Source organism: Flexilinea flocculi (assembly GCF_001192795.1).
Taxonomy (GTDB): Bacteria; Chloroflexota; Anaerolineae; order Anaerolineales; family Anaerolineaceae; genus Flexilinea; species Flexilinea flocculi.
Genome location: NZ_DF968180.1, coordinates 230,686 through 288,356 on the forward strand (window position 1 = coordinate 230,686; position 57,671 = coordinate 288,356).

At 43.4% G+C, this 57,671-nt stretch carries 45 protein-coding genes, 1 tRNA gene and 1 pseudogene (2 of these 47 only partly in view); 17 read left to right on the plus strand and 30 right to left on the minus strand.

Annotated features, from left to right (window positions below):
• Both ATC1_RS03085 and ATC1_RS03095 read right to left on the minus strand, forming a co-directional pair.
• Positions 1-538, minus strand: the 5' portion of a protein-coding gene (locus tag ATC1_RS03085; RefSeq protein WP_062278289.1) for an AIR synthase family protein. It extends 500 nt beyond the left edge of the window; only the first 538 of its 1,038 coding nucleotides appear in the window; the start codon lies at positions 536-538; its stop codon lies beyond the left edge, outside the window.
• A gap of 254 nt (positions 539-792) precedes the next feature.
• Positions 793-3,960, minus strand: a complete 3,168-nt coding sequence (locus ATC1_RS03095) for a YfhO family protein (protein ID WP_172667701.1) — start codon at positions 3,958-3,960, stop codon at positions 793-795.
• 487 nt (positions 3,961-4,447) lie between these two features.
• On the opposite strand from ATC1_RS03095, the gene ATC1_RS03100 reads away from it, so the two are divergent.
• Both ATC1_RS03100 and ATC1_RS03110 read left to right on the plus strand, forming a co-directional pair.
• Positions 4,448-5,626 (plus strand): integrase catalytic domain-containing protein, encoded by a 1,179-nt coding sequence (locus ATC1_RS03100; protein ID WP_062278296.1) that lies wholly within the window; start codon positions 4,448-4,450, stop codon positions 5,624-5,626.
• 509 nt (positions 5,627-6,135) lie between these two features.
• Positions 6,136-6,837, plus strand: a complete 702-nt coding sequence (locus ATC1_RS03110; RefSeq protein ID WP_062278300.1) for a DNA alkylation repair protein — start codon at positions 6,136-6,138, stop codon at positions 6,835-6,837.
• Between the two features lie 89 nt (positions 6,838-6,926).
• Here ATC1_RS03110 and ATC1_RS03115 read toward each other — a convergent pair whose 3' ends face one another.
• From ATC1_RS03115 to ATC1_RS03125, 3 genes are read right to left on the minus strand one after another with little or no spacing between them, the layout of a single operon-like run.
• The gene (locus ATC1_RS03115) at positions 6,927-7,754 is read right to left on the minus strand and encodes an FAD binding domain-containing protein (RefSeq protein ID WP_062278302.1); all 828 of its coding nucleotides are present in this window, start codon (positions 7,752-7,754) and stop codon (positions 6,927-6,929) included.
• Positions 7,748-8,224: a (2Fe-2S)-binding protein gene (locus ATC1_RS03120; protein WP_062278304.1), complete on the minus strand. Its 477-nt coding sequence runs from the start codon at positions 8,222-8,224 to the stop codon at positions 7,748-7,750. The genes ATC1_RS03115 and ATC1_RS03120 overlap by 7 nt, the downstream gene beginning before the upstream one ends.
• Positions 8,221-10,335 (minus strand): xanthine dehydrogenase family protein molybdopterin-binding subunit, encoded by a 2,115-nt coding sequence (locus ATC1_RS03125; protein ID WP_062278306.1) that lies wholly within the window; start codon positions 10,333-10,335, stop codon positions 8,221-8,223. Before ATC1_RS03125 ends, ATC1_RS03120 begins: the two co-directional genes overlap by 4 nt.
• A 668-nt stretch (positions 10,336-11,003) precedes the next feature.
• On the opposite strand from ATC1_RS03125, the gene xdh reads away from it, so the two are divergent.
• A complete protein-coding gene (xdh, locus tag ATC1_RS03135; protein ID WP_062278975.1) occupies positions 11,004-13,562 on the plus strand; it encodes a selenium-dependent xanthine dehydrogenase in 2,559 nt (852 codons plus the stop codon).
• A 168-nt stretch (positions 13,563-13,730) separates the two neighbouring features.
• On the opposite strand, the gene udk is transcribed toward xdh, so the two are convergent.
• A complete protein-coding gene (gene udk, locus ATC1_RS03140; RefSeq protein WP_062278310.1) occupies positions 13,731-14,363 on the minus strand; it encodes a uridine kinase in 633 nt (210 codons plus the stop codon).
• Positions 14,364-14,742: 379 nt separating this feature from the next.
• On the opposite strand from udk, the gene ATC1_RS03145 reads away from it, so the two are divergent.
• The 3 genes from ATC1_RS03145 to ATC1_RS03160 all read left to right on the plus strand — a co-directional run bounded on the left by ATC1_RS03145 (position 14,743) and on the right by ATC1_RS03160 (position 20,049).
• Complete coding sequence (locus ATC1_RS03145) at positions 14,743-16,713, plus strand: fructose-bisphosphatase class III (protein WP_062278311.1); 1,971 nt, start codon at positions 14,743-14,745, stop codon at positions 16,711-16,713.
• Positions 16,714-16,745: 32 nt separating this feature from the next.
• Positions 16,746-18,470, plus strand: a complete 1,725-nt coding sequence (locus ATC1_RS03150; RefSeq protein WP_152024209.1) for a DUF6311 domain-containing protein — start codon at positions 16,746-16,748, stop codon at positions 18,468-18,470.
• Positions 18,471-18,780: 310 nt separating this feature from the next.
• On the plus strand, positions 18,781-20,049 hold the full coding sequence (locus ATC1_RS03160) for a uroporphyrinogen decarboxylase family protein (protein WP_062278316.1): 1,269 nt from the start codon (positions 18,781-18,783) through the stop codon (positions 20,047-20,049).
• 87 nt (positions 20,050-20,136) lie between these two features.
• On the opposite strand, the gene ATC1_RS03165 is transcribed toward ATC1_RS03160, so the two are convergent.
• The 5 genes from ATC1_RS03165 to ATC1_RS03185 all read right to left on the minus strand — a co-directional run bounded on the left by ATC1_RS03165 (position 20,137) and on the right by ATC1_RS03185 (position 26,513).
• Positions 20,137-21,234, minus strand: coding sequence for a uroporphyrinogen decarboxylase family protein (locus ATC1_RS03165; protein WP_082174636.1), 1,098 nt, complete (start codon positions 21,232-21,234; stop codon positions 20,137-20,139).
• 141 nt (positions 21,235-21,375) lie between these two features.
• A complete protein-coding gene (locus ATC1_RS03170) occupies positions 21,376-22,545 on the minus strand; it encodes a uroporphyrinogen decarboxylase family protein (RefSeq protein WP_062278320.1) in 1,170 nt (389 codons plus the stop codon).
• A gap of 36 nt (positions 22,546-22,581) precedes the next feature.
• Positions 22,582-23,700, minus strand: a complete 1,119-nt coding sequence (locus tag ATC1_RS03175) for an ABC transporter permease (RefSeq protein WP_062278322.1) — start codon at positions 23,698-23,700, stop codon at positions 22,582-22,584.
• Positions 23,697-25,304: a sugar ABC transporter ATP-binding protein gene (locus tag ATC1_RS03180; RefSeq protein WP_082174637.1), complete on the minus strand. Its 1,608-nt coding sequence runs from the start codon at positions 25,302-25,304 to the stop codon at positions 23,697-23,699. Before ATC1_RS03180 ends, ATC1_RS03175 begins: the two co-directional genes overlap by 4 nt.
• A gap of 213 nt (positions 25,305-25,517) precedes the next feature.
• Positions 25,518-26,513, minus strand: a complete 996-nt coding sequence (locus ATC1_RS03185; RefSeq protein WP_062278324.1) for an arabinose ABC transporter substrate-binding protein — start codon at positions 26,511-26,513, stop codon at positions 25,518-25,520.
• Between the two features lie 548 nt (positions 26,514-27,061).
• Here ATC1_RS03185 and ATC1_RS03190 point away from each other — a divergent pair.
• The 8 genes from ATC1_RS03190 to ATC1_RS03225 all read left to right on the plus strand — a co-directional run bounded on the left by ATC1_RS03190 (position 27,062) and on the right by ATC1_RS03225 (position 35,224).
• A complete protein-coding gene (locus ATC1_RS03190) occupies positions 27,062-28,105 on the plus strand; it encodes a BMP family ABC transporter substrate-binding protein (protein ID WP_062278325.1) in 1,044 nt (347 codons plus the stop codon).
• Positions 28,106-28,288: 183 nt separating this feature from the next.
• On the plus strand, positions 28,289-29,812 hold the full coding sequence (locus ATC1_RS03195) for an ABC transporter ATP-binding protein (RefSeq protein WP_062278327.1): 1,524 nt from the start codon (positions 28,289-28,291) through the stop codon (positions 29,810-29,812).
• A complete protein-coding gene (locus ATC1_RS03200; protein WP_062278329.1) occupies positions 29,809-30,942 on the plus strand; it encodes an ABC transporter permease in 1,134 nt (377 codons plus the stop codon). Before ATC1_RS03195 ends, ATC1_RS03200 begins: the two co-directional genes overlap by 4 nt.
• Positions 30,939-31,847, plus strand: a complete 909-nt coding sequence (locus tag ATC1_RS03205) for an ABC transporter permease (protein ID WP_062278330.1) — start codon at positions 30,939-30,941, stop codon at positions 31,845-31,847. The genes ATC1_RS03200 and ATC1_RS03205 overlap by 4 nt, the downstream gene beginning before the upstream one ends.
• 149 nt (positions 31,848-31,996) lie before the next feature.
• On the plus strand, positions 31,997-32,818 hold the full coding sequence (locus ATC1_RS03210; protein WP_062278332.1) for a purine-nucleoside phosphorylase: 822 nt from the start codon (positions 31,997-31,999) through the stop codon (positions 32,816-32,818).
• Positions 32,819-32,827: 9 nt separating this feature from the next.
• Positions 32,828-33,916 (plus strand): amidohydrolase, encoded by a 1,089-nt coding sequence (locus ATC1_RS03215; RefSeq protein ID WP_062278333.1) that lies wholly within the window; start codon positions 32,828-32,830, stop codon positions 33,914-33,916.
• Positions 33,913-34,125 (plus strand): hypothetical protein, encoded by a 213-nt coding sequence (locus ATC1_RS03220; RefSeq protein ID WP_062278335.1) that lies wholly within the window; start codon positions 33,913-33,915, stop codon positions 34,123-34,125. Before ATC1_RS03215 ends, ATC1_RS03220 begins: the two co-directional genes overlap by 4 nt.
• A 34-nt stretch (positions 34,126-34,159) precedes the next feature.
• Positions 34,160-35,224, plus strand: a complete 1,065-nt coding sequence (locus ATC1_RS03225) for a s-methyl-5-thioribose-1-phosphate isomerase (RefSeq protein ID WP_062278336.1) — start codon at positions 34,160-34,162, stop codon at positions 35,222-35,224.
• 209 nt (positions 35,225-35,433) lie between these two features.
• Here the strand turns inward: ATC1_RS03225 and ATC1_RS03230 are convergent, their stop codons facing one another.
• Genes ATC1_RS03230 through ATC1_RS03255 form a run of 6 tightly spaced genes read right to left on the minus strand, consistent with a single transcriptional unit; the run spans position 35,434 to position 40,414 of the window.
• Positions 35,434-36,084 carry a hypothetical protein gene (locus tag ATC1_RS03230; RefSeq protein ID WP_062278338.1) on the minus strand — a complete coding sequence of 217 codons (651 nt, stop codon included), beginning with the start codon at positions 36,082-36,084 and terminating at the stop codon, positions 35,434-35,436.
• Between the two features lie 14 nt (positions 36,085-36,098).
• Complete coding sequence (locus ATC1_RS03235; protein ID WP_062278340.1) at positions 36,099-36,677, minus strand: hypothetical protein; 579 nt, start codon at positions 36,675-36,677, stop codon at positions 36,099-36,101.
• Between the two features lie 5 nt (positions 36,678-36,682).
• Complete coding sequence (locus ATC1_RS03240; RefSeq protein WP_152024210.1) at positions 36,683-37,747, minus strand: hypothetical protein; 1,065 nt, start codon at positions 37,745-37,747, stop codon at positions 36,683-36,685.
• A 14-nt stretch (positions 37,748-37,761) separates the two neighbouring features.
• Positions 37,762-38,286 (minus strand): hypothetical protein, encoded by a 525-nt coding sequence (locus ATC1_RS03245; RefSeq protein WP_062278344.1) that lies wholly within the window; start codon positions 38,284-38,286, stop codon positions 37,762-37,764.
• 14 nt (positions 38,287-38,300) lie between these two features.
• Positions 38,301-39,041 (minus strand): hypothetical protein, encoded by a 741-nt coding sequence (locus tag ATC1_RS03250; RefSeq protein WP_062278345.1) that lies wholly within the window; start codon positions 39,039-39,041, stop codon positions 38,301-38,303.
• Positions 39,042-39,043: 2 nt separating this feature from the next.
• The gene (locus tag ATC1_RS03255) at positions 39,044-40,414 is read right to left on the minus strand and encodes an Ltp family lipoprotein (protein WP_062278347.1); all 1,371 of its coding nucleotides are present in this window, start codon (positions 40,412-40,414) and stop codon (positions 39,044-39,046) included.
• A 636-nt stretch (positions 40,415-41,050) separates the two neighbouring features.
• On the opposite strand from ATC1_RS03255, the gene ATC1_RS03260 reads away from it, so the two are divergent.
• The 3 genes and pseudogenes from ATC1_RS03260 to ATC1_RS03270 all read left to right on the plus strand — a co-directional run bounded on the left by ATC1_RS03260 (position 41,051) and on the right by ATC1_RS03270 (position 43,114).
• Complete coding sequence (locus ATC1_RS03260) at positions 41,051-41,308, plus strand: helix-turn-helix domain-containing protein (protein WP_062278348.1); 258 nt, start codon at positions 41,051-41,053, stop codon at positions 41,306-41,308.
• Positions 41,239-41,602 (plus strand): annotated as a pseudogene (locus ATC1_RS03265) (IS1634 family transposase); the annotation flags it as partial. The gene ATC1_RS03260 and the pseudogene ATC1_RS03265, both read left to right, overlap by 70 nt.
• 303 nt (positions 41,603-41,905) lie before the next feature.
• A complete protein-coding gene (locus ATC1_RS03270; protein ID WP_062278351.1) occupies positions 41,906-43,114 on the plus strand; it encodes an ATP-binding protein in 1,209 nt (402 codons plus the stop codon).
• Positions 43,115-43,699: 585 nt separating this feature from the next.
• On the opposite strand, the gene ATC1_RS03275 is transcribed toward ATC1_RS03270, so the two are convergent.
• The 13 genes from ATC1_RS03275 to ATC1_RS03340 all read right to left on the minus strand — a co-directional run.
• On the minus strand, positions 43,700-44,668 hold the full coding sequence (locus ATC1_RS03275; protein WP_062278353.1) for a D-2-hydroxyacid dehydrogenase: 969 nt from the start codon (positions 44,666-44,668) through the stop codon (positions 43,700-43,702).
• A gap of 26 nt (positions 44,669-44,694) precedes the next feature.
• Positions 44,695-45,597, minus strand: coding sequence for a sugar phosphate isomerase/epimerase family protein (locus ATC1_RS03280; RefSeq protein ID WP_062278355.1), 903 nt, complete (start codon positions 45,595-45,597; stop codon positions 44,695-44,697).
• A 175-nt stretch (positions 45,598-45,772) separates the two neighbouring features.
• A complete protein-coding gene (locus ATC1_RS03285) occupies positions 45,773-47,092 on the minus strand; it encodes a glycerate kinase type-2 family protein (protein WP_062278357.1) in 1,320 nt (439 codons plus the stop codon).
• A 418-nt stretch (positions 47,093-47,510) separates the two neighbouring features.
• Positions 47,511-47,596: transfer RNA gene (locus ATC1_RS03295), tRNA-Ser, on the minus strand.
• Positions 47,597-47,732: 136 nt separating this feature from the next.
• Positions 47,733-48,641 carry a ribokinase gene (rbsK, locus tag ATC1_RS03300; RefSeq protein ID WP_062278361.1) on the minus strand — a complete coding sequence of 303 codons (909 nt, stop codon included), beginning with the start codon at positions 48,639-48,641 and terminating at the stop codon, positions 47,733-47,735.
• A 356-nt stretch (positions 48,642-48,997) separates the two neighbouring features.
• Positions 48,998-49,396 carry a D-ribose pyranase gene (gene rbsD, locus ATC1_RS03305; RefSeq protein WP_062278363.1) on the minus strand — a complete coding sequence of 133 codons (399 nt, stop codon included), beginning with the start codon at positions 49,394-49,396 and terminating at the stop codon, positions 48,998-49,000.
• Between the two features lie 146 nt (positions 49,397-49,542).
• Positions 49,543-50,949 carry an L-fucose/L-arabinose isomerase family protein gene (locus ATC1_RS03310; RefSeq protein WP_062278364.1) on the minus strand — a complete coding sequence of 469 codons (1,407 nt, stop codon included), beginning with the start codon at positions 50,947-50,949 and terminating at the stop codon, positions 49,543-49,545.
• A gap of 279 nt (positions 50,950-51,228) precedes the next feature.
• On the minus strand, positions 51,229-52,188 hold the full coding sequence (locus ATC1_RS03315; protein WP_062278366.1) for a D-ribose ABC transporter substrate-binding protein: 960 nt from the start codon (positions 52,186-52,188) through the stop codon (positions 51,229-51,231).
• An 83-nt stretch (positions 52,189-52,271) separates the two neighbouring features.
• Positions 52,272-53,330 (minus strand): ABC transporter permease, encoded by a 1,059-nt coding sequence (locus tag ATC1_RS03320; RefSeq protein ID WP_062278368.1) that lies wholly within the window; start codon positions 53,328-53,330, stop codon positions 52,272-52,274.
• Positions 53,323-54,906 carry a sugar ABC transporter ATP-binding protein gene (locus ATC1_RS03325; protein WP_082174639.1) on the minus strand — a complete coding sequence of 528 codons (1,584 nt, stop codon included), beginning with the start codon at positions 54,904-54,906 and terminating at the stop codon, positions 53,323-53,325. Before ATC1_RS03325 ends, ATC1_RS03320 begins: the two co-directional genes overlap by 8 nt.
• A gap of 1 nt (position 54,907) precedes the next feature.
• Positions 54,908-55,570: a DUF2291 family protein gene (locus ATC1_RS03330; RefSeq protein WP_062278369.1), complete on the minus strand. Its 663-nt coding sequence runs from the start codon at positions 55,568-55,570 to the stop codon at positions 54,908-54,910.
• Between the two features lie 19 nt (positions 55,571-55,589).
• On the minus strand, positions 55,590-57,071 hold the full coding sequence (locus ATC1_RS03335) for an FGGY family carbohydrate kinase (protein WP_062278371.1): 1,482 nt from the start codon (positions 57,069-57,071) through the stop codon (positions 55,590-55,592).
• Between the two features lie 11 nt (positions 57,072-57,082).
• On the minus strand, positions 57,083-57,671 hold the 3' portion of the coding sequence (locus ATC1_RS03340) for a transketolase family protein (protein ID WP_201777235.1). 431 nt of this gene lie beyond the right edge of the window; 589 of the gene's 1,020 nt are visible here — the last part of the coding sequence; its start codon lies off the right edge, out of view — the gene reads right to left on this strand; the stop codon is at positions 57,083-57,085.

The window sequence follows — 57,671 nt, forward strand, 5'->3', positions numbered from 1 at the left end:
TTGGAAATTCTTTTGCCAGTAATGCTGTACCCTCGACAGGTATGGATTTGGTCACCAAGACAGCATTCCCTGGTTTGGCTCCCCATGGCGTTATCAGTTTATCTTTTGGAGCTTCACCAAGCAGTGAACACATCAAAATCGGACGATCTATGCCGTAAGTAATTTCAGTGTGCGCATTGGTAAGCGTAATATTCATCGATTTGCATGCATCGAATACTTGTGAACAAACTGACTGAATCAGCGCTTCATCTGTCTTATCCTGTGGAAACAACGCTGTCACCATCAGCCATAACGGCTCAGCGCCCGTTGTGGCAATATCATTCGCAATAATCTGGATGGCATACCATCCAATTTCTTCGGTCGCAAAAGTAATCGGATCTGTCTTTAGAACAAGATATTTATTTCCATCATCAATTATGCCGCAATCCAATCCGATGCCCGGACCCATAAATAAGCGTGAATTCTGAATTGGCGCCTGTGAAATGAGTTTTTTCAAGATTTCTGGTGGTAATTTGCCAACCGGAAGTATTTGGTCCAAAGTTTTCAGCTCCTGAATAATCGAATTTCCGAAAAAAGTATAACACCAGATCAGCCGGATATCAGTGATTCAAAATGGGAGCAACAATCCGAATTGTGGTATGGATTATCCGATGTGAATTGTTTTTACGATTTGCGCAATAGTATTACAGCAATAAAAAATCCTCCCCATATTTCGAATTGTTGAATGTGAGGAAATTATTAACAGTAACTTTGTTCTGCTGAAAATACTACAAATAATTCGATTGGAGAAATTTATTTTTTTCTCTGTCTCCGTACCATCGACACCCGCCAAATCACGATAATAATGAGAGAGACAGCTGTAATTCCCATACCTGGAATGAGGCCTTCCGGTAGGTAGATCATCTCAAAAGAATGATTTCCAGGAGATATTTTTACTGCCATTAAGGCATCAAATACTTTAACCGGAATCGTTCGCTTCCCGTCAATTCTCAAAATCCAGCTTTGATCATAGGGAATTGAAAAAAGAAGAAATCGTTTTTCTGAACCGACTGTGACATATCCTCGCAAATGAGAACTGGATATTTTTTCAATTTTCGCAGATTCCTGTTTCAGAAAGCCAAAATACGTTTCCAGCAGTTTAGCATCTTCAAAATAGAATTGCGCATTACGAACAGAATCAAGGATTTCATCGCTTTGAAAGTCCAGATTTAGATTCTGTTCTTTAACGTTGAAACGAAGGCGAATTCTGATGGATTCCCCAGGATTAAATTTGCCTAACGCGATGATTCCATATCGATCATTCATGAAATAATCTTTGAGTAATTTATTATTGACCGACAAATCGAAATAACTGACCAATTCCGCAGGAAAATAAGCGTACAACGTATCTGTACTGTCAGCTTTCAATTCCCAGGTGATCTCATTAATCGATGTGACGTCAGAACTCCAACACGGATTTGAAAAAGAACTTTTTTCAACAGTTGCTTTTCGATACAATGCCGGGAACTGATGATCCGTCATTCCGATGAGCATCTGATTTTGAACTTCAAAGAGGTCCTCTGTCAATGACCAGCTGCCCAATATATTATTTGAGACAGTAAAAGCTAACGGCAATGCATTTGGGTTTTGATAAACTGCAATTCCATTTTGTTCCAACCTTTTAGGATACGGTTCATATTGATCTGACTGAGGAGAAATAACATATTTGATTCCCAAAAGGCTGTCAACTGCCGCAGTCGATCCGTTGCCATAGTAATTCCAATAAAAAATCTGTTCGAACCCCAACCGTTGAAGAAAGTATAAGACAGCGCCATAGGTAGTGGAAGAATAATGACTCAATCCATTGTAGCCATACTTCATGGAATCATTTTTTCTGGCAGGGGCGGTTTGTTCCATCCGATAAAATGAGGTATCCATTGCTCGAACTTTTTCAATTAACGGCGTGATTTTTTGAACACTTTCCCGATAATGATCCACTGAATCAGACCCTTTCAATTCAATTGACCAGGTTTGATGTGCATTTACCGCGAGATTCAGTATACTGAAAACCATGATGAGGAATTTCATCATCAAAGCTACAGTATGTTTTTTAATATTTTCAGTATTTTGGAATTTCCGATTCAAAAAATAAATCAGGATACAGAAGAAAAAGCAAAGCAAAACATCGGCGTAAATCTCTTTAATTGTAAGGAAACCGTAATCCATTTTTTCAACGAGAACTCCCAAGGCGATGATCAGAAGGGAAGCAGTCGCAAGAAGGTTTGATGTGATTCCGGAAATCTCACACCAGCACTGGTATGCCAAATATATAACAACAAAGGAGAACAAAAACTCATAGCGGTACGGCCACCCGATTGGACTATTGAAACCATGCCAGATCATATCCAGAAGGCGGACATGGAATGAAATAGCGAGCATTGCCAACAGGCTGAACGATGCCAGCTTTTCTTTCCGGGTAATATTTCTGTTCAAGAAATAGAAAAGAGTAAGCAACTCCGGAAATATACCACTGAAAATGACCGGAATTCCCAGATTACCACGGTCAGAATCACTGTATGCCCCGGTAAAAATCTTAGGAATTAAATCAAACAGTTGAAAATTTGGCTCGAAAGTAAAATGATCGGGAGTCAGTTCTTTCGTTCCGTGCGACAACTGGACAATGGTCGGAATGAATAATAGGCAGGCAAGCCCGATGCCCAGCAGCGTCCCCAGACAATACTGCGGAAGAACGCGCTTGAACCGAATTGGATCTTGTTTGACAGTGCTGATCAGGATTCGATATATGACATAAAAAAATGAAAACAGACAAATCATATATCCAAAGTAAAAATTGATAAAGATGATTGCAGCCAGGGAAAAGACATACAGAAAGGGACCGTGCGAATAGAATATTTTTTCCAGACCAAGCAGAACCAACGGTAAGAAAATGACTCCATCGATGAAAAAATAATTTTCTGCATTCATGAGGGTATACCCCATTAATGCATAGGCTGTTGAAAAGATGATGGAAGAAAAATTCGGCCGGACACATTTCCGAAGGAAGATGTTACAGGTCAGTCCGCATAATCCAAAACGCAGCAGAATGATCAAGGCCGCCGCTTTCGGAAAATCTTCAACTGAAAAAAGGCAAGTAAGAAAATTTATCGGATTGGCAAGATAATATGCAAATAAACTCAGCATATCTCCGCCTAAGTTCTTGCTGAATGTGTAAAAGAGATTGTTGTTTTCGGTAAAAAATGTCTTTAAATATCCTAAATAGGCTGAATATTGCTGCTCCATATCCATGATCAGAAAAGTTTTTTGCCCAAAAGGAAAAACACCAATCAATGCTTCGACCAGCAGTAAGATACAAATCGGAAGAGCAAATGCAATGATTGCGATCAAGAATTCGTTCTGAAACCACGATTTGTCTGTTCGCATTTCATGATATTTTTGCATAAGGCGGCGAGGCTTGGAATAAAGGAAAACTGCAACTGCCTGTAAAAATGGAAAAATAAATCCGGCAAAAACAAACCCCAGAATCATTTTTTCGATCATTTCCGATATGAAAGAGTAGGAATATCCTGTTACGGGAACCGGATCAAGATCATTTCCAGTAAAATGAACAAATTCCATTTTCCCGTTATATAGCATCGAAATGGTTCCTTGTCCGTTTCGTGTATTCAAACATAGAACCGGAATATGATGCCGCAGTCCGTGATCTCGAAAAATTAGGTGCGCGTTTTCACTTTGGGTTGACAAATATCCCTCTTCGGATATTTTCCAGTCACCTTCTTTTTCAAATCTTGAATAGCTGATGTCAAATGAATGCTGATAATCCATGATTTTTGCGTCGGGTTCATCCGGCTTTTCAGCCCAATACGCCCAGTAAACATCAAATTCAGCATCTGGATCCAAATCCAGAACTTCAATCTCAAATTGATTCAGCAAATGAAAGGAAATCGTGTTTTCCTCATTCAACAGAAAAGATCCGCTGATTCCGAGGAACAAAGCAAGACAAATAATGAAAATTTCAGATATCTTTTTTCTTTTTATTAAACGTTGGATGAACCAGTAAAAACAACAAAAAGCAATGCTCAGGGAAATTAGAAAAGATATTTCATTTCTACTTAGATTTTCATCATTTTTTATCAGGAAAGCACTTCCCAGACAAAGTATGGATGCTGCGATCCAAAACCCAGAAAAAATTGTCCATAGCTGATTTTTCTTATGAATAAAATGAGTTATTGATTTCATACAAACAGTTTATTAATGGTGGATTATTTATCATATTGTATAAATGAAATTAAAATAGTAATAAATATTAAATTATATTGCATCCATTATACATGGTTATTCGAAAGAGATAGAAAAATCCAGCAAATCGACGTGAATCATAATTATTGTTACCCAAGAAGCATCGATGAATCAAAATAAATTGTTACCATAGGCTGCGGAGGAAAGGCTGATGGGTAACAAAATGAGTAAGAAAAGCAGGCTGGAATTAGCAACGCAAATACAATCCCGATATCTAAAAGCGAACAAGGCGGCGAAAGAAAAAATTCTCGATGAATTTGTAGAGAGTACCGGTTACCACAGGAAGACGGCGATACGCTTATTGCATTCAGATCTTCGGCCAAAGACGTTCAAAAAGAGACCTGGGCGAAAAAAGAAGTATCCACGAGAGATAATCGAAAAGTTGGAACGGCTGTACGAGATCAGCAATTATATCTGCGGACAGCGATTACAGCCATACATTTCCGAGCTGATAGATATACTGGAGCGATGCAATGAAATGTACTTCACCTCCGAGGAAAAACGTCTGCTAATCGAGATGAGTTCGGCAACTATCAATCGAAATCTGAGGGAATACAAGAAAAACCATCAAGGAAAAGGCAAAACCATGACGAAGCCCGGCGGATTACTCAAGAAACAGATTGCGATCCGAACGGGGATGGACTGGGATGATAATCGCCCTGGATTTCTGGAGATAGACCTTGTTGCTCATTGCGGGCAATCAGCAGCAGGAGCTTTCTTTTACACGTTGACAGCTACCGATGTATGCACCGGTTGGACAGATAACTTCATTCTCCGGAACAAATCAAAGGAAGCCGTTGTGGAAGTGATGACTTTGCTTGAATCCCTTTTACCTTATCCCATCCTTGGTATTGATTCTGATAATGGCTCCGAGTTCATCAACCATCTCCTTTTTGATTATTGCAATAATCAGGAAAGAAAGATAATCTTCACCCGATCAAGGCCTTACAGGAAGAACGATCAAGCTCATGTTGAACAAAAGAACTGGGCCGTAGTCAGACGTTTGCTTGGATACAACCGCTTCTATACTCCAGACCATTTTTCACTCATTCAGCGAATTTATCAACTGAACCATGTGTTCAATAATTTCTTCCAACCTGTACGTAAGACCATTGCCAGACCAGATAAAGATGCCGGTGTCTTTTCTCCTAAATACGAATCTGCTAAAACACCTTACCGTCGTATCCTCCTTCAATCTGGTGTCTTATCCATTCCTAAAAAGGCCTCTCTTGTAAACCTGTATATTGCATCAAATCCCGTCAAGATCCTTGCAGAAATCAATGATCTGCTCCGTATTCTTGCCGAAACTTCTTCTTATCAAACAAAGTAACGATAAAAAAACGATAAAAATTGGCTACTTGGGTTTTTCGCTTTGGGCCAATTCCTATCGTTTATGGTAAAATGCCCCTGCACTTCCAGGGGATAGAGCTCTGCTGGGGAGCAACTCGAGCACTGGATGTGCCCAATTTACTATCGTAGAGATGCCTACACATCTCTACATTTTTCGTGACCGTTGGGTAACATTTTTATTTGATTCTTCGATCCCCGCAAAGTAACATTTTCTTTTGATACACACCGAAATTCTATGAAAATGGAATTTCGATTTTCATTGTTGGATGTGAAAAATTTTTCATCTGTTGTTCGAAATATAGACTGGTTATTTGAATCAATCGGGAAAAACTCCATAAAAACAAAGAATCCCTCCCATATTTCGAATCGCTGTTATAAAATCACTCATGTGACACCAAATCGAAATAAGATAACAAATCGTCTCCCCTTTCTTATTTGATTTTTAAAATTTCATACTGATAAAATGGAATACGGAAGTAAGGTTGGCAAATGAATTTCAATACACGTGAACAACTGCTGGCAGTGGCTGATCCGCAATATCAGGCATTCAGCCTAAAACTTATTCCGGACGCTGGCCCTGTGCTCGGTGTCCGAATCCCGCTGATTCGGAAAATTGCTCGGGATATTGCCGCTGATGATTTTCGAAAATGGCTCTCCGAGTATGAATGCTATTGGCATGAAGAAATCCTGCTTCAGGGATTAGTCATCGGGTATGCCTCAATGGAAGCCGATGAGAGATTGGACTATATTCGGGCATTTCTTCCCAAAATTCATAATTGGGCGGTGTGTGACAGTTTCTGCAGCCAACTGAAATTTACTTTAAAACATAAAGAACTGGTTTGGGATTTTCTGCAGCCGTATTTTTCTTCTGAAAAAGAATTCGACGTCCGGTTTGCGGTTGTTATGTCACTATGTTTTTTTATTGATGATCAACATATCAGGCAAATCTTTACCCGTATGGATCAGATCAATCATGATGGGTATTATGCAAAAATGGCTGTTGCCTGGGCAATATCGGTTTGTTATGTTACCTTCCCGGAATTAACAAGATCTTTTCTGGCGCAGGATCGCCTGGATGACTTCACGCATAACAAATCGCTGCAAAAAATAACAGAGTCCTACCGTATTAGCTCCGATGAGAAAATCCTGATTCGAACATTGAAACGGAAAACGAACGGAAATTCCCACTGATTTAAAAAAAGAATATAAATCGAAAAGATAAAAAAAGACATCTTCACATGATTTTGCGAAGATGTCTTTCAGATTTATAAATCGAATTTTTAGATTCCGTTCTGAGTCAGAAAATCTTCCAGCAGATTCATACAAACACTTTTTCGGTACTCAGCAGAAACTCTGCCCCGAATCGGAACAATGGCCTGTTCATAATTAGCAATGAATTGGCTGCGGATAGATTTTGCTTCTGCGATCGATTTCCCGACAAACAGCGCCTCAAGATCACGGAATCGAAGAACTGTGTCAGCAACAGAGCCAAAAGCCATGGCACAGCGAGTGATGATTCCATTTTCCGTTGTGAATATTCCGGCAAAAGCCACTCGCGAAATTGCTAATGCCTGTCTTGCGCCAACTTTTTTATAATAATAATGTTCCAGCCCCTGTTTGGGAACCAAAATTTCAACCAGCAGCTCATCTTTTTGTAATACAGTTTTTCCGCGCCCGACATAAAAATCTTCAATCGGAAGAATTCGCTCACCCGACGTATTGCAGATGCGGAGTTTGGCGTCCGCAACGTAAAAAATCAGTGCAGTGTCAGCCTTCGGAGATGCATTGCAAATATTACCGCCAGCCGTTCCCATATTGCGAATTGCTGGAGCTGCCAGATAATCAATGGCATCTTTTAAAATCTGCGGTGACAAAGAATTTTCAAAGATTTCCGTGTACGTACAAGCAGCGCCAATGTGTAAATACTGCTCATCTGAATAAATCCTGCGCAACTCAGGAATTTTATTCAGGAAGAGATAGACAGCGTCTTCTTTTGCATCCACCATCAAGTCTGTTCCACCGGCATACGGCGTTACATCGATTTCAGATCGAATTTTCAGCGCGTCTGCCAAATTATCAACCAAATAACCGTTGGAAAAAGTTACCATAATCCTTTCCCCTCTCTGGCTGCAATTTTTACTGCCTCCACAATCGCATTGTATCCTGTACAACGACACAGGTTGCCGGAGATCCCTTTCCGGATTTCAGCATCGGTCGGATTTGGATTTTTTGCCAACAGTGCTTCACAAGCCAGAACCATTCCCGGAATACAGAACCCGCATTGCACTGCGCTTGTTTGCGCATAAGCGTCAGAAAGCGCCTGAAATCGTTTCGTTTTGCTGTACCCTTCGATTGTCACTACTTCACTGCCCTCTATACTACCCATTGCAACCATACAGGAATTTGCCAGAACTCCGTTCAGAAGGACGGAACAAGCGCCACATTCACCCTCTTTGCAGCCGCACTTCACACCGGTTAATTTGAAATCCTCGCGCAGTACATCCAGCAACCGTTCATTCGCATGTCGGTCTGAAGTAACTTTTTCTCCATTTAATGTAAAGTGAATCTGTCCGTTCATTTCTTAAAAGCCTCCAAAACTTTCATGGTGTCTTCCTGTGAGAAAGGCGTATGATGCAAATTCACACCCAGAGCATTTTCCATCGCCTCAACATATGCTGGTGCTCCGCCAACTGCCGGTAATTCTCCTGCTCCTTTGCCGCCAAATGGTCCGTTATCGTACGTGTTTTCTACAACTTCGGTTTCCAGATGAGGAACATCCATGGAAGTCGGGATGATGTAATCGCTGAAACTATTGTTGCGGATCACGCCTTTGTCATTCACATCCAGTAACTCCATCGATCCGTATCCGATTGCCTGCAGAAATCCGCCCTGCATCTGACCTTTAATGATTGCCATGTCAATCGGAGTGCCTACGTCATAGACACCCCAGGCTCCAACAATCTCAGTTGTTGCAGTCAGTGTGTCTACTTTGACCTCGACGGCATTAGCGCTCCATGAATAATCCGGATAAGGATCGCCCTGAAACTTACTTAAATCCCAGGGTATCATAAAATCCGGATGGACGTATTTTTCAACGAATTCCTGATATTCCCCCGGTTTCCAGTCCCGTTTCAATTTTTCAGCAGCTCGTTGTAGCAATTTACCGACGACCATCAATGAACGGCTGGCAGCAGTCGGGCCTGAATTTGGAACGCGGTCGGTATCCGGGTTCTGGACAATGATCCGTTCCAGTGGAATCTCCAGCGTATCCGATGCAATTTTCGCAAAAGCGGTCTTTAAGCCCTGTCCCATATCGGTTCCAGCTGTCAGTAATTCGACGGTATCATCTGTGTTTTTTACAATCTTGACGACACCTTTAATCAGATCCCGCTCTCCACTGCCGGTAAATCCACAGCCATGATAAACGAGCGAGAGACCGATACCAGAGCGGTATCGGCCGGTCTGATTTCGAAATGCTTCCCGTTTTTTGCGAAAATCTGACATTTGATCCAATTTTTCAATCATTTCAGGAAATGGTATATGAAAATGATATTTTCCGCTGGTAGCCGAGTCGTCTCCCTGTTTGACTACCATGCTTTCTTTCAGGCTTAAGGAGTCCATGCCGATTTCTTTGGCAAGATGATCCATAAACATTTCTATCGCAAAAAAAGTTTGAGGTCCGCCAAATCCGCGGAAAGCGCCGTTCGGAACCGTGTTTGTCTTCACTCCTTTTCCTCTGACGCGCAAATTTTTAAAATTGTAGACACCAGTCGCACAAATCAAACCGCGCTGCAATACTACCGGAGAGAGTGTTGTGTAAGCGCCGCAGTTATATACAATATCGGCGTCAATTCCCGTTATTTTGCCATTCTTGATTGCCGCACGATAGTGCATTTTTGCAGGATGACGTTTCGGAGAACAAATGATATCCTCACTGCGATCAAAAACTACCTTGACCGGTTTTCCCGTTTTATAGGCTGCAACAGCGACTTGACATCCCAAAATGGATGGATAATCTTCCTTGCCACCAAATGCCCCGCCCATTTCTTCCTGGATGACTTGTACTTTGTCGGACTCAAGTCCCATGGCTCTCTTAACTGCAGTATGCACATAATAAGGACATTGCATAGAACCGCGCACAATGCTCTTCCCATTCTCATAAAAACCGATCATACCCTGCACTTCCATATAGGTATGTTCCTGATAACCGGTTTGAAAGTCCTCTTCGATAATTTTGTCCGCTTCCCGAAAAGCTGTCTCCCAGTCTCCTTTGGTATAACCATATTGGTAAAAGATGGTTTCCGATTTCATCATATCCAGGACAGGTTCTTTTTCGTCATAGACCACTTTAATCAGTTTCATTAACCGATTTACAACTTTCAAGTCTTTGCCGGCAACCATCAGAATCGGTTCACCCACATAATTAACCGTGCCATCTGAAAAAACCGGTGTGTCATCATCGACAATATGCACACTATTGATTCCGGGAATGTCATTCTTATCGATTACAAAATAACCTTCAGGAAGATCAGGAATCAGGATTTCTTTAATGTCGGCACACGCAACAGTGGATCGGACGATTTTTCCATGCAGCATTCCTTCAAATGAAAGGTCATCCACATATTTTGCGCTTCCGCTGATTTTCGGAAAATGATCCCTTTTGGGGATGGACTTACTGATTGATTCCATAGATGTGCTCCTGTTTTTTCGAAGATCGATCTGAAATTATTGTCTTTTTCAGTTTTCGTTTTTCTGCTTCGGTTGCTAAAGTATACTTTTTTTTCTGATTCTTTTGCAAACAAATAGATTGATTCCAGTTATGCAAAATATGAAAAGAATTCATTATTGTTCTTGATTGATTCGAAAAGTCAATCCAAATTTCGAACTGTAAATGAGATCCTGTCAAAGTGCTGAATTCCATCACCAGATTTCAAGGAGGCGTGATCTCCAGTGGTCGATTTTCTGCCCTTTTCTCGGTAAGAACAGCAATGAACCATCATAATAATCTTTGGTTCGATTATTCTACATTCAAATATATTTGTCAAACTTGTCTGACATGGAATATTTCCTTTAATTGTCTGACAAATATCATCAATTTTTATAATACAATGGAGAAAACACACTGAGATGAAGCTGATTCTCGACAGAATTTCGGTAAAAATGTGCTTTATTCACATCAATCTGTTGCGTTGACAGCTCGAAAACTTTTCAATATGATTGATCTATAACAGCAAATCTTCTTACTTAATAGAAAGACAGGACTTTTCGGAATTATCGGTTCTGCGAGGATGCCAAAACAGGAATGGTATCGAAAAAGGAAAGATTATCCAAATTTGTTGTTTTCGGAGCGTGCAAACATGATTACTTTTTATGTTAATGGGAAAAAAATAGAAACAAATTCTCAGAAAAAATTGCTTCCGTTTCTGCGCGATGATCTGAGACTGACTTCGGTGAAAGATGGCTGCAGCGAGGGCGCATGTGGAGCTTGTACCGTATTGGTGGACGGCAAGAAAACGAAATCATGCCTGATTAAGCTTTCCTCTTTGGATGGAAAATCAGTGATCACGGTCGATGGGCTTTCGGAAAGGGAAAAAGAAGTCTATACACACTGTTTCGCAGAAGCGGGGGCTGTTCAATGCGGTTATTGCACGCCTGGAATGATTATCGCTGCAAAGAGTTTGCTGGATACAAATCTTGAGCCATCCCGTGAAGAGATTAAGGCTGCACTAAAAGGGAACATTTGCCGCTGTACCGGATATGTGAAAATTGAGGAAGCCATTCGAAACGCTGCAAAATTTTTCCGCGAAGATTTGCCGATTCCTCAAAAAGAAATCGATGGATCTTTGAGCCATCGATTTAAAAGAGTTGATGCAGCTGAGAAGATCCTGGGAACAGGCGAATTTGTGGATGATATCATCCTGCCGGATATGATCTATGCAAAAGCCTTGCGTACCAGATATCCTCGAGCTGTGATACGTTCCATTGACATTTCCAAGGCGCAAGCGCATCCGGATTGTGTCAAAATTTTGACTGCAGCGGATGTTCCAAACAATATTTGCGGACACGTCAAACAAGACTGGGATGTGATGATACCGGTAGGAAAAACAACCCGATATATCGGCGATGCACTCGCACTTGTCGCTGCAAACCATCAGGAAAGTCTGGATGAGATCATTCAACTGATCGAAGTTGAATATACAGAACTGATACCGATTACCGACCCCAAAGAAGCGATGAAACCGGACGCTCCAAGGATCCATGAAGAAGGAAATATTTTAAGTCAGGAACATTTGAAAAGAGGTGATTCAGAGAAAGCCATCGCCGAATCCGATTATGTCGTGACGCAAACCTATTCCACACCTTTCGGCGAACATGCATTTATGGAACCGGAATGTGCCATAGCAGCGCCAGAAGGGGATGATGGATTGCTGGTTTTTACCGCTTCACAATCTGTATATGATGAACAACATGAGATTTCCCGTATGTTGAAAATTCCGGCTGAAAAAGTTCATTGCGTTTCAAAACTGGTTGGCGGAGGATTTGGCGGGAAAGAGGATATGTCTGTTCAACATCACGCAGCGCTGATGGCCTGGTTCACCAAGAAACCGGTAAAAGTGAAATTTTCACGACAGGAAAGTATTAACTATCATGTCAAACGGCATGCAATGGAGCTGGAATTCACTACTGCCTGTGATAAAAACGGCAATTTGACTGCATTAAAAGCGGTGATAATCGCCGATACCGGAGCTTATGCATCATTGGGAGGACCGGTTCTGCAGCGGGCATGCACTCATGCCGGCGGCCCTTATCATTATCAGAATGTGGATATAACCGGAATTGCAGTCTATACCAATAATGTAGTCGCCGGCGCTTTCCGGGGTTTTGGTGTTACGCAGAGCTGTTTTGCAATCGAAAACAATCTGAATCTCCTGGCAGAAAAAGTTGGCATTTCACCCTGGGAAATGCGCATGCGAAATGCGATCCGTCCTGGAGAGGTATTGCCTAATGGACAAATTGCTGACGCAAATACGGCACTTGTTGAAAGCATACTTGCTGTTAAAGAAGAATTCGAATCGCATCCGTATGCCGGTATTGCCTGCGGTTTTAAGAACAGCGGTTTAGGTGTCGGTGTAGAGGATGCGGGACGTTGCATCCTATCCGTTGAAAACGGAAAAATTCATATCCGTACTTCTGCGGCTTGTATGGGGCAGGGTGTCGGTACGATGTGCACTCAGATCGTTTATCAAGTTACAAAAATTAATCCGGAGTTAATGGTTCATGAGCGAGCTGATACCAGCCGAACACCTGATGCCGGGACCAGTACGGCTTCCCGCCAGACGCTTCTGACTGGCGAGGCAGTAAAACGTGCAGCGCTGTTGCTGCAAAATGAGCTGGAAACCGGTAAGACCTTGCAGGATTTAGAGGGACAAGAATTCTTTGGCGAATTTGTTCCGGTTACTGATCCGATGGGATCTTCCAAACAGAATCCGGTAAGCCATGTCGCGTACAGTTACGGAACCGTTGTGGTAATTTTGGATGAACAGGGAAAAGTTCAAAAAGTGACAACAGCCTATGATGCCGGTACTCCAGTCAACCTGCAGGCGATTGAAGGTCAGATTGAGGGTGGAACTGTTATGGGTTTAGGACTGGCGCTGACCGAAGATTTTCCAATGAAGGATGGTTGGCCGCAAGTCAGATATGGCACCTTAGGTTTACTGCGCTCGACAGAAGTCCCAGAGATTGAGGTAAAGCTGGTCAAAGCTGAAAACCTTGAACCACTTTATACATTCGGGGCGAAAGGTATCGGTGAGTTGTGTCTGATACCGGTAGCGCCTGCCTGTGCGCATGCCTATTATCGCCTTGACGGAAAATTTCGGACATCACTCCCGTTGAAGGGGACATTTTACAAAAAGTGATCCCCCGATTCAGCGGCGATTCGACATAGTTATTCGAAATTTGGAAAAGTTTTTTGAGAAATAAGCGAATACTTGTTCAAAGAGCTGATCCAATTTTCGAATTACGGTTGATTCATGGGCTATTTGGGGGATCTTGAAATCAATGTCGGATTTCTGAATTCCCTACCTTTAAATCAGATAGGAGCGTATTCGCGCGGCAACCATGTCCAACGCGATCGTATTTTTGCCGCCTCTCGGCACGATGACATCCGCATAGCGTTTGGACGGTTCAACAAATGCATCATGCATCGGGCGAACTTCCTGCAGGTATTGGTTGTAGACCGATTCGATTGTTCTGCCGCGATTTTCAATATCCCGTTTCAAGCGGCGCATAAAACGGATATCTGCATCCGTATCCACAAAAATCTTCACGTCCATAATTTCGCGCAGCTCTTTGATCGCAAAAATCAGAATTCCCTCCACCAGTATTACCGGCTGTGGCATGATGTGGATCACTTCCGCTGTTCGGGTATGCGTCACAAAACTATATACTGGAATATCAACACTTTTCCCGGCTTTCAAATCGAGAATGTGTTTGACTAACAGATCAGTTTCCAGAGAATCCGGATGATCGAAATTTTGTTTAATGCGCTCTTCAAGCGGCAAATGACTTAGATCTTTGTAATAGGAATCATGCGACAGATAAACGATCCGGTCTGTTTTCAGCCTTGCCACAAGCTCTTGGGAGAAAGTTGTTTTTCCGGATCCAGTTCCTCCGGCAATTCCGATTGTAATAGGGACATGAGGAGTATTTTCAATCATGCCCTAATTATACATGTCTATGACGACCAAAATGCAACAATTTGAAATACAGCAATTCGAAATTTGAATTAAATTTTTGAATCAGTCAAGAAAGTTTGTTGTCTTATGGTTTTGCGCGAAGCGCAAAACCATAAGAACTACAAAGAATTCTTTTCATATATCGAATTACTGATCGTGATCAGAAACCGGTATCATCAAGTACAATTCAAAAGAAGTCATTCATTTTTATTTGGATTCAGGAAAAATGCGTTATATCGCGAAATTTTTACATAGCGGATATCAATTACAGGATTCACATCCTGCCATTGAGAAATATACACGACCTGAGTGGATGTCTTTAAATTAAATAATTCATGGAATAAAGGAAATCGTCCGAGAAATGGAAGTAAAAGACCAATTTGATATTAAATATCTTTCCCTGCTTTCAGAAAACTATCCTACGATTCATGATGCGTCTACAGAAATTATCAATCTGCAGGCAATTATGCAGCTTCCAAAAGGAACGGAACATTTTCTCAGTGATATACATGGTGAACATGAAGCATTTACACATATTATCAATAACGCGTCTGGAGAAATCCGACAGAAAGTTGATAAACTGTTCAGTAACATACTGACATCCAGCGAGCGAGCACAATTCTCAACGCTGATTTATTATCCGGAAGAAAAACTTAAGGAGATAAAAGAATCGGATCTGCCGGATATGGATGAATGGTACAAAATTACACTCCATCGACTCATCGATCTGTGCCATCTGATTTCCTCCAAATATTCGCGATCAAGAGTCAGAAAATCACTACCGGCTGATTTTGATTTTGTAATTGATGAGCTGATCAACGCAGAAAAAACTGCTCGCGAAGAGTATTACGAAAGCATCATTGACACAATCGTTGATATCGGTAATGCGGATGAATTTATCGTTGCTCTGGCATCAGTCGCAAAACGGCTTATTGTGGACAGGCTGCATATTGTGGGCGATTTATTCGACAGGGGCTCCCGCCCGGATATCATCATCGATATGCTGTCACAGCATCACGCTGTCGATATCCAATGGGGAAACCATGATGTTTTGTGGATGGGTGCAGCTTCCGGTTCCATGGCTTGCATCGCTGTTGTTTTAAATAACTCCATCAAATACGGGAATCTCGATTGTCTTGAAACTGCATATGGAATCAATCTCAGGCCGTTAGCGTTATTTGCTCAGGAAAACTATAAGTACTCCAAACGGTTCAGTCTGAAGCAACCAACAGGAAGTATGAAATCGCAGGATACAGCCCTATTGTCAAAAATGTATCAGGCTGTCAGCATGATTCAATTCAAACTGGAAGGACAAATCATCCGAAGGCACCCGGAATATCACATGGCTGACCGGTTGTTATTAAACAAAATTGATTATACAAAAGGGACCATCCAGATCGGTGATAAGGATTATCCATTGGATATCCGCGATTTTCCTGCGATGAATCCCGAGGATCCTTATTTGCTGACGCCACAGGAACAACAAGTAATGGAGCAGCTTGTACTGTCCTTCAGGAGCAGTTACAAACTGCAGCGGCAGATTCGATTTTTATATGCAGCCGGATCGATCTATCTTCTGGTCAACAACAACCTGCTTTTTCATGGCTGCATTCCAATGGATGAGGACGGCACTTTTCAGCCATTTATTTCACAAGGAAAATCTTATGCCGGTAAAGCATTTTTCGATTATGCTGATAAAATGGCACGTCTGGGATATTACGCGCAGGAAGACACCCAGGAAAAAATGGACGGTGAAGATTTTTTGTGGTTCTTATGGTGCGGTAGAAACTCTCCTCTGTTTGGGAGAGACCGCATTACAACTTTTGAAAGACTTTTTATTGATGACACAACAGCCTGGATTGAAAAAGATAATCCATATTACAGTCAAATCGAAAATCCTGAAATCTGCAGAAAATTATTCGATGAATTCAATCTGAACTGGGAAACCGGCCATATCATCAACGGGCATGTTCCCGTAAATGTTAAAGGCGGGGAATCCCCTATTAAAGGCGGAGGGAAAATTATCGTCATTGACGGTGGTTTTTGCAGAGCTTATCAGGCAAAAACGGGTATTGCAGGATATACCTTGATTTATGATTCCCATGGAATGCGGATTGCTTCCCATGAACCGTTTTCAGGAACAATGAATGCCATTAAAAAGAACAGCGATATCCTTTCACAGGAAATGGTTTTTGAAACTCCTGCAGAGCGATTAACAGTGGCTGACACCGATTCCGGTTTTGAAATAAAAGCACGTACAGAAGAACTAAAAGTACTGCTGCAGGCATATCGGCTGGGGATCATTAAAGAACGGAATACGGAATCAGACTGATTTTCTAAAGGATTGACTGCTGATAGAACCCTATGAGATTAATAAAGCCGCGTTTCTCATCACGAATGGAAGGATTCTCTGTTCCATTTTTTGGTTTTTTGCTGGGCATCCTCGTCTTTCTGGCAATTTACGGTGTCGAACCGCTCAGAGTAACCGGATCTGGCTGGATTTTTCAGGGCGTGATCGAATCTGATATTCTGCAGCATTATGCCGGATGGATGTTTTTCAGGGATTCACCATGGACATGGCCTTTAGGATTGGCTTTGAATATGGGATATCCTTACGGCGCAAATATTTCCTATACGGATTCCATCCCGATTGTGTCCATCTTTTTTAAAGCGATTTCCGCCTGGCTGCCTGAACATTTTCAATTTTTCGGTCTTTATACGTTGCTCAGCTTTGCGCTGCAAGGGGCTGCCGCTGCTTTACTGCTACGTCTGTTCACCAAAGAAAAAGTTCCAGCATTATTGGGAACTGCAATATTCCTGTTTTCCTCCTGCATGATCGAACGGGCTTTTCGACACACAGCGCTTGCTTCCCATTGGCTGATTCTTTTTGCATTATTTCTCTATATTAAAAGTGTCCGGAATCACGACTGGCGCTGGATTGGCGGTTTTGGTATATTGAATCTGCTGGCGATCGGGATTCATCCGTATTTGTTCGTCATGGTATTTGTCATTTTTTGTGCTGCTTTTCTCAGCCTTCTAATCGATCACTCTGAAGGAAACTGCATCCGCAAAAAGATTTGCTTTTCTTTTCTTCTTATTCTGCTGATCACCTTTGCCTCCGGATCTGCCATTGGTCTGTTCGAAAACGATCAGGTCAAACCTGCAGGAGGATTCGGTTTTTATTCATTGAATCTGAATCAAATTTACAATCCAACTGCCAAAGGGATGGAACAATGGTCAGCGCTGCTGCCGAAACAACCTCAGGAAGAGGGACAGGAAGATGGTTTGTATTATCTGGGAGCAGGAATCCTTCTGTTCTCCATGATTCTGTTTCTCCGCGTGATCAGTCTTGCGGCTTTTTCACCGCATCAACGAGCAGCCCTTTGGCAAAAAGCAAAAATTCTGACAAGCAAGTATTTTATACTCTTAATAACTTGCCTGTTGTTATTATTATTTGCCCTGAGTAACCGAATCACCTGGAATCAAACTGTCATTGCAGCCTACCCGCTTCCTGATCGTGTCGTTTCAATGTTCAATATATTTCGCTCCAGTGGCCGTTTTTTCACGGTCGTCTATTATCTTTGGTTCTTAACAGTAATCATCGGAGTTTTCAGATTCTTCAAAAAGCGGAAAAATATCGTTCTGTTTGTTTTGCTGATTATTCAAATTTGCGATATGGCACCGGCATTGAAAGAAAAATATACGTATTTCCATCAACGCTATGAAAAGCCGTATATCGCAGAAATTTGGACGCACATTGCTCAGAATTATTCGAAAGTCATCGTTATCGGCGAAAACCGCGATCTGCAACTGGCAGGATGGATAGGCGATCACCATTTGAAAACCAATATGATGTTCTCCGCTCCCGTACATCTCAACCGTTTCTGGGAAAAAACAAAAGAAGAGCGTGATGAACTGCTGGAGCGAATCATACGTGGAGAAGAATTGGAGAAAGACGCAGTCTATTTATTTGACTCAGAAGCGATATTACCGGAAATTTCTGCCGGATTGAATTCCGCTTATGAAATTATCCGAACAGATAATTACTACCACGTTTACTACATCATCCTCCCCAGGGAAAGCGGATAACAGTCATTCGAAATTTGATAAAGCCTTATGAAAAAAAGAGAAAGCTTGTTGTAGTGTTGTTTTTACGCTTCGCGCAAAAACAACACTACAACAATGAATTCTTTTCATATTTCGAACAGCCGATGAAAGAAATTACACATCCGATCATGAAAATTGAATTCTATTTTCATAGGAATTGCTGAGCGGATAAAGACCATCGATTCGAAATTGTGATTGGATTTATAAAATACTGGCAGACAAAAATCAGCATTTTGGTTGATGCAAGAATCAGAATTACAATTGATTGCAGGATGGAAAAGTGAGGCAAACAATGAACTCGAGGGAAAGAATCTCCATAGCATTGAGACATCAGGAAGCTGACCGGATTCCGCTTGATTTGGGCGGATGCGGGCAGACAGGCATGCAGGTATCAACCGTTTATGCATTGCGACAGGCATTAAAACTCGATCCTCCCGGTACACCGGTAAAAGTGATTGAACCTTTCCAGATGCTGGGCGAAATTAAGCCAGATCTGCAGGAATTGTTGGGAGTTGACTGTATCAGCGTCGGCGGATCGACCAATTTTTTTGGTTTTCGAAACGAAGGCTGGAAACCATGGACCACTTTTGACGGTACACCTGTGCTGGTTCCGGAATTGTTTAACACAGAACCCGATCAGACGGAAAAGATTTATCAATATCCGCAGGGAGATCGATCTGCGCCACCTTGTGCCGTAATGCCCAAAGGCGGTTATTATTTTGATTCTGTTGTCCGACAAAATCCATTGGTTGAAGAACTACTGGATCCGGCAGATAACACGGAAGAATTTCAGCTGATACCTGAAGATGAACTGGCTTACCTCAAAAAAGCTGCTGAAGATGCTTACAAAAATACCGACAAAGCACTGGTGCTGGGGTTGGGGGGAATGGCATTCGGTGATATCGCACTGGTTCCCGGTCCGACACTGAAACATCCCAAAGGGATCCGTGATATGGAAGAATGGTACATCAGCACGGTTACCCGAAAAGAATATGTATATGCCGTTTTTGAACGTCAGTGTGAAATTGCGCTGGAAAATCTGCCGAAAATATTTGCAGCAGTTGGAAATCTGCCGTCCGTTGCATGGGTCAGCGGAACTGATTTTGGAGCACAAAACAATTGCTTTATCTCTCCAAAAGCTTTTCGTTCCATGTACAAACCTTTCATGATTGAAATTAATCATTGGATTCACACCCATACCACCTGGAAAACATTTATCCATACCTGCGGATCAATCATGCCATTGATACCTGACATTATTGAAGCCGGATTTGATATCCTCAACCCCGTCCAGATTTCTGCGGTAAATATGGATCCTCAGGAATTGAAAAACCGTTTTGGTGATCAAATTACTTTTTGGGGCGGTGGAATCGACACACAGCGGGTACTGCCTTTTGGAACGGCAGAAGAAGTGAGGCAGCAGGTTCAAAGAAATATCGAGATCTTTGGTAAAGGCGGCGGATATGTGTTTAATCCGATTCATAATGTCCAATCAAAGGTACCGGTTGAAAACCTGCTGGCGATGTATGAAACCGTAAAAAAATTTGGGAGATATCTTTAACAGATAACTTGTCGGATTTGGCATAAATGAAAACGTAGTTGTATTCCTATTGAAAGAAATTGAAATACAGCTACGTTTATTGATAATTCAGCTTCCTTGGAGATCTGAATAGCGAGTCTGTTGAATTGTGTTGACAAGCGCCCAAAAATTTTCGAGAGGAGTATCCAACTGGACATGGTGGGTCGGTCCAATGATTAATCCCCCTCCTTTCCCGAGCGTCTGCAGGCGCTGCAGTACTTCGTCGCGGACTTCCTCCGGCGAACCGAATGGCAATGTATACTGTTCATCGATGGATCCCCAAAAACAGAGGTGATCTCCAAACTCTTTCTTCAGTTTTTCCGGATCAATACTTTTCGGTTGAACAGGATTTAAAACATCTACACCGATTTCGATTAATTCCGGAATGATCGGAACAATATTTCCATCCGAATGATATGCCACTTTCACCTGTGGGTTGATGACTTTTAATTCGGAAATGAAATTCGCCATGCGGTCCTTGAAAAAACGTCTCCACATGCGGGGTGAAATCATCATGCTGTGCTGTGTCCCCATATCGTCACCAGTCCAGATCATGTCGACACCCATGCGAGTTAGTTGCTTCGCCGCTGTTAAGTGATATTGATAGGGTATATCCAAAATCAGATCTGCCAAATCCGGATTCTGTACAAAATCCGAAAGCAGTCTTTCCAGTCCGCGCAGCGCCCAGGCTGTCTCGAAAATCGTTGTCACGGTGACACCTACGATGTAATAATCCGTTTGGAAAGACTTCAGCAATTCTGATGCCCCTGCATACAATTCAGGCCGATTTGGATCCGGCGGCTGATAGGTGAAAATCGCATCATCTTCTGCAAGCGGGTGCCCGACAATTTCCGTATAAACCCCGGAACCAAATGGTGTGTGATACTTTGTGCCATGCCATCCGACACCCCATTCGTCTACATAGTTTTCTGCGCCCTGATAATAAGAATTTGCCCATCCGACCGAGGTCAGCAGCAAATCTTCTCCGATCATTCGTTCCAGTTTGTAAGTATTTCCTCCGCCATGCGGATTATGTATTTTCCCGTCTTCAAGGTCCAGCTCTTTTTCCAGACGTTCAGCAAATTCCGGCGTAAAGGAAATCTGCATCGGGCAGCGGTCGGGTATTTCATGATGTAGCGCTGTAAGCACTCGGTCGCGTGGTTTCATATTTTTTAATTGATTCAAAATTTGAAAAATCTTTTTGAGTTACAGGAGAAAATTTGTTGTTGTATTGTTTTTGTGCTTCGCACAAAAACAATACAACAACAAATAATTTCTCTCATTATTCGAATCGCAAGATCAATGCGATTAAAGTTCCATGTCTGCACGGAGCTTCAGCAAATGGTTTTTCCGTAACTCCATTCGTCTTGACCGAATCCTGTCAATATCGATCGGAAATTGCCCATGTTGATGCACTGTCTGATACATGATTGTTGCATTCTCAACCGGAATTGCATCATGGACCTCACTCGATGAACCGATCAGAATTGCAGCATCCGGGCCTATTTTTTCAATCAGCTCGAGTGTCTCATCCTCCACATCGCCCGGTGTCCCATGCGGCAGCGTATGCATACAGCAGACATTACCAAAAAGCAGCGTGTGCGGATAATCCCGATGGATTTCGAAAATATCATTACAATCATTCCGTTCAATCGGATTCAGTCCATCCGCGCCCAGCTCATTCAGAATGAGCGGAAGAAATTTGCCATATCTGCCATCTGTATGAAAAAGAAATTTCATCCCCTTTTCGCGGATCGGATCCAGAATCCATCGCCAGCGCGGAAGCCCTTCCTCTCTGACAAACTGAGGATTGAATATCGGTCCGTTTTTACTGGCGATGTCTTCTCCCATAAATAAAAGCGGTACTTGCGTTACTTCCGAAAAGGCACGGGCAATGTAGGCAGAAAAAAGACCGGTGCAGTCCATTATGTGCGAAACCAGTTCCGGAGCATCATAAATCGCCAGCGAAAACAATTCCATATCCATATAGGTATATGCGTCTGTTATCGGACCTTCCACACAACCGATATAGGCTACATCAAACTGCGCATAAACCTCCTGGACAAAACGAACATGGGGTTGAAACCAGTCACGGACTTCTTCATAAACCGGTTTTTTCGGCATATTTTTTTCAAGCTCAGAGAGCGTCTGAAAGGGACGTTTTGAAATCCAGGCAGTATTTCCGCCCTGTGTGACCGCCCAATCATCCGGGTTGACACCAAAAAAACGAATCCAGTTTGTGATTTTTCCGCCCATCCAATGATTAACCGGATCGTGGATGGAGCGAGTCACATCCACGCCGATATGATGCCAGGCTTTCGCGTTTAATTCAACCAGTTCCTCAAAGGAATATGACTTCGAATCATCGTAACCGCCAAATGTCCGCAGAATTGCAGTGCTATCCAGATAATCATAGGTCAGGATCCGATCAACTGGTTCCCATTGAATTACTTTGCGGAATCGTTCCAGGTTATCCATGGGCGTACTCCCTTGAAGAATATCTCGTCTGACTGTTTATTTGCGTGCTTTTTCAGCCTGTGACTGTCGGAATTGACTGATTGCCACGGCTGCAATCAATAGCAAACCCAAAGCAACTTTCTGAGCAAAGGTATTGAATCCAAGCAGATTCATCCCGTTATTGAGTGTTCCGACCATGATTACCGCTAAAAAGGTGCCAAAAATTGTTCCTTTACCACCACTGGTGGATGCGCCTCCCAGATAAACAGCAGTAATTGCCTGCAGTTCCAGGTTCTGTCCGTTAATGGGATTGCCTGAAGTGGTACGCGCAGCCAGTAAAACACCCGCCAAACCTGCAATTGAACCGGAAATCATGAACATCCCGATTTTTACTCGGGATACATTGATACCGGCCAGTCTTGCTGCTGTCGCATTGCCGCCTATGGCATAAATCGCACGACCAAAATCCGTATAGCGCATGACAATATGCATGATAATTGTCACAAAAACTAAAATTACGGTCAGGACAGGAATTCCGGTCCACTTGGAACCGTTTAATGCAGGAATTGACATATTCTGAAGCAGACGTCCCTGAGCCAGCCAGGTGAAACCGGGTTGTGTAACCACACCGATCGGTTTCCCATCCGGCGCCAGCAGAAAAGCAATTCCTGCAAAAGCTGCCAGGGCGCCGAGTGTTGCAATGGTTGCATTGACATGCAGTTTCGTAACCACCAGACCATTCAACAATCCGGCGATCATGCCGGCCAGCATTCCGGCGAGGATGGCAACCAGTGTATTGCCAGTCGGGAAAATGTGCAGTGAGCCCACTGTGCCGATACCGACAAGTACCGATGCGGCGACTACTGATCCGCAGGACGCAACAGAACCGACGGAAATATCCAATCCTCCCGCCACAATGACAACCGTTTCACCGACAGCTAATAGTCCAACAATTACAACTGCCTGAGCCAGACTGTTCATCAGATTCTGCCAGGTAAAGAATTTCGATCCTCCCGAAAGTCCAAACCATGTACTGACAACACTGATCAGAAAGACCAGAACAATCCAGGCAAGAAATAATGTTAAATTATCCGTACCAATAAAATTAATAACGCGATTTAGAAAACCTTTTTTCTCTAAAGAATTTTTATCATATGTTTGTACATGGGTAATCATAGGGGAGATTCCTCCTGTGGAGTCGTTGAAGGATTTGTATTTTTTTCATCAGACATCTGATCTGCCATTGCCAATTCCAGAATGGATTCTTCAGTCGCTTCCTTTCCGATTAGTTCACCGGTGATTTTACCGTTTTGCATCACATAAATACGGTCAGAAAGACCAAGGATTTCGGGAAGCTCAGAGCTGATAAACATGATTCCCAGCCCTTGATTTGCGAGGTCATCAATCAAATGGTAAATTTCTGCTTTTGCTCCGACATCAATTCCGCGGGTTGGTTCATCTAATATCAGCAATTTCGGCTTTGCCGCCAGCCAGCGGGCGAGGACAACTTTCTGCTGGTTTCCACCGGAAAGTTTTCCGACTTCCTGCTTGAGAGAAGGGGTACGAACATTCAATTTTTCTATAAAATCCATTGCAATAGATCGTTCTTTTTTACGGTTGACAAAATGCATCCGAGTGAGCTGTTTGATGATCGCCATTGAGGCATTCTCCAGAACACTTCGCATTAAAATCAGTCCTTCGCGCTTGCGATCTTCCGGTGCCAGACCGATCCCTTTAGAAATTGCGTCATTCGCATTACGGATCGATACTTCTTTTCCTTCAATCAGGACTCTCCCGCTGTTTTTCTTCAGATCACCGAAAATGACCTTTGCTAATTCCGTTCGGCCTGCTCCAACGAGGCCGGCAAAACCGACAACTTCTCCTGCCTGAATGTGAAAATTGATATTCTGGTGCCAGTTGCTGTACAGATTTTCAACGCGCAAAACTTCCTGCGCACCCATTGCCGGATTGCGTTTAAAAACATCTGAAAGATCGCGTCCCACCATCAAATGAACGATATCGCGGTCTGTCAGTTCTTCTGCCGGTCGAACAGCGACTAATTCTCCATCGCGAAGAATAGCTACCCGGTCACACAGGCGTAAGATCTCCTTAATGCGATGGGAAACGTAAATAATTGCAATACCATCATCGCGAAATTTGCGAACGAGGGTAAACAGTCGATCTACTTCTTCATCGGAAAGGGAAGATGTGGGTTCGTCGAGCGCTAAAACTTTTACGCCAGTTTTTAATATCCGCATAATTTCAACAATCTGGCGCTGAGCGGCTGAAAGCTGGTCTCCCATCAGATGAATCGGCAAAACATTCGAGAAACCATATTCAGCCAGACTTTTTTCAACTTGTTCATTTAATTTTTTTCGATCGAGGAATCCAAATCTTTTTGGTAATTCGCCTACCCAGATATTCTCCGCTACATCCACACCCGGGATGATTTCCGGCTCTTGATAGATAACGCGAACACCGGCTTTGTGTGCTTCCAGCGGATTTGCGAATGAAAGCTGCTGTCCATCCATTGAAATCGTGCCGGAATCCGGTTGATAGTCTCCATTCAGGATTTTCAGCAAGGTGGATTTTCCAGCGCCATTTTCTCCGACAAAAGCCAGCACTTCTCCTGGACGGATGTCTAAAGAAACGTTCTTTAATGCAATAACGTTCGGAAATGCTTTACAGATATTGCGAATTTCAAGGGTTCCGGGTGGTTTTTGATTTTCTGAGAGCTTGGCTGATACTTGATTTAGGTCTGAGTTTGTCACATAAGTCATAACACTTGTCCTGTAAGCGATTCGAAATATAAGAAGAATTTTATGTTATTGTATTGATATTGCGCTCAGCGCAAATTAACACATGGTCATTTTCTCTCTTTTTTTCCAAAAGGCTTTTCCAAATTACAAATAACTGTTGTCTACTGCGGATTAGTCCGTAAACAAATTTTCAGGCGGACAGCTTACGCTATCCGCCTGAATATAATCATTAAATTATTTCGAGCAGTTGCCCACGGAAATGGCATCCATTAAATCTTTATAATTTGTTGGATCTACAATGGAGGTTGGAGCAAAGGATTTTTCCGGCGGAACAACGCCATTGACGACTGCATCATGCAGTACCTGTGCTGCAGTATTGCCGACATCCAATCCGGAGATGAACAGACTGGCTTTCCAGCCGCTCGGTTGTCCGGCAGCCCATGGTTTACAGGCTTCATAAGCGCCCAATCCGACACCGATTATGTCGTCCGGTTTTGCGCCGGCAGTTGCCAAAGCGTTCAATGTACCCAGAACACCTTCATCATTGCAGCCGAAGACTACCCAGTTCGTAATCTCGGGATGAGCGGTAATGATCGGTCCTGCTGCATCTTGTGAGGAGAGCGTTTCACCAGTGTAGGGAACTGAGAAAATCTGATCGTCGGTAACGCCAACCAATTTAATTTGTTCCTTCTCATTGTCTGTTCGGTCATTACATACGGATAGTGTTTGAACTTCAACGGATAAAACACCCACTTTCTTGGCTGAATCATTCAGCCAGCCAGCTTCTGTCAACAGCTTACCAGCGGCTTCACCGACTTTCTTGCCCATGTCCTTGCCGTCGAATCCGACGAAAGGAACCGGTGCGCCGGCTTCATCCACGATACTATCATCGGTGGCAATCAGAACGACACCCGCATCTTTTGCGGCTTTGGCAATTGCCGGTCCAATAGTCTGATCCGGGACTGTAATTGCAATTCCTTTTGCTCCGGCTGAAATGGCATCATCGATCAGGGATACACCGAGCGCAGGATCCAATTTCGCATCGAACTTCTTTGCAGTTCCACCTAACTCCTCGGTTTTTGCTACAAAAGCGTTCTGCAAATCGATAAAGTACTGCTGATCAGCACTTTTGTTGATGACAACGTATAACGGCGCATCAGCGGCAATTACAGTTGCTGACAATGTGAGGAATACGATGGTCACCATAAAAACAGCAAATAATTTTTTCATCTTTTTTACTCCTTGTTAATGACAAAAAAGTTATCTTTCTGTGTTTTGAATTCTAAATGAATCCAAACAGAAAGCTGAAACCGTTTAAAAAACTTTTCTGAGACATAAAGAATCCTGGAAATTAATATTTTTCGCGTGCGGAAAATACTGTTATTTTCAATCAATGAAATTTAAATTGTATGAATTTAATTATAGTTGATCGAATTGATTCCTGTCAATCAGCGATTTATAAAAGCAGCGATTCGAAATATGAAAAAAAAGAATTGTTATAGCGGAATTTTCTTTCTCTATTCAAAAAGATGGCCCATAGTTCGAATTGCAGTTTTTCCCTTGATTATGGAAATTTGAATCGCAGACCCATATCAACAACTAATTGGGGTTTTTCCAGTTTCTTAGTATAATTTGATTTGTTGCTTCACAAAGGCGATCAAATTAAGTAGACCAATATTGTTATTTATAGTACAGCGCTTCTTTAGGAATTTTGCGAAATGTGGAATATCTTCAACTGATTCCATATCAATTATTGAAATCTTCGAAGGAGAATAAATATGAAGAAATCGTTTGTATTGCTATTGTGCGTATTGGTATGCACAATGTTATTGACCAGCATTGCCTCTGCTGCGGATGACGTTAAAAAAGTCGCCATCATTCTGGATCCAGTCGGCGTCAATCCATTCCTGACCCAGGTTGTGGACAAATTTGCTGAAGTTAAAGCAGCCGGAACCTACCCGATGGATTATTCTGTCATCGAATGTGCGGATGACACTGCATGGGCAGAAAACATTCGCGCCTCTGTCGAAGAAGGTTATGATCTGATTCTCGTCGTTGGCTGGCAAGGTGCGGATCCTTTGAATGAAGTTGCGACACAATTCCCGGACAAAGCACAATACGTTATCATCGATACAGTCTGCGATAACCCGAACGTCAAATCCTACATTTTCAAGCCACAGGAAGCAGCCTATTTGATCGGTATCGTTGCCGCCATGGTCAGCGCGGATGCCGGCAAACCGGAAGGTCCTTTCGGCGGTGTACATGCGAATCCCGGACAGGGCTCCTTTGAATGGCGTTATGGTTACATGGAAGGAATCAAATCGATTAATCCGAAAGTAACCAACGATGATTTCATTTTTAACTATACTAAATCCTATACCGATGCCCCGACTGCCAAAGAACTGGCGTTGCAGCAAGCTGCCCAGGGTTGTGTCTTTATCAATGCCGCTTCTGCAGTAGCTGATTTCGGTACCTTTGAAGCAGCGCTTGAAAAAGGCTTCTACACATCCGGACAGGATTTTGATCGCACATCCCCCGACAATCCGAACATCATCACCACCCAGGTGAAATACACCGGAATTGTTGCGGGTATGATTATTGATGAATTCTTTGCAACCGGTATTCAGCCTGGTGTCGTTTCCCTCGGGCTGAAAGAGGGTGTGGTTGGCGCGACCTATATCACCGATGACGGTGTCAATCCTCGCAACACTGCAGTTCTGACCGATGCCATTGTTGCAAAAGCACGTGAAGCAGCAGATGCCATCATTTCCGGAAAACTGGTCATTGAAGTTCCGCTCGAAGAAGAGTACATGAAACAATAAGAGGTTCTTATAACAGGGGATGACCGGAAACAGTTGTCCCCTGTTTCAAATATGAAAATAATTACCGCTGTTTACGAGAAAAAGAAATCTGGAAAAAGGATGCTCTTTTTCGCAGACAGCGATAATTTCATATTTCGATCCTTCTTTACTATCCAAGAAATAACAACCGGAGCCTAATACTACATGCGAAATCAATCCAATGATGTCATTCTACGCATGGAAAATATCGTCAAATGTTATGGCAGTCTCATAGCCAATGACAACGTCAGTTTGCATCTGAACCGGGGTGAAATTCTTGCCGTCATCGGAGAAAATGGCGCGGGCAAAACCACACTGATGAAAGTTCTCTATGGGCTGGAACATCCGGACAAAGGCGATATTTACCTCAATGAGAAAAAAATTCAAATTCACAACGCCGCACAAGCTATCGCTAATGGAATCGGCATGGTTCAGCAGCACTTTATGCTGTTTGATCCCTTTACCGTGACCGAAAATATTGTGTATGGCAAAGAGCCAAAAAAAGGATTGTTTTTTGATCTAAAAAAAGCGAATCAGACTATTTCAGAGCTCTCTCGTAAATTTGACTTGCCGTTAAATCCGACCACAAAAATTCAAGGCATGCCGGTCGGATTGCGGCAGCGAGTAGAAATCCTAAAAGTGCTTTATCAAAATGCAGATATTATCGTTTTTGATGAACCGACAGCCGTCTTAACACCGCAAGAAGTACATGAACTGTTAAATACCATGAAACGACTGGCGGAAGCGGGCAAGAGCATCATTATCGTCACACACAAACTGAATGAAGTCATGGAGGTTGCTGATCGCGCCATGGTGATGCGCCTGGGAAAACACGTCGCATATCGGAATATTGCGGATACCAGTATCGAAGAACTCTCCTTTCTGATGGTCGGACGCCATCTGGTTGAGACAGAAATTCCCGAAATTTCCCCTGGTAAAGACATTTTACGCATCACCGACTTGTGCCTGACCAGAGATGGGGCTGTCCCGATCCTGGATCACATTTCCATTCACGTAAACGCCGGCGAAATTGTCGGCATTGCCGGTGTTTCCGGTAACGGACAGTCCGATCTGGTACAATGCATTTTTGGCCTCCAAAAAGCGGACAGCGGGCAGATTCTGGTTAATGGTAAAAATGTATTCAACTGTCCGGTCAAAGAAGTACGCCATTCTGGAATGGCGATGATCCCCGAAGACCGCTTTATTTGGGGATCGGCAGCACAGGCAAGCATAGCTGAAACTGCGATCATGGGACATTATGAGAAACCGTCGTTTTCAAAAAAAGGATTCCTCAATATCCGGACGATTCGGGAATTCGCCGGTAAACTCGTTAAAGAATTCAGTGTCAAAGCGGACAGCATTGCACAGAAAACCAGTTCGCTTTCCGGAGGAAATGCACAGAAACTGATCGTCGCCAGAGAGATTCGTCAAAATACGCCGATCCTGATAGCCTGTGAACCAACGCGCGGCATCGACATCGGCGCAATCCAGTTTGTCCACGACTGCCTGGTTGAAAAACGATCCGAAGGTGCGGCTGTGTTGCTGGTTTCCAGCGAATTATCTGAAATCCTGAAACTTTCCGACCGTATCTATGTGATCTATGAAGGAAAGATTAACGGCGAATTTAAACGCGGCAATGTGAGCGAAGAAGAGCTTGGATTGCTGATGGTGGGGAGCAAAAAATTATGAACTCCGGCACACTTAGAAAAATATCTCATTTCCTGGCTCCGATCAGTCAACCTTTCATTGCTATATTTCTGGCGTTGGTTGTCGGGGCGATTGCAATTATTGTCACGGGAGAGTCTCCGTTCAATATCTATAAGATTATGGTCAAAGGCGCATTTGGCAGTGAATATTATCTGTTGACAACACTGACGCGCGCCACGCCGATTATTATCACCGGTCTCGGTGCGGCCATCTGCTGGAGCTCGAACTACATGGGTATCGGAGGCGAAGGGCAGATGATTATGGGCGGTTTTCTGTGCGCGGTAATCGGATTCCACTTCCCTGGTCCGCAGTGGCTCAAATTGACCTGCGCCATCATTTTTTCACTGATCGGCAGCGGTCTGTACTCCCTGTTCTCAGCCTGGCTGCTGGACAAATTCAAGATGTCCCTCGCCATCTCCACGCTGATGCTGAATTATGCCGGAGCCTATATTGCAATGCACTTTGTACAGAATGTTTTCCTGGATACGACAGGCGACGCAAAACTGGTTCAGACACAGATGATTGATGAAAGTATTCGTTTGCCTCGAATCGTGGAAGGGCAGAAGCTGCATTGGGGCTTTGGCATTGCCGTTTTGCTTGTTATTCTCGTCTGGTTCATGATGAACCGGACCGTATTCGGTTATGAATCCAGAATGAGTGGATTCAACATTCATTTCTGCGATTACGGCGGAATCAACAGCAAAAAAATCATGTACGGAATGCTGACACTCAGTGGAGTCATCTGTGGCCTGGCTGGAGTCATCGAAGTGCTGGGAGTCAATTATCGTTACACACATAACACCTATGTCTCAGCAAGCTACGCATGGATCGGGCTGAATGCAGCGCTCATCTCTGGATACAATCCGATTGGCATCTTCTTCACGAGCATCATCCTGGCCGGCATCTCGACTGGCGGCGCCGCGATTGCCCGCGCCACTTCGGTACCGCTGGAAATCTCGACCATCATCCAGGGCTGCATCACTCTGTTCATTTCAGCCCGCATTGCCATTCAGTTCCGGCGCCGAAGCAGAAAGCTTGCCTCCCCCGCAAAAGATGGGGGTTCATCCGGTGATATATTGATCCCTGAAACCAAAGGAGAGATCCTTCGATGAACATCAACGCAAATTACCTCGCAGTCGTTTTCAACTCGACTATCCGAATGATGACTCCGATTCTTTTTGTCGGACTGGGATCCGCACTCTGCAATCGGGTCTTCATCTTCAACATCGGACTGGAAGGCACCATGCTGACAGGCGCTTTTGCTGCCATTGTGGCTAATTATTACACTGGCAGTATCTTTATCTCCCTCTTAGCTGCGATGATTTCTGCAATGATCGTCTCCTGGATCGCCGGTATTTTCATGGTGAAGTTCAAAGGAGCGATGCTGGTGGTCGGCGTCTCCATCAATATGCTGATCTCCGGATTGACGACGTTTCTGATGCAGATCATCTTTGGGGTCAAAGGAGCCTACGTCAGTACTGACCTCGTCCCGCTGCATAAAATTGACGTCAGCATGCTCAAGCAATGGCCGATTCTGCAGACCATGTTCGGTTCACTGACGTATCTGGACTTTTTCGCATTTATTCTGGCGATTATTCTGTACTTTTTCCTTTTCAGAACTGTCACCGGATTCCGCATGCGCTCTGTTGGCATCAACAAAGTTGCCGCCCAAAGTCTTGGCATCAACGCCGATCGGCTGCAAATCGGAACAGTTGCCTTCTCTGGACTGCTTTCCGGTATCGGCGGCTGCTTGCTGACCATGGGCGGCGTGACCATGTTTGCACAGAATATCACCGCTGGCCGCGGATATATTGCCATGGCAGCAGCGACGTTAGGTGCAGCGCATCCGTTGGGTGTGGTCGCTGGCAGCGCCTTTTTCGGATTTGCACAGTCCATGGCGAACATGCTGCAGAACTCATCGATCAGCAGCCAATTAACCATGGCGCTGCCATACCTGGCGACCATTCTTGCCCTTGCCATTTACAATTTTGCACAAATCCGTCGTCATGCCCTATGACTTGAATTAATGAGAGAATTCTTCGTTGTTATGTTGGCTTTATACATCGCACAAACCCGACATAACAATGAATTTTCTCTATTGTTTTAAATCACTACAATATTCTGAATTGCGGTTTGACACAGCAATTCGCTGAAACGGAGATTCACATGGAACACGACTTTGCATACTATCAAAAGAGCGCTGATTACGTCAAAAGCAAAATTGACTTTCAGCCGGAACTTGCCATTATTTTGGGTACCGCACTGGGTGGACTGGCTGACGAGATTGAAAATCCGGTCATCATCCCTTACGCCGAGATCCCGAACTTTCTGGTGTCGACGGCGCCTTCGCATGCAGGAAAACTGATTCTGGGCAGACTGGCCGGTAAAAACGTAATCTGCATGTCAGGCAGATTTCACTACTATGAGGGATATTCGTTTGAACAGCTTTCCGTACCGGTTCGTCTCTTTAAAAATCTCGGTGTCCAGCATTTGATCCTGACGAATGCAGCCGGCGCAGTCAACAAATCGTATCACCCGGGTGATATCATGATCATTACGGATCATATCAACCTGATGGGCGCTTCCCCGATGCGCGGGAAGAATCTGCCCGAATTTGGAAATCGTTTTTTTGACGTCAGCAGTATGTACGATCCTGCGCTGCGCAAAATCGCCTGGGATTGCGCAACAGGCAGCGGACTGACCATCCATGAAGGCGTTTACTATTATTTCAGCGGTCCACAGTTCGAAACACCAGCCGAAATCCGCGCTGTGCGTGTGTTGGGTGCGGATGCCGTCGGCATGTCTACTGTCACTGAATCCTTAACCGCCGCACACTGCGGAATTCCGGTGCTGGCATTTTCAGTCCTGACCAACATGGCAGCCGGCGTGCTGGATAAACCGGTCGGTGGTGATGAGGTGGAAGAAACTGCTCAGAAAGTGGCTGTTCTCTTCCGTGCTTATATCAAAAGAATCGTTCAAAGCATCTAAGGAGACCATTTGAAACGCTTACTGCAACATGCTGATATTCTGTGCGGCGGCAATGACTGGACGCCTCTGAAAAATGCGTATCTGGCTATTGAAAATGACCGCATTCTTTCCATCGGGCTCGAACGTCCGCAAGGTGAATTCGATCAGATCATGGATATGAGCGGCTGTCTGCTGCTGCCGGGTTTGTATAACATGCACACCCATACACCCATGTCACTGCTGAGAGGACTGGGCAGCGGACTTCCGCTGGACAAATGGCTGTTTGAAAAAATGCTGCCGATTGAAAGCCGTATGACCAAAGCGGATGCCAGCGTGGGGGCGCGCATCGCTATGATGGAAATGCTTGCTTCCGGTGTCGTCAGTTTCTCGGACATGTATCACCACCCTTCCAACTATGCCGATGACGTTCTGTCATCCGGTATGAAAGCGAATCTCGGATATCCGATTATGGCTGTACCCGGGGAGGATCAAAGTGTACATGAAGCCAAAGTACAGGAATCCTTTGATTTCTTTGACCGTTACAATAACGCCGGATCCGGACGATTGCTCGCCAATTTTGCTATCCATGCCGAGTACACTTCAACCGTGGATAGCGTTAAGGAGTTCAGCCAGATCTGCAAGGATCATCATACGCAGATGCAAATTCACCTGTCCGAGACGATCAAAGAACATGAGGAATGCAAACAGCGCCACGGGAAGACGCCGGCGCGCTTCTTCTATGATCTGGGCGTTTTTGACAATCCCACCATCGCCGCACATTGTGTGGTGGTGGAAGCCGAAGATATGGACCTGTTGAAAGAAAAAGATGTCACTGTCGTGCACAATCCTTCCAGCAATATGAAACTCGGTAGCGGATTTATGCCGATGAAAGCCATGCTGGAACGCGGTATCCGTGTCACACTGGGTACCGATGGCGACGCCAGCAACAACAATCAGAACCTGTTAGAGGAAATGCATCTGGCAGCGCTGATTCACTGTGGTTATACAAAAGATCCGACATTACTGCGCACCAGCGACCTCCTGTCCATGGCTACCTGCAACGGCGCAGCCGGACAAGGCCGTCCGGACTGCGGCAGTCTGGCAGCCGGTATGAAATGAAAGCGGATCTGATCGCCATCAACCTGGACGCGCCGCATCTGATGCCCGATCACGATTCTGCCTCCCTGCTGGTCTATGCAGCGCAAGCCTCCGACGTTGTGATGACGATGGTGGACGGCTGCGTGTTGTATGATCATGGTGAGTTCCTGACCATCGACCGGGAACGCGTGCGCTATGACCTGCAGCAAACGCTGGGCAGTCTTTTTTAACTTGAAATCAAACCGCATTTAAAGGGGAAAAAACATGGAAAGAGCCGATCAGGATCTGGCTTTCATGCTGCGTTATGAGAATGTGGCGTGGTATGAAAACGGACAAGTCCGCATTTTAGACCGCCGGATTTATCCGACCAGAGTGGAATTTGTCGTTTGTAAGAATCATATAGAAGTGACCAAAGCCATCACTGACATGGTCACGCAAAGCGCCGGACCATATACCGCGGCAGCCATGGGGATGGCGCTGGCAGCGTATGAATGCCGGGACAAAAACGAAGCAGAACAGAAGCGCTACCTGCTGCAGGCTGCGGAAACCATCGCGCATGCCCGTCCGACCACGGTGGATCGCATGAATGCGATTGTCAAAGGCTGTTACCGTGCTGCAGAAACAGCGCTGGCTGCCGGAGAAAACGTCAGCGACGCCATCGTACGCTACACGATTGAAACCAATAACGCGCGCTATAACAAAATCGGGATCATCGCAAAATATCTCGTTGACATGTTCCCGCACAATGGGAAAATCCTGACGCAGTGCTTTGGTGAGACGATCGTCGGACAGATGCTGAAAGAAGCCCGCAAACGCGGCAATGAACTGCGTATCTTCTGCGCGGAAACACGCCCGTATTTCCAGGGCGCCCGGCTGACTGCCAGTGTGGCGAAAGATATGGGATTCGATGTGACAGTCATCACCGACAATATGCCGGCCTTTGTGATGCAGAATGAGAAAATCGATGTGTTCACTTCCGCTGCGGACGTGATTTGCCAGGATGGCTATATCACCAACAAAATCGGGACGTTCCAGATTGCAATCGTCGCCAAATATATGGGCATCCCCTATTTTGTGACCGGATCACCGGACTATGGTCATCCCGATGTCAGCACGGTCAAGATCGAGATGCGCGACCCGGAATTCGTGCTGCAGGCAATGGGAGTACGCACGGCGATGGCTGGCGTCAAAGGGTATTACCCGTCCTTTGATATTACACCGCCCAGTTTGATCAGCGGTGTCGTGACCGATTGTGGCATTTTCTCGCCATATGATCTGAAGCGCTATTATCAGAGCGGCAACAGCGGAGAATTCGAAATCGTTGTCTGAGTTAATGGTTGGAAGTTATCCTTTAAAGTATAAGACAGGCTGGTTGCCCGGAAAAGCAACCAGCCTGTTGTTTTTTTACTGGAGAAGGTGGTGAATTGTATATTTTCGGATGAAAGGAAAGAATGGCCAAATGATGATGTTCCAAGTGTCACACGTTCGTGTCGCTATTTGCTCATTTTTTTCATTTTCATAAAGTTGAAAATGAATGGTTATTGAATCACATATTTGGTAATTTCACCAGTTTCTGCGTTCTTTATACTAGTAAAACGAAAAACTTTGTCACAAGGGTCCAGTTCAATTGGTTCGTAAATGGCAGAGCCATAATCATAGGATGTTCCAAGTTTAGCTCGTGGAGCGATATGGATTTCCCAGTTTACTAAAATCGGATTGACTCGGTAAACAAGAAGAATATCCTCTATACGAAGAGGTGGCAGATACGACCACTCATTATGATCTGGAGAATACCAAACATAGGTTTCATAGTCTCCAAAATCGTATGGTTCCATAATTTCTGGTATATACGTTAAAGTACGATCTCGAACATAACCTGCCAATTGAAAACTTTTCGGATCCAATCCTTTATAAATTGTAGGTGTAAGGTTTCGAATCTGCAGACGTATCTGTAATAAACGTTCGCCTTTTTCAGCTTTTGCATGAATTTCAGTAAGATTAAAGATTTTATACAGATCGCGGGAAATCATACTAACGGTAGATGGTTCAAATGGAAATGAAATTTCAAAAGAACTACCGCACAAATAATTCTCACCTGGTTTTACGGTGACGGAATCATTTTCTGCGAATACGGGAATCGCTATCAGATTCAGTGCCAATAACACAAGAATCATGCTTTTTAATTTCATAAGACCTCGATTAATTATTGTTTCAGTGCTTTTGGCAATAAAAATTTTACATTTTCAGAAGATGTTTCACCCGTGAATGTCGAAGGCGAAAAAGTGATAATCCAGTTTTCTGCTTCCGGGAATATTTCGAATACTAAAACAGTGGAAAGCATTTTCCCAGGTTCGATACTAGAAAAGAATGGCGGAAGATTAAACCCAGATGATGCTTTGGCACTCATAATATAATCTAAATGATAGGTACCATATGCATGATTTAAGTAAGTTTCTTGAGCAGTAAATGAATTGGGCGCAAGCCATTTTTTAGTTTGATCACTGGTGTTGGAAATTCCAATACGCACAATTAGATATTTCAAATCTAAATCTGCAATGATCGAATTGCTTGATTTTGTTACGACAGGTTGCCCCATAATCTGTATTTGATAATCACCACACTCCAGAATTGATCCGACATTTAAAATCTCCGGAAAATTGGAAATGACCTCGTTCGAAGAAATATTACTTCTATTTGGAGAACCTTGTACTGAGATGATTCCCTGATAAAGCAACAGAACCATACTGGCAGACCAAAATGCAAGAAATGATTTAATTTTCATATTCTTTAATCCTCTCGCTGTCCGGTGCCATATACAACAAAATTACCAATCGAACAGGTAACTGTTAATCCGCCTTTGGATAAAATTGGGCCATAACTCCAGGATACTTTATCCGGAATTGTAATGCCCTCCTTGGTTGTTAGTATCTTATCTTCAAATGATTTAACGAGGATGCCATTGATATATATGTCAACGTTTCCGCTTAATCGAATGATTTCGACACGATAAACCTTTACTGATGAGTCACTATGGATTGTTGGATCTGTTTGCATGGATTCCCAATCAGAATAAAATTGGTTATCTATATCCACTGCAGGAAATAAATTATTTCCAATTGATTTGAATTCCAAATCAGAAACTTCACTTTTGCCAAATTCAACTCGTTTAATAGGGCCTTTAGTTTGACTTACTCCTTTGCCAGTTTTAGAGAGTCTCACTATTTTTTCTACTTCATCAAAGCGATACATCAGTTCTAAATTGTGTCTTTCATGTCCTATGAGATAAAAATCACGAAAGGAATCCCTGGGTCCAATTTTGTAATCATTTATTGCTTTATAAATGCCGTCTTGAGGATCTATAAATACTCCATAACTCGTATCATATCCTATTAACATAGAATCAGAATAATAAAAGAAACAACTACCTGTATTTTCTGGATAATTATCGCTGACAAACAAATCCGCATACAAGTAAAAATCTCTCAAATATCCTGCTCCTTGTCCCAATTCCGAGCCATGAATGATTTTTCTTTTAGCAGGTTGATCTGAATATATCATTTGCTTGAATGTCTTCCCATCTTTACAACGACCCAACAGCGCCCAGTTGTCTGTATCCATTGTTTCATAAGGAAAATAAGATAGCCCCAATGGATCAAAATACCATATTTCTGCCGGGAAACGATAGTATTTATTAGTCATTTTTTGTGAGAATTGATCTTTAATTTTTAATACAGGGAATTGCTCTGTCATTGTAAGCTCTTTTTTTATATTGTCTTCATTTGCAAGGGCTGAAGTCATAGGAAAAAAATTAATCAAAAAGAGAATTATAAAAACCATAATGTTTCTATTCATGTTATACCTGTCTTCTATTTGACTACCAATGGAATTTCAACTTCGCAATATGGTGAATCATTGCCTCGCTCTGTTGGAAGAAATAAAAGCGTCCATCCTTTTTTCGCTGTTGGGACTACATCAAAAACAAGATTGATCGTAGAAAGGGATGTAAAAAACAATGGATCGGATAATGTGTTCCAACCGTTTTTGAGATTCGTCAACATCGTTACGGCATAATCTAATGGATAGAATTCTTCTTTTCCGTTCTCATCAATATTTTTTATTGAAAAACTTTTTTTATCAAGTCCAGTCCATTTTCTATCGGCAAGGAACAGAATTTCTGTTTTGAAATACAAATAGTTTTCTACAGCGGTTCGGCCGCTGGTGGATTTTCCAATAGTCGGTTTTTCCATCAATTCGATGAAAATATCATTATTACATCCAAAAACATTGTCGTTTGGCTCATCCAACAAAATTGGATCTACATTCGCAAGGCATGGAATAACAGAAACTAGCAGAGCAACTAATAGTATTACTAAAATGATTTTTCCCTTCATAATGTGCCTGCCTTTTATTTGATTCGCATTGTGAAATCGTCATAATCACAACGGATTCGGTTCCCACCTTCAGACAATTCAGAACCAGATTCAAAGGAAACAGTTTCCTTAATTTTGTCTTCATAGCTGAAAAGAAACTCACCATTTCCATAAACATACACGGTCCCGCTTAACCGGAAAAAATCAAATTTGTTCTTTTTTTCTGGATTCAAATTGGACAAATCCGCGATTTTCTCATAAGTGATTTCACTATCAACAGGTGTAAAAAAATAAGCATTTTCACCAGGGTATAGAATTACACCGCTTTCGCGACCTTTGCCCATTAAAACGACATTACTGTATCGTATCCAGCATTTCCCACCAGTTTTGGCAGGTATATTTTCCTTTTGCTGAACAGAATACGTGACATGGAATTCATCTTTTCTGACTTGTTCAAAAGTTAAACGTTTGTTACTTGTCTTAATACTTATTTCAGAGGGAAGCATAGACATTAGCACATCAGTTCCCTTCCCATCATAAATATAGTATTGATGAATTGTATCCGTATTGATCATTTCATTAACATAACCCTGTTCTTCTGAAAAATTCTGTCCAAAAGCGTCGCGGATAAATATTTCCCTATCAGCAATATTTAATAAGTTTTTGGGGCCGATGGGTTCTGTTGTTTTATCCTCTACGACATAAAAAGAAGCTGAGACTGCAAAAAGAATTGTGATAAAAACGAAAAGCACAATGAGAATCCGGTTCTTTTTCATAATTATTTAACTACCTTTCGAACAATTAAATTGTCAAAGGAACAGCTTGTTGTCTCTCCATTCGCAAAAACAGTTGTACCATACACAAGTTGGAAAGGACCGTTTTTTCCATCATGGTATTGACTGACAAATACATCATCAACAAAGAAAAAAGTTTGCCCAGTTAGACGTACAATTGTCATTTTTTTCTGATTTCTTTGAGTAGAAAACGTATCTAATTGCATTTGTATTCCAGCATCAGCAGTTTTCTCTTTGACATCAAGAATAACAGCCGAATCACTAAGCAATAATCCAATGGTTGAAACAGATTCTTCTGTCCCGTTAATACTGATGGGTTCATTAACATATCCGATGAAGCAACCGCCTTGATTGCCGGGGAAAACATCATTAACTTGAATATCCATTGAGAGATAGAAGTTTTGCAGGTTCCCAGCATTAAGTTTTGTCACAGCTCTGTAATCATGCACAGAATCAGAATTAGTAAACATCACTATGTTGCGATATCCATCCTGATTGCTTGTTTGAATTGCAGTAGCAGATCCAACATCAGAATAAGTGGCGACCATCGGATTCGAGAAAAAATCCTCCATAACTTTTATGGGAAAAAGGTTGTCGAGATTCTTAATCAACACCTTAATCATAGAATCATTCACAACAATAGAATTTTCAAGATTGTTTCGATTTTGTAAAACAATCTCGTAATTTTCCGCTCCATAAACAGCTTCTTCGTGTGTGAAACCTTCAAATTCCAATTGTCGGATCAAATCATCCCGAGAAAAGCTCATGGATTCGATATAGGATTTAGCTTTTTTTGCTGCTTGTTCATTCCAATCAACATTGACAATTTCCACAGCAGCAACAGCATTTTCATGGGGGAAACCTTCATATTCTAATTGTTTAATCAAGCCATCTCTCGAAAAAGCGATGTTTTTAAGATACGACTCAGCTTTTTTTTGTGCTTGCAAATTGGTATCAGAATAAATCTGATTAACGCCAAACAAAGCTTCTTCATTTGAAAAACCGTCATATTCTAATTGGTCAATTAAACCATCTTTTGAGAAAGCCATAATTTCGAGATAGGAGTTCGCTTTTTTTACAGCTTGTTCAAACCAATCAGCGTTACAATTGTCAACGCCATAGACCGCTGCAGAATGTGAAAAGCCTTCATATTCGAGTTGTTTTATTAAACCGTCCCGAGAAAAGCTCATTATACTTAAATAACTTTTTGCTTTGGACGTCGCCTGAGAATTTTCATTCGACAATGCGAACTTATTTACAAAGGACATAGTTGAGTTGGCTGCGATAGCATTTGCACTAAATCCGAAGAGATGAATTGCAACCATAGTTAAAATAAAGAGAATTTTCTTTGTCATATTAATTCCCCAAATAGAAATCGACGTAAACCAAATAATTTGTTTTATAAATAATTATTATTATTGTTCTAAAATAATATTATAAATCAAAAAAATTTTCCTTTTAGGCCTTTAATGAACTGATCGGTAATAATTCATCATAATATGCAATATATTTGCACAAACAAGATGGAGCGATAGTATTATCTCGCAACCCATCCCGAAAATATTTTTGATCATCATATGTATCTGTAAATTTCTTTTTGAAATTTTTCAAGTTCCAAATACTTTTTGGTCAAAAAACTCATATTGTCAAGCTCGCATCGAGTTCTCTATGGTTCGATTCTGTCCAAATCGATGAACACAAAATCATCCTGAGGGACTGTCCTATTGCGAAGTGAGATGCTAATTTCCAATTACAACTTTCGAATCAACGTGAACAAATATTTTTACAAGACGAATCATCTTTGAGTAACTGTTCAGCGAGTTCGCGTTGAAGAACTAACGATCTTTTCATCCAAAAAGGATTTGCACGAAGTACGTCATTGAAGAATACAAAAGATATGGGTATTGAACCTTTCGAATTCATTGAAACGCCGTCTTTACCAAAATTGGTAACTGAGTTAATGTCCGATGAATTAATCAAGGAATTGACAAATGAAGAATGAACTTTTTGAAGGATTATGCGAAAGTTTGAATCAGGCGATAGCCATTGAAAAAGGAACTGCCAAACCATCGCGTAAATTCACCTATGAACCGATTGACATCCGAAAAATCCGGGAAAAGCATGACTTGTCACAGAAACAGTTTGCCAATAAACTCGGAATCAGTCCGAGTACGCTGCGCAATTGGGAACAAGGAAGCGTCTACCGGAACACGAAAAGCAATATGCGAAGTACTTTGATTTCAGAATAACTCCGAAGCATGGAGCAAAGGTGGTGATCAAGGAATAAGCCGGTGAACAGAACGCTCGTTTCATCGGAGCAGAGCCTTAATGGGAAACTGTTTGTACAGATCATCGCATTGATGTTTTTGTCATACATAAAAATGCAGATGCAAATAACTGAACTGATGAAGGATTATACGATTGGCTCGCTATTGGATAAACTCGATGTTCCTGAATGCTTCGAAGAACCTGATCGAAGTCTGAGGGTTGGTGAGGAATTGGAGAAGCAAAAGGATATCTGCACAAAACTTGATATCCAGTAACTTTCTCGTTATGAGTTGGCGTGAATCCAGGTTATAGCGTAACCGAACGTAGGTTTGAACCGGCACTTTGTGATCCCTTTTTGTAATATATATCGCGTAGTAATGTGAATCTTGCCATTTCAATCGATCAGTATTGTATCGATTGCTATCAAGAATATATCATTGAAACGTTCCCTCAAGTGGGAATGTTTATCTGGTATGACCCGAGTAATCCTCGTTGAATTTTATAAGTTATATCTGATATAATCATTGATTAGAAGACATTTCTCTGTTATAACTAACAAAATATGGGCGAGGGAATCAATGATCAAGCGAACATCTTACCTGCAGAAAATCCATCCGTTCATCGGGCTTGATTTAGTTAAAGTGCTTACCGGGATCAGGCGCAGCGGAAAATCAGTGATGTTCTCATTGATCATGGATGAACTCCGCGAACAGGGTATTCCGCAGGAACATATAATCAGCCTGAATTTTGAAAATTTTGAGAACAATCATCTCTGTACTGCCGAAAAACTTCACACATATGTTTCTGACATGATTGTCGATTCCAAAGACAAGTATTATTTATTCTTCGATGAAATCCAGGAAGTAGAAAGATGGGAAAAATGCGTTAACTCCCTGCGTGTGAAGTATGATTGCGATATCTATATTACCGGGTCAAATGCGAAATTGTTATCCGGTGAATTAGCTACCTACCTGGCTGGCAGGTATGTGGAAATCACGATCTATCCTTTTTCATTCGCGGAATTCTGTGATTTGTATTTGGAAAGGAACCCGCAGGCTTCAACACCAGAAATCTTCAATCAGTATATTCGATTTGGCGGAATGCCGTTTTTAACAAATCTGAATTTTTTACCGGACCCTTCAAAACAATACCTTCAGGATGTTTTTAACTCGGTAGTTCTGAAGGATGTTGTCAGCCGTAACAATATTCGGGATACTGCTTTGCTTGATAAAATCATCACCTATGTTATGGCAAACATCGGGCGGACGTTTTCCGCGACAGGCATATCAAAGTATTTCAAAAATGAAAATCAGATCGTGTCGCCGGAGACAATTCTAAACTATCTGCAAGCTTGCGAAGATGCATTTCTTCTCTTCAGTTTTCATCGTCAAGATCTGATAGGAAAGAAAATTCTCACTGTAAACGACAAGTACTACATGGCAGATCATGGCATCCGTGAAGCTGTATATGGAAAAAATGAACGGGATATCAACCAGGTACTGGAAAACATTGTAGCCATTGAATTATTGCGACGCGGGTGGAAGGTAACGATCGGAAAAATTGATTCGCTTGAGATTGATTTTGTCTGTGAAAAACAAGAAATGAAACAATATATCCAGGTTGCTTATTTGCTGGCATCTCAGGAAACAATTGACAGAGAATTCGGTAGTCTGGAAAAGATCCCGGATAATTACCCCAAATATGTGATTTCGATGGACGAATTTGACATGAGCCGGAATGGAATTACGCATATGAATCTACGAAATTTTCTGCTTCAATCGGAATGAATAATGACATTTCATCTTGGGATGATTCCCGCTTTCTATCTGATAAAGCGTTAATCCACTTAGCAGGCAGTCCCGTTCAATTACCCTTGTACATTCACGATTCAGACGTTCAGGTTATACCTTATTTCTAAATTCGCTTCGAATCTTTCTCCTGCGAATCTCTCGACCAAAACAGTGAAACAGTAAATCCAAATCTCTTCTCATTTTATCTGTGAATTGAAAAATAAATGTAATTTATGAAGATGAAAGCGGAAAAAAACAGGTTGCATTTACTTTTTCAATTTATGCCTTCTCTTCTCCTTTTGGTTTTTTTTATTCTACTCAGAGTGTTTTATTGGGGTGGTATCCGTTCAAACGATCACTTGGTACCCTTTCAAACGAGCGTTTACAATATTATTAACACGCGTGTTAATAATATGCTATAGACATAATAATTTTTTTTCACACTTCAAAAATGTAGATCATTGTGAGCAAATAGTCTGAAATTAAGGTTATGAATTTATAAAGTCTTGGATTTTCCCAGTTTGCTAAAAAAATTCAGCCGATCTGACTGAAGACCGGCTGAATCATGTGTCGGAAAACAAATTATTGGTTGACTACATTGACCGGCGTACCAGCCAAAAACTGCCTGAGATTATCTACGGCAGCATCCATCAGCCGCTGCCGGCTTTCTTTGGGCGCCCAACTGATATGCGGCGTGATAAAGCAATTCTTTGCCTGAAGCAGCGGGTTGTCATTTTTGATAGGTTCCGAAGAAACAACATCCAAACCGGCTGCCGCGACTTTCCCGGAGTTCAATGCATCTGCCAAATCTTTTTCTACGATTAACGGTCCGCGGGAGTTGTTCAGAATGATCACACCATCCTTCATCTTGCTGATGGAATCTTTGTTGATGATCCCTTCAGTGGACGGAAAGAGCGGACAATGGAGCGCGATGACATCCGAAGTTTTCAGCAGCGTATCCAGATCGACATAATCTGCGACTGCTTTGCCGGCATCGCTTGGATGCTCATCATAAGCGATGACTTTCATGCCCAGCGCCTTTGCGATGGCAGCAGTCCGCTGACCGATGCGTCCGAGCCCGATGATCCCCATGGTTTTTCCTTCCAGTTCGATCAAAGGATAATCCCAGAAACACCAGTCCGCGCTATTTGCCCACTTGCCGTTATGCACAGCATTGCTGTGATGACCAATATTATGGCAGATCTCCAGCAGCAGCGCAATTGCAAATTGCGCAACTGCAGCCGTTCCATAGGTAGGAATGTTGCAGACGGGGATCCCTTTTTCTTTTGCGGCGGCTACATCAACGACGTTATAACCGGTGGCAAGCATGCTGATGAAGCGTATTCCCGGACAGGCATCTAAAACAGCTTTGCGGATCGGAGTCTTATTCGTATATACATATGCAGCATCTCCAATCCGCGAAATAATTTCATCATCATCGGTGCAGGATGTGCGATCGTATACTTGTAATTCTCCAAGCTTTGCCAGCTCATCCCAGGAGAGGTCACCGGGATTTTCCGCATATCCATCCAATACGACAATTTTTGCCATGATCTCCTCCGTATTATGAAATTGACTCAGTCCTGTACCAATGCCCAGGCACGGTTCAGGACACGTTTGGTATTAGCGAGAATGATATCTGCATCCTCACCGTTGAATGGTGTGACTTCCATGGAAAGGACATATGGATCATCTGCATGGAAGAAACCTTCCTCTTTGATCACAGTCAGGTAATCGACAAGTTCCATGGTATCGTTGGCGCTCTTTGGAAAACCGAAACGCGGGTGTTTATCGCCATAGGCATCAAAGCCTTTTTGTACCACAGCATTTCCGAAGTGGAAATGATTGATATACGGACGCAATGTGCGAATAACAAAATTCGAGGTCTCAAAGGTGGTTGGGAAATGGGAAAGATCGACCATCAAACCAAAATTAGCACATTCGCGGCGCATTTCAGCCGCAAATTTGGCCGCATACGGAGCAGGACCGATCAATGCAGCTTTATCCATGTCATAATCAAAGACTTCCAGATTGATGGTCATGTTTTTTTGAGCGGCATGGGCGCAGACGTTTTTCGTGGTTTTTAACAGCTGTGCAAAAGCCTGATCTTTCGTCTGTATTTCCCATTTTCCTGCCAGAAAAGCCACACTTTTTGCGCCAAGATACGCTGCCTCATCCACGGCATTCATCAGCGTTTTTTCCGCTTTTTCGCGTTCTGTTTCATCAATGGCATTGGGATTCAATTTTGGTCCAAGCAGGCAGGGCTGCGCCCCATAACAGACTTTCAGATGTGACTGGTCAAGTATCTTTTTGGCTTTATCACGAGTCTCATCATCGCTGAAATGTGTGATCTCGACTGCGTCGAAATAGTCATCGCAGGCGATAATCTTCAAAGAATCCAGAACTGAATAGGCCAAAGCCGGATGTGACATCCATTGAATCGTGCCGACTTGGAAATATTTATGGATCGAGTCTCTCATTTTTGCCCTCCATTGCAGATGATGGATCGCTGTAATTTGAAAAATAGGAAGAATTCAATATTATGGTGCGGTTTTTGCATTTGAATCGCAGGGCGAATTAATCATTTGAACTATTGATACGGATCGAAATCCATGTATGTTTCGTAAAATCGCCACATCGGGGCAGACTGCTGGTTTAGAAAGCAAATAAAAATGTCAAATCATTGACATTGGTGCCGCTGGGACCGGTTTTCAACAGGTCGTTCAGGGCTTCAAAATAATGATAGGCATCATTGCGATTGAGGAAATCCTCCGGCTTGAGACCGTGAGCCAGTCCTTTCTGCAGCGTTTCATCGCTTACGAAAGCGCCGGCTGCATCGGTTGGACCATCTTCTCCATCTGTGGCAAGTGTCACGAGGGCAGAACCTTTCATGTCCGACATGGGACGCACGGCAGCCAAGGCAAGCTCCTGGTTCCGTCCGCCCAGTCCATTCCCATGGATATGAACCGTTGTTTCTCCGCCGAAGATCATCAGCGCCGGGCGGTGAATCCAGGAACCAGGACGATCAATTTCAGAGAGGAATGCAGGCAGCATGGCTCCGACTGCAGCAGCTTCTCCAGTAAGCATTGTGCTGAGGATAACGGAGTTGAAACCAAGTTGGCGCCCTTTTTCGGCTGCTGCAACCGCAGCAATACGATTGTCTGCAGCCAGACAGTTGATGATTTTTTTGCAGCAGGGATCGTCATTCTTCAGCGTCTCAGGGATCAGACCCATCTGTCCATCCTGCAACACTTTCAGGATCGAGGCTGGAACGCTTCCCCGCAATTGATATTTGTCCAGAATACGGATTGCGTCATCGAACGTGGATGGATCGGGTACGGTAGGACCGGATGCGATGGTACTCAGATTGCTGCCCACGACGTCAGACAGGATGATCGATACACATAAAGCCGGAGCTGCCTGTAATGCAAGGCCGCCGCCTTTGACCAGATCCAGATGCTTGCGCATGGTGTTGAATTCATTGATATCCGCCCCGCAGGCAAGGATCTGTGCGCTGAAATCCTGCATGTCCTTCAGGCTCACGCCAGGACGCGGACAGGTCAGCAGTGCTGAGCCGCCGCCGGAAATCAGGAATATTACCAGGTCATCCGCCAGCGTTTTTCCGAGCATGGCGAGGATAGCATTTGCCCCTTGCACGCTTCCGTCATCCGGAACCGGATGACCGCCTTTGAAGATACGGTATTTTTCCGAAAATTGAAAAGAATCATCGATATGTTTGGTGAGAATGATTCCTTCTGTGACCGCATCGTGCAATACGGAATCCACTGCTGCAGCCATGCTCAGCCCGGCTTTCCCGATTGCGACAAGGTAGATATGTTTGAATTGTTTCCATTCAAATGTTTTCCCTGCGATGATCAGTTGGTCCTGTTCTCTTTGCAGCACTTTTGGAATGAAAACTTTCGGATTTACTGCTTGAAATGCTGCCGAAATAATGCTTTGAATCTCATTGTTCATAATACATGATCTTCCCTGATAATTTGAAACCGGATGATGTTATTATACCGAAAGGTTTGTATCCATCATATTCGCCAAAAAAGTATACCATCATTGAGATCCGATAATTCGGAGTAAATCGAAACCAGCAATATCAAATTTGGAAAGAATTATTTGTTATTGTGATATTTTTACGCACAGCCCTCGATGCTCGCCAGTTCGCATCAAGCCCTCCCGGGTTCGAATCCCCTCAAATCGGTTAACAAAAAAACCGTCCTGGTGGACGGTTCTGCGGAGAGAGAGGGATTCGCGTTTTGCTGCGCAAAACTTACCCTTCGCTGCGCTTGGTCCTCGATGCTCGCCAGCTCGCATCAAGCCCTCCCGGGTTCGAATCCCCTCAAATCGGTTAGCAAAAAAACCGTCCTGGTGGACGGTTCTGCGGAGAGAGAGGGATTCGAACCCACGATGAGATTTCCCCATACCTGTTTTCAAGACAGGCGCCTTAAACCACTCGGCCATCTCTCCCAATACGCAAACGATTTTATCATGATTCTGAAGACACAACAAGAAAAAGTATCATTGCTCAATTCGAAATCCAGCATTTTTTCGAACCGTTGTACTCCATTACGGAAATATCCGCAAAAATTCAGCGATCCACCGTCTAGAAGCCGCATTCCGCATAGTTAGGGAAACTTTTTTGGGCGCCGCGCTTCTGTACGCTCAATGCGGCGGCATGACTGGCTTTTTTCATTGCCTCTTCCACCGGAATTCCAGATGCAATGAAATATGCGACTGTACCGATAAACGCATCTCCTGCACCGGTTGTGTCGACTGCAGTCACTTTCTCTGTTTCCACTAGTACTGTTTTTCCCTCTGACATCAATAGACTGCCCTTGCTCCCCAGCGTGATGATGACATTTTTTACACCCCGGGAGAGGAAATCTTTGCCAGCTCGTTTCACATCTTCGATTGTCTTCACCGGGAATCCGACGATATGAGCAGCTTCCGATTCGTTCGGACAAAAATAATCACATAATCGGTAGATTTCATCCGGGAAGTCTTCTGCCGGAGCAGGATTGAAGATCGTCGGAACACCATACATTCTGGCAATTTGCAGAAAACGCAGTGTGGCATTCAAGTTGATCTCATTCTGGCAGACCAGTACATCGGCTTTACCTATTGCAGCGGCTGCTTTCTCAATTTCCTCTTCGCTAAAGGAGAGGTTGGCGCCACCTACTACAATGATGGCATTTTGCCCGTTTTCCTGAACAGTGATGGCTGCGATACCGGTCGATGCTTCTTTCGTTGTATACACACAACTGGTATTCAGACCACAGGCAGTGAAGTTTTTCATATAATCTTTTCCGAAAGTATCTTCACCGATTTTCGCAATCATCCATACTTCACCACCCAGTTTTGCCGCCATTACAGCCTGATTAGCACCTTTGCCTCCGAAATAGGTCTGAAATGCATTTCCATGAATGGTTTCACCTGCCATCGGCATTCGCTGAACGGTAGTGACAAGATCCATATTCGCTGATCCGGCAACACAGATAACTGGTTTTTTCATAACGACTCCTGAATGATTAGAAAATGATTGCGGCAAAAAAAGATTGCGCTCTGCGCCAAGCAGCCTGCTATCGCTTTTTTACCGTATGCCATTATTGTAGCTCAAATCAACTCTTCCGTAAAACAAACAGCGATTCGAACTATGGATAAGCTTTACGAATTAATTAAGAAGATTTGTTATTCACATGGTGTTGCACTCTGCGTAATACCATGTGAATAACAATGCATTCTTTTCATATTTCGAATTATTGTGAAACAAACAGTAAGTCGACATATTGACTTACTGTTTGAAAAAAAATTCTTTATTGTTCTATTCTTTTAACACAAAGCGCACTAACACGAGAACGACTGATATTCTCAGAACGTCACGCCGCCTTCCAGGATCACATTGCAATAAGGTGTGCATTCTCCGGTCCGGATATGTACTTTTGCTATGCGGGACATGGCTTTAATCGCTTCATGCGGTTTGGCTTCCACCGGAAAATCATCGCCGATCATCTGCAGCAGACGCTGATAAGCCGGTGTGCTTTTTTCGGCCATTTCGCTGCTGATGTAAGCCTTCTGTACTTTCAACTCTGACAAGACTGTTGTTAAAACATCAAAGAAACCCGGAATACCGGCACAAACTGCCAGGTCGACGAAAGGCACTCCCGGCTGGCAAGGCATGCCTGCATCACCAATCAGTATGGTGTCAAAATGTTCCAGCTCCGCCACGATTTTTGAAATTTCACCGTGATAGATACCACTTTTCTTCATTTTTTTCTCCAACATAAAAATGCAGGTTTGCCTTAGTAATTTGAAATAAAGACACATTTTTCGAATAAGCCGAAAAACTTATTCCATATTTCAAATCACTGGATCTGTCTGTTGCAAACCTGCATCGTAATTTTTACCTCTTGAATCTAACTGTGCAGATAAGTCTCCCAGCCAAGATAGCCTTCGAAGGCTTCGGTGATGATCTCCGCAAGGTTTTCCTTTGCAACGGCAACGTGATGTTCGAATCCATTCAAACAGATGAAACGCATCAGATCCTGAAGATCCGGAATTTCAACAACGGCGCGGGCGCCGAATGTCTTCAACTCATCGTCCACAAATTTTCCTTCGCCGGTGTAAGCCCGGATCACCCCATTGACCTCATCCGTGGTAACACGCGCATACGTTAATTTTCCGCTCGGAATTCTGCCCTCTACCGTTCCCATGGTATTTTCTGTCCCCATCGTGGTCGCCAGAATTTTTGCATTGCTCATACAGCAACCCGGCACAAAACTCTTGGCGAAATTGCCACAGTGGAAAAGGACACAGTGATTTTTATCGCTGCCATAGTTATTATTCCAATCGACCAGAATGGCAGGTGCTGCACCGGCAAGCTGTAAAGCGTACATGGATACAAGACCTGTAATATCTGTCTCACACGCTGAGGGCATCAGATTTTCACTCATCATGCTCATCAGAGTGCAGACATTTACGCCGTAATTCTGTTGAATCGAATTCCAGCATTGAATGGCAGTTGCGTCGATTTCATTATCCGCGATCCATTGATCCAGGATACCCTTGAATTTAGCCATGCGGAGCAGAGCGTCCTGCGGAATGCCATCATGCGGCATATAACTGTCAATTTTTTCCAATGCCGATTTCACAATGCGGTCATCATCGCTTAACCGGGATGCCGGACCGATCAGTTCGGAAAGATCCGCTGTAATGACAGAAATTCCGACATTTTCGAGCATTTTTTCACTGTAACGAACTGTATTAAACGCTGTTGGTCGGGCACCGACTGCACCGAGTCGTGCGTTGTGCATCTTGTTGACAATGCGGCAGACACCTGCGAATTTCCGCAGGTCTGCTTTAAAACTCTCCTCAGCTGGGAAGACACAGTGATCCGTTGTGACCGAGAAGTTATAACCGTACTGCCGGAGGTTGTTACAAACCGAGATTTTGCCGCAGAAAGAATCACGGCGGTTTGCCACATCCAGTTTCTCCAGATCATCTGGGAAAGCTTGTACCAGAATCGGTTTCCGCAAACCGGAAAGCTTGATTGTATCCGCAATTCCGCGCTCATCACCAAAATTTGGCAGACTGATGAGGATACCGTCGATCTCATCAGCATGGCGTTTGAACAATTCGGCACATTCCTTTGCATGTGCATATGTCGTGACAGCGCCGTGTACACCCGTGTTTTCATCCAACGTTATATAATCGATTCCCAATTCTTCCAATACGGCAAACATTTGTTTTCGGGCATCGAAAACAAGACTGGCAGGGAAAAATTCTCTCGATCCAAATAAGACAGCCAATGTGATTTTTTTCATACGATCTCCTGATATCGTTCTGATAAATTGAATGGATGGTTTCCAAAAACCCGGACCATTCTCTAATACGTCAGAGAACGTTGTTTTGCAGAAAATGGTCCTGTATCATCCGATGCTTTCAATACAAACTGCGGATTAACTGTACAACAATGCTATTCGTGTACAACTGTCCGCCATATTTCTTTTCCAGCAAAGAAATATAACGTCAGGATTTCCTTGCTGGAAAAGAAATGAAGGAACGGAAATGAATCCGTTCCTTCTTGAAAGCTAAAAAATCGATTACTTGCAGGAAGTAACACCCTCGATCGGGGCGAATTTCGCATACATGCAGGCATTCTCTGCATTGACCAATACACAATCGATGGATTGTTTTTCTTCCTTCTGGAATTTACCATTGGTCAGGTAATAGTCTGCCTGTTCAACGGCTGCGATGGAAATGGCTGCAACCGGCTGCAGGCCGGTGGCTTTAATACCACCGTCTTTAATGGACTGGATCACATCATCGGAACCATCAAATCCCATGACAATGACGTCTTTCTTGCCAGCGGCATCCAATGCAGCTTTGGCACCCAAAGCCATGGTATCGTTTCCGCAGATCACACCCTTGACATCCGGATTGGCCTGAAGCATGGTTTCCATTTTTTCGAAAGCTTCAGTCTGATCCCAGTTGGCAGTATCCTGAGCAATCATTTTCATATCGGGATATTCGTCGATGACGTCATGAAAACCCTGAGAACGGACATGGGCGTTGGTATCGGTATCACGGCCGGTCAGCTCGATATAGGTGCCTTCTTCTTCCATCAGTTCGACAAAGTATTCAGCAACCATGGAAGCGCCTTGATAGTTGTTGGAAACGATCTGGGCAGCGGCAATACCTTCTTCACTGATTTCACGATCGATCAGGAAAGTCGGGATTCCGGCATCTTTGGCTTTCTGAACAGCGCTGACAGTTGCGTCGGCACCGGCATTATCAAGGATAATTGCCTTAGCGCCTTCAGCGATGGCGGTCTCAAACAGTTCCATCTGCTTGTTGGCATCATCATCATGGACGACTGATTTTGTGGTATAGCCAAGCTCTTCTGCTTTTGCAACTGCAATTTCAGCCTCAGAACCAAAAAACGGATTCGAATGTGATGGAGTGATCACATAGATCAGTCCTTTGCTGTCTGCAGCGGAAACGGCTGCTACGCTGGTTAACACCAGAGCAAGAACAACGATGAATAACAAACTCTTTTTCATTTTATTCCTTTCCTCCTGTTACAGAGATTGAAAATTTTATTTTTACGAATTAGAAATTCGTAATACACAGTATTAGAGGAGAACTACCTATTCTCTTTTTCCTCAACTTGCTGCGAGAGGGAAACACGTTCCTGAAGTCTGCGCTGCACCTGGTCGATGATGACCGCAAAAACGATGACGATACCCTTGGCAACCTGCTGCCAGAATGACGAGACGCCAGCCATAACCAGACCATCTGAAAGAATACCGATCACAAATGCACCGATGACCGTTCCGCCAATGCTGCCAATTCCACCGGAGAGGGATGCACCTCCCAAAACCACAGCAGCAATCGCTGTCATTTCATAGGAATCACCTGTCATTGGGTGCGATGCAACCAACTGTGACGCGATAATCAATCCAACTACTGAAGAACAGAAACCGGAAATTGCATAGACACCGATTTTTGTCTTGTCAATGGCTACGCCAGACATACGGGCTGCCTTCTCATTACCGCCTATGGCATAAACATGGCGACCGAAGGGCAGTTTCCGTGTGACGAAAATTGCTACGAGCATAAAAACCAGCATGATCCAGATGCTGTAGCTGATACCCAGAAAAGAGCCGGCACCCAATTGCGGGAAACCGGTGTTCCCCAGTTCAGCGCGTCCGACTAAATTTGGAAAAGTCAAGCCGTTCGAACGGATCTGGGCAAAACCACGTGCGACATACCACATACCCAAGGTCGCAATAAAAGCTGCAACATTAAATTTCGCAATAATAAAGCCATTAATAATTCCGCAAAAAGTACCGATCGCCATAGTCAGAATCAGGACCATCGGTATTGAAGGGTAATAGGTATTTGTACCGATCGTAATCCCCTCATTGATAAATCCACCAGCCATCATTGCACATAATCCGGCTATAGAACCGACCGAAAGGTCGATACCTCCTGTCAGAATCACAAAGGTCATTCCAATCGCCAGGGTAGCATAAATCGCTACATGTTTGGTCATTACAACCAGATTGGTTGAATTCACAAAGTTTGGAACGATGATTGTGAAGATGATCAGTACAAAAATCAACGCAATAAATGCACGGCCTTTCATTAAAAATGATTCAATCTTCAGCCAGTTCGCTTTTTTTCCTTTTAATTCAGGCATTCTTCACTCCTTCAAGTTCATGACCGATGGCGGATGCAGTGACAAGCGCTTCTTCGGTTGCTTCTTCCCGTGTAAATTCTCCGGTGATTTTTCCTTTTGACATAACCAGAATTCGATCTGATACGGAAATCACCTCTTTTAACTCTGTTGACACAAAAATAATCCCATACCCTTTGGATGCCAGTTCGTTGACAAGCTGGAATATTTCAGCCTTTGCTCCGACATCAATGCCCCGCGTTGGTTCGTCTAACAGTAAAATCGTCGGATTTGTCAGCAATGCGCGGGATACGACCACTTTTTGCTGATTGCCGCCGCTGAGCGAGGTGATCAGATTGTTGGTATCCGGCACTTTAATGTGGATTTCTTCGACTTTTTTATTGATCGCTTTTTTCTCTTCTTTGGCGGAAATCCAGAATCCTTTCATCAAATTCTTCAAGCTGGAAAGAACAACATTCCCGCCGACTGACATCGTCTGTACCAGCCCGTCAACCTGACGATTTTCCGGGACAAGGATGATTCCGTCAGATATTCTTTCATCAATGTGTCTGCTTTTGATTTCTTTGTTCTGAATAAAGATTTTTCCAGAAGCGTCTTTGGCATACCCGCACAGACATTCAAATAACTCCGATCGTCCGGCGCCAACCAGACCATACAATCCGAGCACTTCACCTTTATGAACTGTAAAATTGACATGATCCACTGAAAAACCACCGCCGATGCGTGGCAGGGTAATATTCTCCACACGCATCAATTCTTCGCCAATTTGACGAGTCTGATGATAAGATTTCATCGTGTGCTTTTCACCCACCATCCAGCGGATGATCCAGGGAAGATTGATATCTTTTACTTTGGCGGATGCCATTTTATTACCATCACGCAGCACTGTAATGTAATCGCCGATCTGTAGCAATTCTTCCAGTTTGTGTGAAATGTAAATGATGGTTACACCGCTTATGAGCAATTCTCGCATCAATTTGAATAAAACTTTGACTTCATCATTGGAAAGCGCCGATGTCGGTTCATCCATGATCAAGATTTTCCGCTTTTCTGAGACAGCACGTGCAATTTCAATAATCTGCTGCTGACCGACCCGCAGTTCTCCTACCAGTTGATCCGGATTGATATTCTGTTCCATCTTTTTCAGGATTTTTACGGTTTCTGCTCGTTGTTCTTTGTAGGACACGATACCATTGACCCGTTTTTCACGACCAGTGAAAATATTCTCAGTTACTGTGAGATTCGGAAAAACCATCATTTCCTGAAAAATGATGCCGATCCCGTTTCTTCCGGCTTCTTTGATGGAGCCGTTGCTGATTTCCTTCCCCTCCAGATACAGTTTTCCGGAAGTAGGCTGCTCCACACCCGCCAATATTTTCATCAGGGTGGATTTTCCAGCTCCATTTTCACCGACCAACACATTCACTTTACCGCGATAGGCATCAAAATCGACATTGTTCAGCGCCGTCGTTCCGGGATAAACCTTGGTAATCTTTTCTGCATGCAGAATGATATCATCCGGATTTTCAGCGCGATTTTCGAGAGTCCCGGTTTTCTCAGGGAATTGTGTTTCAGACATATCAATCACCCTCTTCGACATAGACCGGACTGATTGTGACCGTATCCAGGTTTATTTTTGTCTGATTCGTCGTTAATATGGTAAACATTCCACCAAAACTGATCTTCTTACCGATCATATTTGCCCAGTCAAATTTCTCAAAAATCTCGGTTCCGACACGTTTGTTGATTTCCTTGGATACCTGACCGTATTCCGTCTGATCTTTAAAATTTCCAAACTCAATGAATCCAGCGCCATCCCGGATGGATTCGCCACTGATTTTTGGACCAATATTCAGAAAAACCTGAATATTACCATTGTAACCATCAAGACGGATCGTTGCTTTGCCGTCCTTTTTTGAAAGGTCAACCGCTTCAACTGTTCCAACTCCGCGTACGCGATAATTGTAAGCGCCGCTGACGGAAATCTTTGCAAATTCCGCCGAGCTTTCCAGATCCTTTGCAATTGCGTCCAGAACAATCGGCAGTTCTTTTGAATCCTCACGCACAGCAGGAAGCAGCTTGCTTTCCCAGATTGCATCCACATAAGCAACCCTGTCAAACTTTTCAGATTCCAACACAGCGGTTTGTTCTTGCGTATTGACAACAGTAAACTGCTTTGAACCCCAAACGAGAAAAGCAGCAATTAAAACCAGCCAGACGATCCATTTAATTTTCTTTTTCATTAAAAGCAACTCCTTCTGTTTATAAAAGGACTTTTTGTACAGAATGATTCCAGCCCGAAAAAATATTCTTTACATCTTCAGCGGCCATTGCGGGAAGATATCGCCGTACCGCCATGTCGATCTGTTGCAGCGTCTGAAGATTCGCATAAAATCCGCAAGCCAGCCCACCTGAAAAAACAGCTCCCAAAGCCGAGAGCTCCGGCAGAGATGATGCGATCAATTCACGTTGATTGATATCTGCTACAAACTGCATTAAAAACTGATTTCGTACTGCTCCGCCATCCGCGCATAATTGCAGTAGCGGAATATCCGCATCCTTTCCCATAATGCGCAATACATCGGTTACCGTAAAACCAATTCCTTCCAACGCAGCTCGAATAATATGTTCTTTTTTGACACCGGGAGTCAGTCCAAAAATTGCACCACGAGCATCCGCCTTCCAATACGGTGCGCCCATACCGACAAAAGACGGGACAAAGTACACACCGCCATTATCCGGCACAGAAGAAGCCTGAATCTCTGTATCAGCCACATTATCAATCAGACCAAGCTGATCTTTCAACCAGGCAATGACAGCTCCGGTGAAGTTGGTAATCCCTTCAAAGGCATACGTCGGTTTTCGGTTTAAAACCCAGGCGATAGCCGTTACGATACCGTTCTCTGAGTATTTTTTCTCATGACCAATGTTCAACAGAATCGAGGAACCAGTTCCAAAAGTGACTTTTGCCATACCGGGTTCGAAACATCGTTCCGCAAATAAAGCTGCCTGAGAATCTCCCATCACACCGGCAATCGTCAATGATTTATCCAGAATTCCTTCAAAATCAGTCTGCCCAAAGCAGGAAGCGCTTTCGCGGATTTCCGGCAACTCGGCGATCGACAGATCAAAAACGCTCAAAAGACTACGATCCCAATGCAGTGTGTCAATATCGTAAAACAACGTCCGGCTGGCATTCGTATGGTCTGTTGCGTACACTTTCCCATGCGTCAGCCGATAAATCAAATAGGTATCAATCGTCCCGATCAATGCCGTTCCTTGAACGAGTCTTTTATTCAGATCGGGCAGGTTGTTTTTTATCCAGGTTAATTTACTGGCAGGGAAATAAGTATCCACCAATAGTCCGGTCTTTTTCTGCACGATCTGCGCCAGTGCGGTATTTCGCAGAGAAGAACAAAAATCTTCCCCTCGCCGATCCTGCCAGACAATTGCGTGATGCAGTGGTTTCCCGCTTTCGCGGTCAAAGACAACGATTGTTTCACGCTGATTGGTCAGACTGAACCAGGCTGCCTGATCAAGTGCCGCCGGATTCTTTTCTTTGAGGCTGCGGACAGCCATCAGCACATTTTGATAAATTTCTTCCGCATCATGTTCTACCCAACCCGGTTTCGGAAAATACTGTTGATGGGTGACACTGACTTGATCGAGCAAGTCAGCTTTTTCATTAAACAGCATCGCTTTGGTTGCGGATGTACTTTGATCAATCGCAAGAATCAACGTCACGTTCCTGCTCCTTATCGTAATAGTTCTGCTGCTGCGGCGGTTATACCGGAAGCAGAAATACCATAATGGTCGAAAAGATCCGTTTGACTGCCAGTGACCAGATCTTCATTCGGAAAGGCAAGTATTTTAATTGGCCGGAAAAGGCGGCGCTCCATCAATAAACTAGCCACAATGCTGCCCAGACCGCCATAAATGGAGTGTTCTTCCAAAGTAATCACAGCTTTGGCGGAAGCAGCCATATCCAGAATCGTTGTTTTATCGAATGGGCGTAATGAATGCAGACTGATCAGTCCGGCGCTGATCCCTTCAGCTTCCAAAGCTGCCGCACCCTCATATGCCGGCTGTAATGCTTCACCGCAAGCAATAATCAAAATGTCAGATCCCTGATGCAGAATGCCAGCTTTCCCAAATGTAACTTCATTGGCAGATGAGTAAAAAAGCGGCATTGTTTTCTTACCGAATCGGATATACATCGGCCGGGGATACTGTAAATAGGATTCCAGAACAGTCTCTGTTTCAAAATTATCCGCAGGTATACATAAATCCAGGTTTGGTACAGCCATTAAAGCGGCTATATCGTGAATCGAATGATGGGTCGCG

Coding starts and splice junctions, on each gene's coding strand:
- ATC1_RS03315 (WP_062278366.1), bottom strand. CDS start 52,188: ATGAAAAAGAGTTTGTTATTCATCGTTGTTCTTGCTCTGGTGTTAACC.
- ATC1_RS03250 (WP_062278345.1), bottom strand. CDS start 39,041: ATGAAAAAGAACCGGATTCTCATTGTGCTTTTCGTTTTTATCACAATT.
- ATC1_RS03245 (WP_062278344.1), bottom strand. CDS start 38,286: ATGAAGGGAAAAATCATTTTAGTAATACTATTAGTTGCTCTGCTAGTT.
- ATC1_RS03230 (WP_062278338.1), bottom strand. CDS start 36,084: ATGAAATTAAAAAGCATGATTCTTGTGTTATTGGCACTGAATCTGATA.
- ATC1_RS03225 (WP_062278336.1), top strand. CDS start 34,160: ATGGAAAGAGCCGATCAGGATCTGGCTTTCATGCTGCGTTATGAGAAT.
- ATC1_RS03160 (WP_062278316.1), top strand. CDS start 18,781: ATGAACTCGAGGGAAAGAATCTCCATAGCATTGAGACATCAGGAAGCT.
- ATC1_RS03200 (WP_062278329.1), top strand. CDS start 29,809: ATGAACTCCGGCACACTTAGAAAAATATCTCATTTCCTGGCTCCGATC.
- ATC1_RS03100 (WP_062278296.1), top strand. CDS start 4,448: ATGGGTAACAAAATGAGTAAGAAAAGCAGGCTGGAATTAGCAACGCAA.
- udk (WP_062278310.1), bottom strand. CDS start 14,363: ATGATTGAAAATACTCCTCATGTCCCTATTACAATCGGAATTGCCGGA.
- ATC1_RS03185 (WP_062278324.1), bottom strand. CDS start 26,513: ATGAAAAAATTATTTGCTGTTTTTATGGTGACCATCGTATTCCTCACA.
- ATC1_RS03320 (WP_062278368.1), bottom strand. CDS start 53,330: ATGCCTGAATTAAAAGGAAAAAAAGCGAACTGGCTGAAGATTGAATCA.
- ATC1_RS03150 (WP_152024209.1), top strand. CDS start 16,746: ATGAGATTAATAAAGCCGCGTTTCTCATCACGAATGGAAGGATTCTCT.
- ATC1_RS03330 (WP_062278369.1), bottom strand. CDS start 55,570: ATGAAAAAGAAAATTAAATGGATCGTCTGGCTGGTTTTAATTGCTGCT.
- ATC1_RS03275 (WP_062278353.1), bottom strand. CDS start 44,668: ATGGCAAAAATTGTCGTATTGGATGGATATGCGGAAAATCCCGGTGAC.
- ATC1_RS03175 (WP_062278322.1), bottom strand. CDS start 23,700: ATGATTACCCATGTACAAACATATGATAAAAATTCTTTAGAGAAAAAA.
- ATC1_RS03310 (WP_062278364.1), bottom strand. CDS start 50,949: ATGAAAAAAATCACATTGGCTGTCTTATTTGGATCGAGAGAATTTTTC.
- ATC1_RS03210 (WP_062278332.1), top strand. CDS start 31,997: ATGGAACACGACTTTGCATACTATCAAAAGAGCGCTGATTACGTCAAA.
- ATC1_RS03285 (WP_062278357.1), bottom strand. CDS start 47,092: ATGAACAATGAGATTCAAAGCATTATTTCGGCAGCATTTCAAGCAGTA.
- ATC1_RS03235 (WP_062278340.1), bottom strand. CDS start 36,677: ATGAAAATTAAATCATTTCTTGCATTTTGGTCTGCCAGTATGGTTCTG.
- ATC1_RS03195 (WP_062278327.1), top strand. CDS start 28,289: ATGCGAAATCAATCCAATGATGTCATTCTACGCATGGAAAATATCGTC.
- ATC1_RS03170 (WP_062278320.1), bottom strand. CDS start 22,545: ATGGATAACCTGGAACGATTCCGCAAAGTAATTCAATGGGAACCAGTT.
- ATC1_RS03125 (WP_062278306.1), bottom strand. CDS start 10,335: ATGGAATCAATCAGTAAGTCCATCCCCAAAAGGGATCATTTTCCGAAA.
- rbsK (WP_062278361.1), bottom strand. CDS start 48,641: ATGAAAAAACCAGTTATCTGTGTTGCCGGATCAGCGAATATGGATCTT.
- xdh (WP_062278975.1), top strand. CDS start 11,004: ATGATTACTTTTTATGTTAATGGGAAAAAAATAGAAACAAATTCTCAG.
- ATC1_RS03270 (WP_062278351.1), top strand. CDS start 41,906: ATGATCAAGCGAACATCTTACCTGCAGAAAATCCATCCGTTCATCGGG.
- ATC1_RS03260 (WP_062278348.1), top strand. CDS start 41,051: ATGAAGAATGAACTTTTTGAAGGATTATGCGAAAGTTTGAATCAGGCG.
- ATC1_RS03240 (WP_152024210.1), bottom strand. CDS start 37,747: ATGAATAGAAACATTATGGTTTTTATAATTCTCTTTTTGATTAATTTT.
- ATC1_RS03280 (WP_062278355.1), bottom strand. CDS start 45,597: ATGAGAGACTCGATCCATAAATATTTCCAAGTCGGCACGATTCAATGG.
- ATC1_RS03110 (WP_062278300.1), top strand. CDS start 6,136: ATGAATTTCAATACACGTGAACAACTGCTGGCAGTGGCTGATCCGCAA.
- ATC1_RS03145 (WP_062278311.1), top strand. CDS start 14,743: ATGGAAGTAAAAGACCAATTTGATATTAAATATCTTTCCCTGCTTTCA.
- ATC1_RS03165 (WP_082174636.1), bottom strand. CDS start 21,234: ATGAAACCACGCGACCGAGTGCTTACAGCGCTACATCATGAAATACCC.
- ATC1_RS03205 (WP_062278330.1), top strand. CDS start 30,939: ATGAACATCAACGCAAATTACCTCGCAGTCGTTTTCAACTCGACTATC.
- rbsD (WP_062278363.1), bottom strand. CDS start 49,396: ATGAAGAAAAGTGGTATCTATCACGGTGAAATTTCAAAAATCGTGGCG.
- ATC1_RS03325 (WP_082174639.1), bottom strand. CDS start 54,906: ATGTCTGAAACACAATTCCCTGAGAAAACCGGGACTCTCGAAAATCGC.
- ATC1_RS03220 (WP_062278335.1), top strand. CDS start 33,913: ATGAAAGCGGATCTGATCGCCATCAACCTGGACGCGCCGCATCTGATG.
- ATC1_RS03255 (WP_062278347.1), bottom strand. CDS start 40,414: ATGACAAAGAAAATTCTCTTTATTTTAACTATGGTTGCAATTCATCTC.
- ATC1_RS03120 (WP_062278304.1), bottom strand. CDS start 8,224: ATGAACGGACAGATTCACTTTACATTAAATGGAGAAAAAGTTACTTCA.
- ATC1_RS03115 (WP_062278302.1), bottom strand. CDS start 7,754: ATGGTAACTTTTTCCAACGGTTATTTGGTTGATAATTTGGCAGACGCG.
- ATC1_RS03180 (WP_082174637.1), bottom strand. CDS start 25,304: ATGACTTATGTGACAAACTCAGACCTAAATCAAGTATCAGCCAAGCTC.
- ATC1_RS03190 (WP_062278325.1), top strand. CDS start 27,062: ATGAAGAAATCGTTTGTATTGCTATTGTGCGTATTGGTATGCACAATG.